The 57,671-nt window shown below is 46.2% G+C and carries 52 protein-coding genes, 2 tRNA genes and 2 pseudogenes (2 of these 56 cut by a window edge); 35 read left to right on the top strand and 21 right to left on the bottom strand.

Annotated elements, in window-relative coordinates; translation table 11 throughout:
* Nucleotides 1-1,008 carry the 3' portion of an aminopeptidase P family protein gene (locus QUA27_RS09175; RefSeq protein WP_333067545.1) on the top strand. It extends 882 nt beyond the left edge of the window, so only the last 1,008 of its 1,890 coding nucleotides appear in the window; its start codon lies beyond the left edge, outside the window; its stop codon occupies nucleotides 1,006-1,008.
* A gap of 164 nt (nucleotides 1,009-1,172) precedes the next feature.
* On the opposite strand, the gene QUA27_RS09170 is transcribed toward QUA27_RS09175, so the two are convergent.
* Together QUA27_RS09170 and QUA27_RS09165 are read right to left on the bottom strand one after the other, a co-directional pair.
* Nucleotides 1,173-1,245: transfer RNA gene (locus tag QUA27_RS09170), tRNA-Thr, on the bottom strand.
* Nucleotides 1,246-1,370: 125 nt separating this feature from the next.
* Entirely contained in the window at nucleotides 1,371-3,527 is a 2,157-nt protein-coding gene (locus tag QUA27_RS09165; protein ID WP_333067544.1) for a WD40 domain-containing protein, read from the bottom strand.
* A gap of 365 nt (nucleotides 3,528-3,892) precedes the next feature.
* On the opposite strand from QUA27_RS09165, the gene QUA27_RS09160 reads away from it, so the two are divergent.
* From QUA27_RS09160 to QUA27_RS09145, 4 genes are all read left to right on the top strand, one after another.
* Entirely contained in the window at nucleotides 3,893-5,038 is a 1,146-nt protein-coding gene (locus QUA27_RS09160; RefSeq protein WP_333067543.1) for a sulfate ABC transporter substrate-binding protein, read from the top strand.
* A gap of 88 nt (nucleotides 5,039-5,126) precedes the next feature.
* The gene (gene cysT, locus QUA27_RS09155; protein WP_333067542.1) at nucleotides 5,127-5,987 is read left to right on the top strand and encodes a sulfate ABC transporter permease subunit CysT; all 861 of its coding nucleotides are present in this window, start codon (nucleotides 5,127-5,129) and stop codon (nucleotides 5,985-5,987) included.
* Nucleotides 5,977-6,855 (top strand): sulfate ABC transporter permease subunit CysW, encoded by an 879-nt coding sequence (gene cysW, locus QUA27_RS09150; protein ID WP_333067541.1) that lies wholly within the window; start codon nucleotides 5,977-5,979, stop codon nucleotides 6,853-6,855. Before cysT ends, cysW begins: the two co-directional genes overlap by 11 nt.
* Before the next feature lie 157 nt (nucleotides 6,856-7,012).
* Nucleotides 7,013-7,372, top strand: a complete 360-nt coding sequence (locus tag QUA27_RS09145) for an NIL domain-containing protein (RefSeq protein WP_333039208.1) — start codon at nucleotides 7,013-7,015, stop codon at nucleotides 7,370-7,372.
* Nucleotides 7,373-7,591: 219 nt separating this feature from the next.
* Here QUA27_RS09145 and QUA27_RS09140 read toward each other — a convergent pair whose 3' ends face one another.
* Complete coding sequence (locus QUA27_RS09140) at nucleotides 7,592-7,819, bottom strand: hypothetical protein (protein WP_333067540.1); 228 nt, start codon at nucleotides 7,817-7,819, stop codon at nucleotides 7,592-7,594.
* Between the two features lie 243 nt (nucleotides 7,820-8,062).
* On the opposite strand from QUA27_RS09140, the gene QUA27_RS09135 reads away from it, so the two are divergent.
* Entirely contained in the window at nucleotides 8,063-13,399 is a 5,337-nt protein-coding gene (locus QUA27_RS09135) for a DUF4347 domain-containing protein (protein WP_333067539.1), read from the top strand.
* A gap of 300 nt (nucleotides 13,400-13,699) precedes the next feature.
* Here QUA27_RS09135 and QUA27_RS09130 read toward each other — a convergent pair whose 3' ends face one another.
* The gene (locus QUA27_RS09130; RefSeq protein WP_333067538.1) at nucleotides 13,700-14,080 is read right to left on the bottom strand and encodes a c-type cytochrome; all 381 of its coding nucleotides are present in this window, start codon (nucleotides 14,078-14,080) and stop codon (nucleotides 13,700-13,702) included.
* 180 nt (nucleotides 14,081-14,260) lie between these two features.
* On the opposite strand from QUA27_RS09130, the gene petG reads away from it, so the two are divergent.
* Nucleotides 14,261-14,380, top strand: coding sequence for a cytochrome b6-f complex subunit V (gene petG / locus QUA27_RS09125; protein ID WP_015174208.1), 120 nt, complete (start codon nucleotides 14,261-14,263; stop codon nucleotides 14,378-14,380).
* A gap of 121 nt (nucleotides 14,381-14,501) precedes the next feature.
* Here petG and QUA27_RS09120 read toward each other — a convergent pair whose 3' ends face one another.
* From QUA27_RS09120 to QUA27_RS09085, 8 genes are all read right to left on the bottom strand, one after another.
* Nucleotides 14,502-15,584 (bottom strand): glycosyltransferase family 4 protein, encoded by a 1,083-nt coding sequence (locus QUA27_RS09120; protein ID WP_333067537.1) that lies wholly within the window; start codon nucleotides 15,582-15,584, stop codon nucleotides 14,502-14,504.
* 94 nt (nucleotides 15,585-15,678) lie between these two features.
* The gene (locus tag QUA27_RS09115; RefSeq protein ID WP_333067536.1) at nucleotides 15,679-16,749 is read right to left on the bottom strand and encodes a glycosyltransferase family 4 protein; all 1,071 of its coding nucleotides are present in this window, start codon (nucleotides 16,747-16,749) and stop codon (nucleotides 15,679-15,681) included.
* Between the two features lie 164 nt (nucleotides 16,750-16,913).
* Nucleotides 16,914-19,043, bottom strand: a complete 2,130-nt coding sequence (locus tag QUA27_RS09110; protein ID WP_333067535.1) for a glycosyltransferase — start codon at nucleotides 19,041-19,043, stop codon at nucleotides 16,914-16,916.
* A 10-nt stretch (nucleotides 19,044-19,053) separates the two neighbouring features.
* Complete coding sequence (locus QUA27_RS09105; RefSeq protein WP_333067534.1) at nucleotides 19,054-19,587, bottom strand: hypothetical protein; 534 nt, start codon at nucleotides 19,585-19,587, stop codon at nucleotides 19,054-19,056.
* Nucleotides 19,588-19,826: 239 nt separating this feature from the next.
* Nucleotides 19,827-20,900: a glucose-1-phosphate thymidylyltransferase gene (locus tag QUA27_RS09100; protein ID WP_333067533.1), complete on the bottom strand. Its 1,074-nt coding sequence runs from the start codon at nucleotides 20,898-20,900 to the stop codon at nucleotides 19,827-19,829.
* A 285-nt stretch (nucleotides 20,901-21,185) separates the two neighbouring features.
* On the bottom strand, nucleotides 21,186-21,896 hold the full coding sequence (locus QUA27_RS09095) for a M15 family metallopeptidase (RefSeq protein ID WP_333067532.1): 711 nt from the start codon (nucleotides 21,894-21,896) through the stop codon (nucleotides 21,186-21,188).
* A 138-nt stretch (nucleotides 21,897-22,034) separates the two neighbouring features.
* Nucleotides 22,035-22,151, bottom strand: a complete 117-nt coding sequence (locus QUA27_RS09090) for a DUF433 domain-containing protein (protein ID WP_333067531.1) — start codon at nucleotides 22,149-22,151, stop codon at nucleotides 22,035-22,037.
* A gap of 131 nt (nucleotides 22,152-22,282) precedes the next feature.
* Nucleotides 22,283-22,945, bottom strand: coding sequence for a class I SAM-dependent methyltransferase (locus tag QUA27_RS09085; RefSeq protein ID WP_333067530.1), 663 nt, complete (start codon nucleotides 22,943-22,945; stop codon nucleotides 22,283-22,285).
* A gap of 454 nt (nucleotides 22,946-23,399) precedes the next feature.
* Here QUA27_RS09085 and QUA27_RS09080 point away from each other — a divergent pair, with 454 nt between their 5' ends.
* The 13 genes from QUA27_RS09080 (at nucleotide 23,400) to QUA27_RS09020 (ending at nucleotide 34,352) form a co-directional block, all read left to right on the top strand.
* Nucleotides 23,400-23,870: a MarR family winged helix-turn-helix transcriptional regulator gene (locus QUA27_RS09080; RefSeq protein WP_333067529.1), complete on the top strand. Its 471-nt coding sequence runs from the start codon at nucleotides 23,400-23,402 to the stop codon at nucleotides 23,868-23,870.
* A gap of 163 nt (nucleotides 23,871-24,033) precedes the next feature.
* On the top strand, nucleotides 24,034-25,710 hold the full coding sequence (locus QUA27_RS09075) for an HlyD family secretion protein (RefSeq protein ID WP_333067528.1): 1,677 nt from the start codon (nucleotides 24,034-24,036) through the stop codon (nucleotides 25,708-25,710).
* A gap of 355 nt (nucleotides 25,711-26,065) precedes the next feature.
* Nucleotides 26,066-26,203 carry a 50S ribosomal protein L34 gene (rpmH, locus tag QUA27_RS09070; protein ID WP_006632320.1) on the top strand — a complete coding sequence of 46 codons (138 nt, stop codon included), beginning with the start codon at nucleotides 26,066-26,068 and terminating at the stop codon, nucleotides 26,201-26,203.
* A gap of 42 nt (nucleotides 26,204-26,245) precedes the next feature.
* Nucleotides 26,246-26,650 carry a ribonuclease P protein component gene (gene rnpA, locus QUA27_RS09065; RefSeq protein WP_333039176.1) on the top strand — a complete coding sequence of 135 codons (405 nt, stop codon included), beginning with the start codon at nucleotides 26,246-26,248 and terminating at the stop codon, nucleotides 26,648-26,650.
* On the top strand, nucleotides 26,622-27,014 hold the full coding sequence (locus QUA27_RS09060; protein WP_333067527.1) for a PH domain-containing protein: 393 nt from the start codon (nucleotides 26,622-26,624) through the stop codon (nucleotides 27,012-27,014). The genes rnpA and QUA27_RS09060 overlap by 29 nt, the downstream gene beginning before the upstream one ends.
* 203 nt (nucleotides 27,015-27,217) lie before the next feature.
* Nucleotides 27,218-28,366, top strand: coding sequence for a membrane protein insertase YidC (yidC, locus tag QUA27_RS09055; RefSeq protein WP_333067526.1), 1,149 nt, complete (start codon nucleotides 27,218-27,220; stop codon nucleotides 28,364-28,366).
* 11 nt (nucleotides 28,367-28,377) lie between these two features.
* Entirely contained in the window at nucleotides 28,378-28,851 is a 474-nt protein-coding gene (locus tag QUA27_RS09050; RefSeq protein WP_333067524.1) for a Jag family protein, read from the top strand.
* 97 nt (nucleotides 28,852-28,948) lie between these two features.
* Nucleotides 28,949-29,464 (top strand): YceD family protein, encoded by a 516-nt coding sequence (locus QUA27_RS09045; protein ID WP_333067523.1) that lies wholly within the window; start codon nucleotides 28,949-28,951, stop codon nucleotides 29,462-29,464.
* 18 nt (nucleotides 29,465-29,482) lie between these two features.
* A complete protein-coding gene (locus QUA27_RS09040; protein ID WP_333067522.1) occupies nucleotides 29,483-30,991 on the top strand; it encodes a Ycf46 family AAA ATPase in 1,509 nt (502 codons plus the stop codon).
* Between the two features lie 154 nt (nucleotides 30,992-31,145).
* A complete protein-coding gene (locus QUA27_RS09035; RefSeq protein WP_333067521.1) occupies nucleotides 31,146-31,607 on the top strand; it encodes an SH3 domain-containing protein in 462 nt (153 codons plus the stop codon).
* A gap of 458 nt (nucleotides 31,608-32,065) precedes the next feature.
* A complete protein-coding gene (locus QUA27_RS09030; RefSeq protein ID WP_333067520.1) occupies nucleotides 32,066-32,242 on the top strand; it encodes a hypothetical protein in 177 nt (58 codons plus the stop codon).
* Nucleotides 32,243-32,601: 359 nt separating this feature from the next.
* Nucleotides 32,602-32,733 (top strand): hypothetical protein, encoded by a 132-nt coding sequence (locus tag QUA27_RS09025; protein ID WP_333067519.1) that lies wholly within the window; start codon nucleotides 32,602-32,604, stop codon nucleotides 32,731-32,733.
* Between the two features lie 41 nt (nucleotides 32,734-32,774).
* Nucleotides 32,775-34,352: a peptidoglycan-binding domain-containing protein gene (locus QUA27_RS09020; protein ID WP_333067518.1), complete on the top strand. Its 1,578-nt coding sequence runs from the start codon at nucleotides 32,775-32,777 to the stop codon at nucleotides 34,350-34,352.
* Nucleotides 34,353-34,529: 177 nt separating this feature from the next.
* Here the strand turns inward: QUA27_RS09020 and QUA27_RS09015 are convergent, their stop codons facing one another.
* The 3 genes and pseudogenes from QUA27_RS09015 to lipA form a co-directional block, all read right to left on the bottom strand.
* Complete coding sequence (locus tag QUA27_RS09015) at nucleotides 34,530-35,057, bottom strand: ferric uptake regulation protein (RefSeq protein WP_190742311.1); 528 nt, start codon at nucleotides 35,055-35,057, stop codon at nucleotides 34,530-34,532.
* A gap of 267 nt (nucleotides 35,058-35,324) precedes the next feature.
* A complete protein-coding gene (sigC, locus tag QUA27_RS09010; RefSeq protein WP_333067517.1) occupies nucleotides 35,325-36,590 on the bottom strand; it encodes an RNA polymerase sigma factor SigC in 1,266 nt (421 codons plus the stop codon).
* Between the two features lie 786 nt (nucleotides 36,591-37,376).
* Nucleotides 37,377-38,252, bottom strand: a pseudogene (gene lipA, locus QUA27_RS09005) (lipoyl synthase); the annotation flags it as partial.
* 91 nt (nucleotides 38,253-38,343) lie between these two features.
* On the opposite strand from lipA, the gene QUA27_RS09000 reads away from it, so the two are divergent.
* Nucleotides 38,344-38,417: transfer RNA gene (locus tag QUA27_RS09000), tRNA-Pro, on the top strand.
* Between the two features lie 78 nt (nucleotides 38,418-38,495).
* Here QUA27_RS09000 and QUA27_RS08995 read toward each other — a convergent pair.
* From QUA27_RS08995 to QUA27_RS27360, 3 genes and pseudogenes are all read right to left on the bottom strand, one after another.
* Entirely contained in the window at nucleotides 38,496-38,780 is a 285-nt protein-coding gene (locus tag QUA27_RS08995; protein ID WP_333067516.1) for a flagellar alpha dynein, read from the bottom strand.
* A gap of 357 nt (nucleotides 38,781-39,137) precedes the next feature.
* Nucleotides 39,138-40,196: pseudogene (locus QUA27_RS08990) on the bottom strand (transposase domain-containing protein); the annotation flags it as partial.
* A 730-nt stretch (nucleotides 40,197-40,926) separates the two neighbouring features.
* Nucleotides 40,927-41,169, bottom strand: coding sequence for a transposase family protein (locus QUA27_RS27360; RefSeq protein ID WP_445251488.1), 243 nt, complete (start codon nucleotides 41,167-41,169; stop codon nucleotides 40,927-40,929).
* 461 nt (nucleotides 41,170-41,630) lie between these two features.
* Between QUA27_RS27360 and QUA27_RS08985 the strand changes: the two genes are divergently transcribed.
* The 3 genes from QUA27_RS08985 (at nucleotide 41,631) to QUA27_RS08975 (ending at nucleotide 44,065) form a co-directional block, all read left to right on the top strand.
* Nucleotides 41,631-42,794: a baeRF3 domain-containing protein gene (locus QUA27_RS08985; protein ID WP_333067515.1), complete on the top strand. Its 1,164-nt coding sequence runs from the start codon at nucleotides 41,631-41,633 to the stop codon at nucleotides 42,792-42,794.
* Nucleotides 42,795-42,812: 18 nt separating this feature from the next.
* A complete protein-coding gene (locus QUA27_RS08980; RefSeq protein WP_333067514.1) occupies nucleotides 42,813-43,505 on the top strand; it encodes an SRPBCC family protein in 693 nt (230 codons plus the stop codon).
* A gap of 185 nt (nucleotides 43,506-43,690) precedes the next feature.
* Nucleotides 43,691-44,065 (top strand): signal peptidase I, encoded by a 375-nt coding sequence (locus QUA27_RS08975; RefSeq protein ID WP_333067513.1) that lies wholly within the window; start codon nucleotides 43,691-43,693, stop codon nucleotides 44,063-44,065.
* Here QUA27_RS08975 and galK read toward each other — a convergent pair.
* Nucleotides 44,055-45,134 (bottom strand): galactokinase, encoded by a 1,080-nt coding sequence (galK, locus tag QUA27_RS08970; RefSeq protein ID WP_333067512.1) that lies wholly within the window; start codon nucleotides 45,132-45,134, stop codon nucleotides 44,055-44,057. The two genes, QUA27_RS08975 and galK, sit on opposite strands and share 11 nt — an antisense overlap.
* 277 nt (nucleotides 45,135-45,411) lie before the next feature.
* Here galK and rsmA point away from each other — a divergent pair, with 277 nt between their 5' ends.
* Nucleotides 45,412-46,233 carry a 16S rRNA (adenine(1518)-N(6)/adenine(1519)-N(6))-dimethyltransferase RsmA gene (gene rsmA, locus QUA27_RS08965; protein WP_333067511.1) on the top strand — a complete coding sequence of 274 codons (822 nt, stop codon included), beginning with the start codon at nucleotides 45,412-45,414 and terminating at the stop codon, nucleotides 46,231-46,233.
* Nucleotides 46,234-46,359: 126 nt separating this feature from the next.
* Here the strand turns inward: rsmA and QUA27_RS08960 are convergent, their stop codons facing one another.
* Nucleotides 46,360-47,886 (bottom strand): sensor histidine kinase, encoded by a 1,527-nt coding sequence (locus QUA27_RS08960; protein ID WP_333067510.1) that lies wholly within the window; start codon nucleotides 47,884-47,886, stop codon nucleotides 46,360-46,362.
* A gap of 90 nt (nucleotides 47,887-47,976) precedes the next feature.
* On the opposite strand from QUA27_RS08960, the gene ispE reads away from it, so the two are divergent.
* The 10 genes from ispE to QUA27_RS08910 all read left to right on the top strand — a co-directional run bounded on the left by ispE (nucleotide 47,977) and on the right by QUA27_RS08910 (nucleotide 56,791).
* On the top strand, nucleotides 47,977-48,954 hold the full coding sequence (gene ispE / locus QUA27_RS08955; protein ID WP_333067508.1) for a 4-(cytidine 5'-diphospho)-2-C-methyl-D-erythritol kinase: 978 nt from the start codon (nucleotides 47,977-47,979) through the stop codon (nucleotides 48,952-48,954).
* Nucleotides 48,955-49,137: 183 nt separating this feature from the next.
* Nucleotides 49,138-49,491, top strand: coding sequence for a DUF3082 domain-containing protein (locus tag QUA27_RS08950; protein WP_333067507.1), 354 nt, complete (start codon nucleotides 49,138-49,140; stop codon nucleotides 49,489-49,491).
* A 75-nt stretch (nucleotides 49,492-49,566) separates the two neighbouring features.
* Complete coding sequence (locus QUA27_RS08945) at nucleotides 49,567-50,193, top strand: DUF488 domain-containing protein (RefSeq protein WP_333067506.1); 627 nt, start codon at nucleotides 49,567-49,569, stop codon at nucleotides 50,191-50,193.
* Nucleotides 50,171-50,623, top strand: coding sequence for a DUF488 domain-containing protein (locus QUA27_RS08940; protein WP_333067505.1), 453 nt, complete (start codon nucleotides 50,171-50,173; stop codon nucleotides 50,621-50,623). The genes QUA27_RS08945 and QUA27_RS08940 overlap by 23 nt, the downstream gene beginning before the upstream one ends.
* A gap of 58 nt (nucleotides 50,624-50,681) precedes the next feature.
* Nucleotides 50,682-51,362, top strand: coding sequence for a dual OB domain-containing protein (locus QUA27_RS08935; RefSeq protein WP_333067504.1), 681 nt, complete (start codon nucleotides 50,682-50,684; stop codon nucleotides 51,360-51,362).
* Nucleotides 51,363-51,467: 105 nt separating this feature from the next.
* On the top strand, nucleotides 51,468-52,211 hold the full coding sequence (locus QUA27_RS08930) for a hypothetical protein (protein WP_333067502.1): 744 nt from the start codon (nucleotides 51,468-51,470) through the stop codon (nucleotides 52,209-52,211).
* Between the two features lie 1,259 nt (nucleotides 52,212-53,470).
* Nucleotides 53,471-53,626 (top strand): IS1/IS1595 family N-terminal zinc-binding domain-containing protein, encoded by a 156-nt coding sequence (locus QUA27_RS27355; protein ID WP_445251487.1) that lies wholly within the window; start codon nucleotides 53,471-53,473, stop codon nucleotides 53,624-53,626.
* A 619-nt stretch (nucleotides 53,627-54,245) separates the two neighbouring features.
* Nucleotides 54,246-54,845, top strand: a complete 600-nt coding sequence (locus tag QUA27_RS08920) for a class I SAM-dependent methyltransferase (protein WP_333067501.1) — start codon at nucleotides 54,246-54,248, stop codon at nucleotides 54,843-54,845.
* A 408-nt stretch (nucleotides 54,846-55,253) separates the two neighbouring features.
* Nucleotides 55,254-55,895, top strand: coding sequence for an isochorismate family cysteine hydrolase YcaC (ycaC, locus tag QUA27_RS08915; RefSeq protein WP_333067500.1), 642 nt, complete (start codon nucleotides 55,254-55,256; stop codon nucleotides 55,893-55,895).
* Between the two features lie 314 nt (nucleotides 55,896-56,209).
* A complete protein-coding gene (locus tag QUA27_RS08910; RefSeq protein WP_333067499.1) occupies nucleotides 56,210-56,791 on the top strand; it encodes a putative antibiotic biosynthesis monooxygenase in 582 nt (193 codons plus the stop codon).
* Between the two features lie 291 nt (nucleotides 56,792-57,082).
* Here the strand turns inward: QUA27_RS08910 and QUA27_RS08905 are convergent, their stop codons facing one another.
* Nucleotides 57,083-57,671, bottom strand: partial view of a heme o synthase gene (locus tag QUA27_RS08905; protein ID WP_333067572.1) — the 3' portion only. Its footprint extends 389 nt past the window's final position; 589 of the gene's 978 nt are visible here — the last part of the coding sequence; its start codon lies beyond the right edge, outside the window; its stop codon occupies nucleotides 57,083-57,085.

Here is a 57,671-nt window from a genome sequence, read left to right as displayed (position 1 = left end):
AAAGTCCGGGTACTTTTAGACCCGAAACACAGCACAGCAGGCACGTACCAGTTAATATTAAACCATCAAGAAGCGCAGTTTTACAACATCGAAATAGTTTTTGAGACACATCCGGTAGAAGGGATGAAAGCTCGCAAAAATTCCGTAGAAATTGAGCAGATGAAATCAGCCAATTTCAAAGCAAGTCGAGCGAAAACTTTGACTTTGAAGTGGTTGACAGAACAGCTAGAAAATGGTAAGGTTTTGACTGAGTTTGATGTCACAGAAAGCATCGAAAGATTTTACCAGGAAGAAAATGATTTTCAGACTTTAACTTTTAGGACGATCGCAGGTGCGGGAGCCAATAGCTCGATCGTACATTACGGAACCCCCAGCCCAGAAATCACCTTAAAACCCGGAGAATTGCTGCTGCTTGACTCAGGCGCGCAATATTTAGCAGGTACAACGGACGATACGAGAACAATAAGTATCGGAGAACCGACGGCGCTACAAATAGAACACTACACCACAGTCTTAATCGCGCACCTCAACTGTGCAATGCAGCAATTCCCCAAAGGAACAACGGGAGCGCAATTAGATGCGATCGCCCGTGCGGTATTATGGCAAGAACAGCTAGACTACGGACATGGCACCGGGCACGGAGTCGGCGCGTTTTTAGCCGGTCACGAAGGGCCAAATGGCATCAGCAAATCTGTGCAGTATCCCTTGGAAGCCGGAATGGTAACTAGCATCGAACCGGGATATTACGAACCCGGATGGGGCGGAATTCGCATCGAAAATCTTTATGTTGTCAGGGAAATGCCCTCAAAAAACGGTTCGGTTTGGTACGGATTTGAATCGCTGACGTATATTCCGTTTGAGCGCAAATTGATAAATGTCGATCGACTGTCAAAGACTCAACTAGCATGGTTGAATAATTATCACGCTTCGGTAGTCGAGAAACTGGAACCCGTACTTGATGCAGCAACAATTGAATGGTTGAAAAAAGCCTGCACTGCGTTAGGTTAAGCCTTGTAATTTGTCGCACATTTAACTTGTACACCTATTATTCTGAAAACTCTTGTGGGGTGGGCAGGCGAACCCGCCCCCAAGGTACAAAATAGCATATATCAGATAGGGACACGGCACTGCCGTGTCCCTACTTTATTTAATCCGATTGAAAACTGCTATAAAGCTGGTGACAGGATTTGAACCTGCGACAGGCTGATTACAAATCAGCTACTCTACCAACTGAGTTACACCAGCAGTGAAACTTAATATAGCAAACTTATAGTCATCAGCGCAACCCCCCCAGCCATTTTTTTTTCAAATTCGCTCAAAACCCCTCCCCGTAAGGGCAAAACCGAAATTGTCTGCCCACTGCCAATTAACTAATCGCACCGCCAAATCTTAATCGTCTGATCCGCACTGCCGCTGGCGAGCAAATTGCCCGAAGGTGCGATCGCCACCGAGTACACCGTACCCGAATGTCCCTGAAGAGCGCTCAACAACTCCCCCGTCTGCAAATTCCAAATATTAATCGTATTATCATCGCAGCCACTAACCAAAGTCAAACCGTCTCGACTGATAGCAACCGACTCGCCCCTACTCACATAATTCTGCAAAATATGCAACGCCTCATTCGTTCCTAAATTTGTTAAACCCTTTCCCCTTCCAGAATTAGTATTTAAAATCCGCAACAAACGGCCCGTGTGCAAATTCCGCAGCTTAATCGTATAATCATTGCTGACGCTAGCAAGAATCTGACCGTCCGGGGCGATCGCCACCGAATTCACCCCAACATTCAACCCCGAAAGAGTCCGCAGCAACTTGCCGCTTTCCACATCCCAAACCTTGCTCGTCGCATCCGAACTGCCACTCGCCAATATTTTACCGTCCGGGCTAAAAACCACCGCATTCACATTGTCAGAATGACCCCTCAAAGTTCGCAGCAACTCACCACTCCGCAAATTCCACAGCTTAATCGTATTATCAGCCCCACCGCAGCTAGCAATTACCAGGCGCTTCGGATTAATCGCCACCGAATTCACCTCCATAGAATGCCCCGGAAAAGTACACAGCAAATCACCGTTGTGCAAATTCCAAAACTTAATTGTTTCGTCCGAACTGCCACTAACCAGCATTTTGCCGTCAGAGCTAATAGCAACCGAATTTACGCGATCGGAATGTCCCGTCAGAGTGCCAATTAATTCCGCTGTTTCTAAATTCCAAATCTTAATAGTTTTATCCCAACTACCGCTAGCCATAATTTTACCGTCAGGGCTAATCGCCAGAGAATTCACAAACGATGAATGTCCTGGCAGCGTATATACACACTGCCATTTCTGATGTTTTAATTTATGAGCTAATTCCTTCACCCGCTTAGATGCCGACTCAGCTTCCTGTCTGCGTTTGAGTTCAGCTTCCTCCAAACGCTGGCGTTCCGCCTTAGCTTTCGCCTCTCGCAGCGCCAGCCGCCGCATCTCTCCCTTATAGACTATTCGCTGCTGCTCCTGAATTTCTTTAAGAGTTTCAATATACGGTTGTGCCCAATCTTTAGAAAACCATTCCTGAGCAAATTCCGCCTCTAATTTAAATAACTGAGGTTCGTGAGTAAAATCGATATTTAAATAATATAAATCAGCTAAAAAAGCCGCCAATAACTTGTGAATAGTCACAATTATTTGTCTAATAATCCGCAGACTCAGCTTTTTGTCTTTCCCCTCCGCCTCCAAGTGGTGATAAACTTCTTCCCAATTCCAAGGCTGCATCGCCACTAGAGAAACGCTCTGATTGATGACGCCCCAAAAACCCACATGAAAATTAACTTCATAATCGCTGATATCGCTGTACAGTATAGCTGTCGGTACGGGAGACAACACTGTCTGCAACCGCTCCACATCAATATCAGAAATCGCTTTTTTGAAATAGTCTCCGTAAAACTGAACCGGGCATAAATCTCCATGGGGGGGGTAGTGCTGGTTCAAAAAAGCTCTTAACTTAGCCGGCAGCTCGATATTCAGATTGTGACGGAACGAATCAGGGCAATCTTGGCTAATTTTTGCGGGAGCAACTAACAGCAGCAGTCGGTGCTGCTGCTGCTGCAAAATCTGTTCAGTTTCCTGCCTGCTCAAATTAGAAAACCAGTTGTCCCGATCCCAAATAGTTTGAATTTCGCTCAGCTTAACTCGAATTGCTTCTGACTGAAACTCCCGCATTAAGTCGCGACAAAGCCTGCTAATTGCCCGCTTATCTCTTACTTCTTGTGCCTTAATTCGATTAGCCCGTTCTTCCTTTACCCTTTCTTCTGCGCCCGCGAGGGCGATTAATTCTTGTTCTCTGGCCTGCTGACGCTGCAAATATTTCATTTGTGCTTTAATCCAGCGAGGGTCTTTTTTGATTTGCTGGTTTAAAGCTGAAGAACCAGAGGGTTCAATTTCTGCATAGCGTTCGTTGACAGCGCTTGCTCCCAATCTTTCTCCCAATTCAGAGGCTACAGGCTTCAACAATTCAATTAGGGTGTCTGAGACTGGGCGGGGTAAGGACATACCAGTTAAAACTTTTTCTTAGTTAAGGACGATCGCGCGAGTCAGGCATATCTCGCTGGGGCGGCGACTCTTGGCAGGGCTATTACATTTGGGCGATCGGCCGATGGTAGTCGTAGGGCGTATCGTGCAGCCGCGCAAGTTGACCACCTTAACTCAATTATAGTATTTATACACTTTACATTTTACCCCAAATCTGGATCGAAAGCACCGACGGAAAAGACATCAGGATATGCGATCGACCCTGATTTCCCCCAGTTTATTTTTTTTGTTGCCTTTTGACTCGCTCTTGTCTATAATCGTACTTCACAACCATAATTACGGTATTCCGACCTAATAACCGTACTTTCTCTAGAGGAACCAATATAATGAGCCCGTGGCAACGCCTAACTCAACACCTTCGCTGGCGACAACAGTCATCAGCCAGCACAAATCAATCATTTACTGCCCTGAAAAGATTTGTGTCCCTATTTTTAGTGGGAATAACTTTAAGTATCGCCGTTGCCTCCTGCGGCCAGGGAACCACCAACAACCCCGCAGCCACTCCAGGCAGCGCTACCCCAGCAGTCAACAAAGGCAACGTAGAATTAACTCTAGTATCCTTCGCCGTCACAAAAGCCGCCCATGAAGCGATAATTCCCAAATTTGTAGAACAATGGCAAAAAGAAAAGGGTCAAACCGTCACTTTCAACCAAAGCTACGGCGGTTCCGGTTCCCAAACTCGGGCCGTAATTGACGGTTTAGAAGCAGACATCGTACACCTAGCCCTAGCCCTCGACACTGCAAAAATCGAAAAAGCCGGACTAATTCAACCTGGGTGGGAAAAAGAAGTTCCCAACGAAGGCATAGTCAGCAAATCGGTAGGAGCAATAGTTACCCGTGAAGGCAATCCCAAAGGCATCACAACCTGGGAAGATTTAAGCAAAGACGGAGTAAAAGTGATTACTGCCGATCCCAAAACATCAGGCGTTGCCCGTTGGAATTTCCTCGCACTTTGGGGCTCGGTTGTCAAAACCGGAGGAGATGAAACCAAAGCATTAGACTTTACTAGCAAAGTCTACAAAAACGTCCCGATTCTGACTAAAGATGCCCGCGAAGCCACTGATGTATTTTTCAAACAAGGGCAAGGCGACGCCTTAATTAACTACGAAAACGAGATTTTTCTGGCAGGTGAGAAAGGCGAAAAACCGACTTATAGTATTCCCGAAATCAATGTTTCGATCGACAATCCGATTGCCATTGTCGATAAAAACGTTGATAAACACGGTACTCGCGAAGTCGCCGAAGCATTTGTCAAGTTTCTCTACACCCCAGAAGCTCAGCGAGAATTTGCCAAAGTAGGCTTCCGCCCAGTAGATGCGACAGTAGCGGCAGAACCAGAATTTGTCAAAAAATATGCCCCCATCAAAACCCTATTTACAGCTCAAGACTTAGGAGGTTGGGGAGATATTCAGCAGAAATTCTTCGATGACGGAGCTGTTTTTGACAAAATCCAAGGTTCAATTAAGCAGTAAAAAAACAGAATGCCCTGATCCCCGACTTCCCCGAAGTTGTCGGGGATCTAATAGATTCACTATTCTTCCAAATCCCAACTATTCACTTATGGCTGTATCATCTCCAACCAGCAACCCTGAGTCTCCGATCGAAAATATCAAAAAGGCGATCGGCAAAATCACATTACCTTGGGGAATCACCCTAGGCTACCTCAGCTTAATGCTATTGCTCCCAGTTGCAGCAATGCTCCTGAAAGCCAGCACAGCAAACCCCGCCGAATTTTGGGCAATTGCCACCAGTCCGATCGCCCTTTCCGCCTACGATGTCACCTTCTTTACGGCATTAATTGCGGCATTAATTAACGGAGTATTCGGCACATTAATTGCCTGGGTATTAGTCCGCTACGACTTTCCCTTAAAACGGGTTGTCGATGCAGCAGTCGATTTACCTTTTGCACTGCCCACCTCCGTCGCGGGTTTAACTCTCGCCACAGTTTACAGCGATAACGGCTGGATCGGCGGGCTGTTTGCACCCTTGGGAATCAAGATCTCATTTACTCGCTTGGGCGTAGGAATAGCCATGATCTTTATTTCCTTGCCCTTTATCGTGCGGACTGTACAGCCAGTTTTAAACGAGATGGAAAAAGACATCGAAGAAGCAGCTTGGTGCTTGGGTGCTTCTCAATTTCAAACTTTCTGGCGAGTAGTTTTACCCCCGTTATTTCCGTCTATTTTAACCGGAGTTGCCCTCGGATTTTCGCGAGCCGTTGGTGAGTATGGCTCTACTGTAATTGTAGCTTCTAACATACCCTTCAAAGATTTAATCGCGCCAGTATTAATTTTTCAAAGATTGGAACAGTACGACTATGCAGGAGCAACAGTTATCGGCACTATCCTGTTAGGTATTTCCCTGGCAATGCTGTTTGCAATTAATCTATTACAAGCATGGAGAAGACGCTATGACGGCTAATATCAATTCACCCGCTAATTATAAATTACCGCCTGCAGGTTCTAGTCGGAGTCAGGAGAAAGCCTGGGTAAAACCCACTTTAATCGGAATTGCGAGTGGCTATCTTGCTCTCGTCTTATTTATCCCCATGCTCAACGTTTTTTACCAAGCTTTCCGAAAAGGATTTGAGCCATTTCTTTCTAACTTAACCTCGCCCGATTTTCTGCACGCAGCGCAACTTACCCTGATAATTTCTCTGATAGTTGTGCCTGTAAATACAGTCTTCGGTTTGTGTGCAGCCTGGGTAATTGGCCGCAATAAATTTCCCGGGCGCACGCTATTAATCAGCATTTTAGACGTGCCGTTTGCCATATCACCCGTAGTTGCAGGTTTAATGATTGTACTGCTTTACGGTCGGGTGGGATGGTTCGGGCCGTGGCTTGAGGCGGCCAATATCAAGGTTATTTTTGCCTTCCCTGGAATGGTGCTGGCTACTGCTTTTGTTACCTTGCCTTTTGTGGCCCGCGAAGTAATTCCTGTTTTGGAAGAAGTGGGAACTGATCAAGAAGAGGCGGCGAAAACTTTGGGAGCAAATGACTGGCAAATTTTCTGGAATGTCACCCTTCCCAGTATTCGCTGGGGACTGCTTTACGGAGTGATTTTGACCAATGCTAGAGCAATGGGAGAATTTGGAGCCGTCTCTGTGGTATCGGGAAATATTGCTAAAAAAACCCAAACTTTGCCTTTGTTTGTAGAGGATGCTTACAAGCAGTACGCGACGCAAGCCGCATTTTCAGCGGCGGTAATTCTAGGTTTTTTAGGAGTTATTACCCTTGTGCTTAAGGAGATTTTGGAACGAAAAACTAGCATTAAGGAGGTTGAAGAATAATCATCAGTCATTAGGCTGTAGGCTCTACGCAGTTGTTAGTCATTAGTAGGGTGCGTGGCTATCGACAATCTGCTTGGAAGCTTGAAAATCTCGCAGATACGCACTCTACAAGATATTGGTGCAAAATGTAAACTCAAACAAACATTAGGAGGCCCAAATGTTAGCTCACAACACTAGCGAATCTGAATTTGAGGCGATCGGCAATTTTCACAGAACCCAAGAATCAGATATCCCCAAATCTGATAGTGGTGACAGCAGACCAACTCAAACCCGCATTCGCATTCGTGTTCCTAAAGAGTACCATCAGGAACCTGTGATCTCTAACTTGATTTCTGAATACGGTTTGACGGTGAATTTTAATGCAGCTTTGTTAGGTGTCAAAACTTTAGATGATGGCTGGTTTGATTTGGAACTTAACGGTACAAGTAAACAGATTGAAAGTGCTCTGCTTTATCTCAATGATTTAGATGTGGAAATCTGGAGCAATTCCAATAATCCAGACGAAGAAACTTGGTAGTTAGTGAGTCTTGGATGCAGGCCACGGCAAGAGGAGTTAAGATTCTGAACTGCCACGCCAAATTTTATTTCATCTTCCAGGTTTATTGAGTATAATAGTCTCCAGAAATATTAGTCATGAGTCAGCATTCATCAGTCCTATCTATTCCTGTAAAATAACTGTTATAACTTTTGTAGTGAGGAATGCAAGTCATCTGAGTTTTATGAGGACTTGCATTCCTCACTGCAAATAAATTTGATGGCCGTTGGTCGATCGCACATACATATCATTCAGCAGCTCAGCACTATCAAATAATATCCGCTTACAGCGAATAACCAGGACTGATGACTCTTGACGCACACAGATCGATCGCCATTGGTTAATTATTTGATTGACAATTTTGATAAAATCTGGTACTTTATCTATCTCGGGTAGAGCATACAACAGCGCGCAAGTTTCGTCCAACATTTTTGGAAATAGCCGGAACAATATCCCCATTTAAAACTTCTCAACCATCAAACTAACTCAGTTAGGGCAGGGGAGCATAAAAAAACTTTTTTGTCAATATTCAATTTAGGTGAAAGTTAAGGACGATCCTCTTCGAGGGCTTCGCCAACGACTCTCATCTCCACCGGAAAAAGATCGATCGCTGCTGCTGCGGTTGGTTTGTGCTATGAATTTGATGTGTGCGTGTACCAGGAGAATTTGAACGTGGAACTTTATAAAGAGCCGAAACACCAGATAGTTTTTGCAGATTCACAAGTTAAAAATTGCGAAAGTTTAACAGAAACGGTCAATCCCGATACAGAAATTGTTATTCTGAAAGCCGATCGCGACGGCATCGAGCAAATCGCCGAAACACTTAAACAGCGGCAAAACATTGCAGCCGTCCACATTTTGTCTCACGGCGCAGCAGCCAGCTTGCAACTGGGAGGCACAGAACTAAATCTCAGCAACATTGAAAGCTACCGCAATTATTTAGAAACATGGTTTGCTTTGCCTGCAGTCGAAGCAAACTCTAACTCTTCAATTACAGCTAAACCCGAAATTCTGCTTTATGGTTGCAACGTCGCCGCCACAGAAGCAGGTGTTGCTTTCGTGGAAAAGTTGAGCCAGCTCACGGGAGCAAATATTGCCGCTTCCGATAACTTGACCGGCAGTGCGGCACTGGGTGGAGACTGGGAACTCGAAGTAACTACGGGCAAAATAGAGACGGCTTTGGCATTTTCGGTTGAGGCGAGGGAAGCTTATAGTGCAGTTTTAGTCGCCACATTTGGCGAACTCCAAGATGCGATAACTCTGGCTAACGCTTTGCCCAATGCAGACACGATCGCCATCACCGGCAACATCACCTTCGCGCCCGGACAGGTTCTGCCCAGGATTTCTACCCCTATCACCTTTACCGGCGGCGGTTTCACCCTTGATCTCGGCAATAACCGGGGCTTCTTCATCGACAGCGCCACTACCCCAGTCACATTTTCCAACCTGACAATTACCGGTGGCATCTCTACAGGCGCTGCGGGCACAGGTGGCGGTGGCGGTGCAGCCGGCATGGGCGGCGCACTATTTATCAACACCGGCACTGTCACAGTTAACAGCGTGACATTTACTGGCAACAGCGCTACGGGCGGTGCGGGCAGCGCGCCCCCCGTAGCTCCCGCAGTCGCAGGCCCGGGCGGCAACACCGATTTTGCAGGTCTGTTTCCCTTCGTTTCCGCAGGTGGCTCCGGTCAAACTGGCCTCACCGGGCTGCAAAGCATCGGCGCTGAGGGCGGTACGGGCGGTACGGGCGGCAACGGCGGCGCGGGCAGTGGCGGATTGCCAGGTACCGGTCTTAACGGCGGCCCCGGCGGCGCTGGCGGCCCCGGCGGCGCAGGTACCGGCGGGACTAACGGCGGTACGGGCGGCGCTGGCGGCGCTGGCGGTACGGGTGGCTTCGGAGGAGGAGGAGGCGGCGGTGGCGCTGGCGGCGCTGGTGGCGTCGCAGGCAGTGGCACAGTAGGTGCAGCCGGTTCTGGGGGAATTGGCGGCGCTGGCGGCTTCGGAGGAGGAGGAGGCGGCGGCGGTGGCGGTGTTGGCGGCAACGGTGGTCTCGGCGGCTTCGGTGGCGGCGGCGGCTTCGGTACAGTAGGCGGAGCCAGCACGACTCTCGGAGCTTTCGTCCCGGGCGGCGTCGGCAGCGCAGCCGGTGGCGGCGGCGGTGCTGGTTTGGGAGGGGCAATTTTTGTTAATGCTGGCAGTTTGACCCTGAACAACAGCACTTTGTTCAACAACACAGCAACCGGAGGCGCGGCTGGCGGTGTGGGGGCGACACCGGGCCAGGCTGCGGGGGCCGCGATTTTTGTCAACAGCGGCGCTACTGCAACTCTGACTAACAACACCATCACTGCTAACAATGCTACTGCTACTGCCCCTGCTCTTGCTGTGGGCGGGGGGATTGCTACTAACGGCGGTACTGTCAATGTCCTAAATTCGATCGTCGCGGGCAATTTGGGTGGCGCGAATCCCGACGTGTTTGGGACATTCGCCGCCACCAGTATCAACAATTTGATCGGGGCTGTTGCTGGGAGCAATTTACCTGTCGCCCAGCAACTAACAGTTCCTCTAGCAAATGTCATCGCCCCTACCGCAGGATTGAACCAGGCTACAGGCGTTCCCGTGACTTATGCTTTGGCTGACAGCACCGGGACTCCTAATCCGGCGATCGATACTGGGGATGCCACGGCTGCGGCTGCTGCAGGCGCGACTGACCAGCGGGGTGCTGGCTTCCCCCGGACGATCGGCGCTAGTGTTGATATCGGCGCTTATGAATACGGCCCGATCGTCACAGGGGTTAAATTCAACGACTTTAACGGGGATAGTCTGCAAGGTGCCGCGGCGACTGAACCAGGTCTTCCGGGCTGGGTGATTTCTGTAGGCACGAAGAGCACTACTACCGCAGCCGACGGCACTTACATCCTCCGCGACGTAAAAACCGATACTCCGATTACAGAGGCCCCCCCCGCTGGAACGCCTGAGAATGCTTGGGTGCAGACCCTCGGCCCTACTCCGGCAAATACGGGTATTGTTAATGTCACCGGTGCCAACTTCGGCAACTTCCAACGGACATCGATCGCAGGTAAGACCTACACCGATCTCGCGGGCAACGGCTTCACGCCCGATGACACCGTATTAAACGGCATCACCGTTAACTTATACAAAGACACCAACAACAACAACACGCTAGAAGTCGGCACAGATACTGTTGTCGGCACTGCACAAACCACTGCGGGAGCCGGAGATTACACATTCGGGGATATCGGCCCCGGGAATTACCTCATACAAGCCACTGCCCCAGCCAACTCCAGCATCTCTTTCCCCGCTGCCGCCATTCTCGTTAGTGCCCAAAGCGGTACTCCCGTCACCGGTCAAAACTTCGGCGTTTTCCAAAACATCACCGTCAGCGGCACCAAATTCACCGACCTCACAGGCAACGGCTTCTCTGCTGACGACACCCCCCTCAACGGCACTACCGTTCGCTTGTTCAAAGATACTAACGATAACAGCACTTTAGATACCGGTGATGCGGAAATTGCCTCTCAAGTTACCGGAACAGCGCCAGCGGCTCCTGGCAATTATACCTTTCCCAACGTCGGCTCTGGTCGGCACTTTGTGAGAGAAGATGTGCCGACGGGTTTCTCACAAACCGCCGGTCCGACTTTTTATCCAATTAACCCGGTCAGCGGCACAAACATTACGGCTCAAGACTTCGGCAACTTCCAGTTGGGCAAAATCAGCGGGATTAAATTTAACGATCTCAACAAAAATGGCATCCAAGATGCGCCAGCAGAACAACCCCTAGGAGGCTGGACAATCTACCTAGATGCCAACAACAACGGTGTCCAAGACGCAGTAGCCACCGAAACAGGCACTAACGCCGCCGTCACCGATGTCGCTGGTAAGTACCAGTTCACCAACTTGCCCGCCGGCACTTATACAGTGCGGGAAGTGCCACAAACAGGCTGGACGCAAACTGTACCCCCTCTCAATGCAGCTACGCCTACTCTTCCCGGTGCGTTTACGATCGCCGTCACCAGCGGCACAGACTCCCAAAACAACAATTTCGGCAACTTCAAGCCCAACTCGATTAGTGGTGTGAAGTTCAATGACCTCAACAACAACCGGGTACAAGATACCGGGGAACTAGGGCTTGCCAATTGGCAATTCTTCCTCGATACCAACGATAACGGCACTCTCGACACCGGGGAACCGAACACCCTCACCGATGCCACAGGCAACTACAAATTCCTCGATTTGTCAGCAGGAACCTACAAGGTGCGGGAAGTCTTGCAGCCTACTTGGACGCAAACTACCCCCGACCCGGATGACATCACTGTCGCTAGCGGTGAAGACATCGCTAATATCAACTTCGGCAACTTCCAGTCGAGCACAATCAGCGGTCAAAAATTCAATGACCTCAACAACAACGGCGTTAAGGATGCCGGAGAATTGGGGCTAGGTAACTGGCAAATATTCCTCGACAGTATCAATCCCGATGGCATCTTTCAGCAGGGCGAACCGACTACCATCACTGATGCAACGGGCAACTACACTCTCCGAGATATACCCGCAGGTACTTACCAGGTAAGGGAAGTCCAGCAAAACGGCTGGACGCAGACGACCCCTAACCCCGCCCCCGTTACGGTTAATCCCTCCGATAACATCACGGGCATTGACTTCGGCAACTTTCTGCCCCAACCCGGGGCGATCCAAGGTCTGAAGTTCCAAGACACCAACAACAATGGCACTCAGGATGCTGGAGAACGGGGTTTACCCAACTTCCAAATTCAGTTAACCAATGTTGTAGCTGGAACTGCTCCTGCTCCTGTTACTACTACCACAGACAACAGTGGTAACTACCTGTTCGCAAACCTAACGCCGGGAACCTACCGTGTCCGGGAAGTCAACCAAACTGGGTTTACCCAAAGCACACCCGAACCCGCCGACATCACCCTAACTTCGGGCGCTATTGTCACTGGCATCAACTTCGGGAACTTCCCAGCGCCGACGCCGACTCCCCCGACGCCGACGCCGACCCCGCCACCACTGCCACCTGTGCCGACGCCGACACCTGCACCTGCACCGGCGCCGACACCTGCACCTGCACCGACGCCGACACCTGCACCTGCACCGACGCCGACGCCTGCACCTGTACCGACGCCGACACCGACACCTGCACCGACGCCTGCACCTGTACCGACGCCGACACCTGCACCTGTACCGACAGATTTGGTTTGCCCTGAGAACTTCCCCAGAATCGCTACTCCCAATGAGCCCGGCACTTCTTCAGCGGGTAATGTGCTCAATGGCCCTAACGGCGACGATACGATCGTGGGTAGTGCCGGCAGTGACTCTATCTTCGGATTGGGCGGCAACGATTTGATCTTTGGCCGAGGGGGCGGTGACTACATTAATGGCAATACAGCCAACGATACTGTCTACGGAGGCATCGATAGCGATACTCTCTTCGGTGGCAAAGGGTTTGACCTGATTTTTGGCGATCGCGGTAACGATACGATTTATGGCAATCGCGGCAATGACTCTCTTTCGGGCGACGAAGGCAATGACTTATTGTACGGGGGCAAAGCCGATGACGTAATTTTGGGAGGCGCTGGCGACGACGTGCTAATTGGCGATCAAGGCAATGACACTCTCTGCGGCGGCGAGGGTAACAATACCTTAATTGGTGGCAGCGGCGATGATTTGCTCTTTGCTGACATCGGCGATGACTTGCTCTTTGGTGGCATTGGCAGCGATACCTTCGTCGGCGGCAGTGGCAGCAATGGCTTTGTCTTGTCAGCGGGCGGAGGAATTGACACCATTATCAACTTCACCGCAGGAGTTGATTCGATCGAGTTGGTGGGAGGCTTGGACTTCAATCAACTGTCATTGACCGAAACTAATGGCTCGACGGCGATCGGAATTGCCAACAGCGACCAGATTTTGGCTATAGTGACGGGCGTAAAGCCGAGCCAGTTATCGGCTCAGAGTTTTAGCTTGCTGGTTTAGTCTGCAGATAAAACTCGGCAGTTGCAACCGATCCTACACTTGCCTGTCGTCCCAGCAGAGAGCAGGGCTGTTTCATTCTCTTGTAGGGGCTGCCCCCGTGGCGGCCCCTATCCAGAAAACGCCTAACAAATGATGGATGGGTCTGGTCGGCATTCTTGGCACGACAAGAGTCAAAAGGCTGGTTTTCCTGATAAAGAAACACCCCTGCTGCAGAGATGCACTACGGGGAAGCTGAGCCTCTAAGCATGGCTTTCGAGGCTTTACCAAAGAAGGGGAACGAATTCCGTTCCCCTTCTTTAGTCAAATTTGTTCGAGATATTTCAGCAAGTCGGCCATTTCTTGCGGACTCGGCTGAAACTGCGGCATTGGTGGGGTTTGCCCGCTGGTGACTTGCCGGATCAGATCGAATTCGGATTTGCGCTCCGACACTCCGTGCAAGTTGGGCCCGACTTGACTGTCTGAAACGGATATGTGACAACCCGCACAGTTCATTTGAAAGATGGCAGAACCCTGAAACGGGTTGCCCGTGAGGGATAGTACGCTTTTGACGTAAGGATCGGCGACTTGAAACTGACGAATTGCGATCGTTGCCAAGATGATGGCAAGCAACACCGCTACCCCAAATATGGCTAGTCGCTCGATCGGGTTTTTAATTTCATTCCTGGCAAGTTGGTTATTCAAAGGAGTTCAATTAAAAATAGTATCTACAAGAAAATTTATTTCTCATAACATAGCTTAATCGTTCGCAGCGGGGAGAGCAAGATCTAATACTCCCGGAAGGGCGTTTTTTGGAAAATTCATCTGTGTAAGTGCTGGTAATATTAAAAATAGGTTGTTAAATCTTAACGTTAAGGAGATCTCATGGTAGAACCGCTGCTTTCAGGTATTGTTCTGGGTCTAATCTTTGTTACTCTGTCGGGGCTGTTTTTTGCTGCTTATCAGCAGTACAAGCGCGGCGATCAGTTGGGTATCAATAAGTAAAAGGGGCTGCAGTCCCTCACTCAGGCTGTCAGGGGGAGGGGGAATTGGGAATTGGGCATGGGGCATGGGGCATTGATCTACCTATTGACTTCTTCCCTCTTCCTTCTTCCTTCTTCCTTCGTTAAAGATATCGATCGAGAATAGCAGCAGTTTCCAGGCCTGTTTTTTCCCAGCTAAATTGTTTTGCTCTGGTTAAACCGAGTTCCCGCAAGTGCGATCGAACTTTGGCATCGACTGCAAGCTCTTGCATAGCAGAGGCAATTTCCTCGACGCTGTAGGGGTTGACTAATAAAGCTGCACCCCCAGCCACTTCTGGCATTGAAGACAGGTTAGAGGTGATGACAGGAGTGCCGCAGGCCATTGCTTCGAGCACGGGGAGCCCGAATCCTTCCCAAAGACTGGGGAAAACCAGGCCGATCGCTTGGTTGATGACTTTGGGCAAGTCGGCTGCGGGGAGGTAATCTAAGAATTTTACTCGATCGACCAATCCCAATTCTTGAACCTGCGCCTTCAGCAGTGGCGTATAGCGTTTGTCTTCCGAACCTGCTATCCACAATTCGTACTCGGAATTATCAGGCAAAGCAGCAAACGCTGCTATCACTCGCTGCACATTTTTATATGGATTGTGGCGGCCGATATAAAGAAAATAATTGCTTGTTGGTAAGTCTAAAAAACGGAAAAAACTGGTATCGTATCCGGGAAAAATTGGCGTAATTAAATTAGTAGGAATCTTGCAAAAATTAGCGATATCTTTGGCTGTTGATTCAGAGTCGCAAATGACGTGTTCAGCCTGCAGCAGCACTTGGGGAATGTAGTAGCGGTGATAAGGTGTCAGAGGATCGAAGCGGCGGGGAAATCGCAGCGCTATTAAGTCATGTACTGTAATTATATAGCGGCAACCTGCAAAGAGAGGAGCTTCGGGAATTGGGGAAAATAACAGGTTAGATTTTAGCTGCTTGTAAATTTTGGGGAGTTGGGTTTGCGTCCACAGCAATCGGTTGATGTGTCCTTTGGTTCCTTGTTCAGGGGTTAGGTTTGCGGGGATTTGGTAGCAGTTGTTATTGGGAAATTTTTCGGCTGTTAGTAATGTTGGATTGAGGGATTTTAGGTGGGGAAATAGGTTTTTGGCGTAGATGGCTAAGCCGGTTGGTTTGGAAATTAGGAAGGAGAGGTTGATGAGCAGGTTGGACTGGGGATTGGGCATGGGATAATATGTAGATTGCGGTTTTTGGGTGGGATTTTTTTTAACCGCAGAGGGCGCAGAGGACGCAGAGAGGAGAAAGGAAGAGAGGGAAGATTTAAAGGTATTGCTGTAAGATGTTGGCGGTTGCTTTTCCGGTTTTGTTCCAGCTAAATTGAGACGATCGCGCTAAACTAGCTTTTTTTAAGTTCGATCGCACTTTTGAATCTGTGGCTACTGTTTGCATGGCTTCGGCTATTTCTCCAACGCTGTAAGGATTGACTAATAATGCGGCATTTCCGGCTACTTCTGGCATCGATGATAGGTTGGATGTGATGACGGGTGTGCCGCAAGCCATTGCTTCTAAAATTGGTAAGCCGAATCCTTCCCAAAGTGTAGGGAAAACTAGGGCGATCGCCTGATTCATCAGTACGGCCAATTGAGAATAGGGAACGTAACCGAGAAATTTTACCAAAGATTGTAAACCTAATTGTTCAACTTGTGCTGTCAACTGGGGTGTGTAGGCATTGGGAGGCCCTGCTAGCCACAATTCGTAATTTGCGTAATCGGGTAAACTCGCAAATGCAGCAATTAATCTTTCCAAGTTTTTATAAGGATCGTGTCTGCCGGTATAAAGAAAATAATTTTTGGTTGGCAAGTCGAGATATCTAAAATTAATATTATCGCAAGCTAGGGGAATTGCGGTCATCTTTTTAGACGGAATTTTGAAAAAGTTAGCAACATCTGCCGCCGTTGATTGAGAATCGCAAATAATGTGTTCTGCTTGCTGCAAAACCTGCGGTGTGTAGTAGCGGAAATAAGCTGTTAAACGAGAAAACCGTTGGGGAAATCGCAAAGGAATTAAATCGTGAACTGTGACGATGTAGCGGCAGCCGGAATACAAAGGTGCTTCGGGGATTGGGGAAAATATCAGGGTAGACTGTAGTTTTTGGTAAAGTTTAGGTAATTCAAACTGAGTCCACAGCAGCCTGTTAATTTGTCCTTTCGGGCCGCGATTCGGTGTCAGAGTGTCGGGGATTTGATAGCAAGTATAATTATCAATTTGCTGGGAAGCGAGTAATGTTGGTTCTAGCTGTTGCAGTTGTGGAAAAAGATTAGTGGCGTAAGTCCCGATTCCAGTTGGTTCGGGTGTTAAAAAGGACAAATTGATTAACAGTGAATTAGACATGATTTTAGATATCCGGCGACTGAAAGTCCCAACTACACATACAAAGTCCGCCTGCGCGGACTGAAGAAAACGGTAATAAAATCGACTTTGATATTAGTCCTATGCAACAGGAATTTAGCTTTTGGCTAGGGATTTTAAGCCCTGGTGGAATATTTAATTAGCCTTTAAGTTCGATCGAGCATTTGAGCTATATCGGCTGGATTTGGCAGCCGAATTGTAGCATACTCTTGGTGAATTATCTCAAAAAAGCTATTGACTTTTTTATCGAAATGTGCAAGTCTAAACTTCTGACTGCGTTGCTGTGCACCAGCTTGAAGTTCTGCTAGCAAATCGGGATTAACAATTAGTTGATGTGAATGCTGGCACAGTTCCTCAACGCTATTGAACAAAAAGCCCGATCGCCCATGTTCGACAATTTCCGGTTGGCCGCCGCCGTTGAAAACAATCGGAGCACAACTGTTTTGCATTGCTTCCACAGTCGCCATCCCGAAATGCTCAAATCTTTGAGGATTGACTTCACCCAAACCGCAGGCGTGCCAAAATATACTCGCTCTAGCATAAAGCGATTTTACCTCATCAAAATCAGCATTGACTTTTAGCTCGATCGCCCTTGAATCTTGCTTCAATAAATTCTGAACAGTCTTTAAATAAGGATTGCGGGGAATGCTGCTGCCGGCTAAAATGAGCCGCCATCCTTGAAAATCTTCGGGATAATCTCTTAGCAAACAGCGGAAAGCTTTAATTAGTTCAATTTGCTTTTTTGTTCCCCCAGCTTCAAACTGTCCCACCGCCAAAATTATTTTTTCTTTCGGCACTTTAACGGTTGCCATTTCTATCGGCGGATAAAGCAGGAAAGTTGGCTGTAGGTTCCAGCGTTTCTCCAACCACTTGACTGTAAATTGACTGTTGGCAATAATGAAAGTGTAGTCATCGACAGCAAAGTGACGGTTGCGGAAGGTATTGGGAAAGTGACAGAAAAATATTGAGATTGGCGACAGTGGCTTGACTTTTTCCAGTTGGTTCGCGTTGATGAAAATATCGTAGTTTTTGCTTTCTCTGGCAATTTCATCAAAGGGATTTTCCATATCTTCCACGATGATGCTGGAATCGATGCACTGCATTCCGCGTTTCTCGTAAAACGCCAAGGGAAGAATTTTAATTTTGCATCCTGAAAGGTTGAGTCCGTACCACGATTCTAAGTCGGAAACCACAACTGGTTTGTTGGCGATAAAAGTAATGTCAAATTCATTTTGTAGCAGCGAGGCAAGGGTAGCGACGTATTTTTGACCACCACCAATAAAATGCAGTCCGTGATCGTAAATGGCGATGGACATTTTGCGATCGCCCCGAACCACCTGTAAGCGAGACAAAATACGATCGATCTTCATCCGACTGTAAATCACCGCCAACTTTTCCGACAACTGTGGCAATACAGTTTCAATGATTTCTGGTTTCTGATAATCCAGCAGCTTTTTAATCGCTACAAATAAACTCTCAAACAGCAAATCGTACTGCTTGTTAGTAAAAAAATCCGAAGTATGAATTCCCTTGACTAATTGCAACGGTTCATGTTTTGCCAAATACAAAAACCGATTCCGATTGCAGAAATACTCGGTAAGTTTGCTTCCTTTACTCGAACCCCTATATTCGTGATGGGCGATGGCTGCGGGAGTATAAAGCATTTTCCAACCGCGTTTGTGGCAGCGTTTGGCAAACTCTACATCCTCAAAATACATGACAAAATCTTCATCTATCGGCCCCACATCTTCGAGACATCCTCTGCGAAAAAGCACAGCCGCCCAACAAAGCCCTTCGACTTCCCGTTCTGTATCGTACTGTCCCGAATCTTTTTCGCCAAAACCGACATCTTGCCAATAAAAATTAGGTAATTGCTGAATGCCAGCGCTGTTAATCCGCCCGTCTTTAAACAGCAATTTGCCGCTAGTCGCACCTACTTCTTTATTAGTTTCTAGCCGTTTTACAAGAATCTCTAACCAGCAACTGTCAAGGGTAGCATCGTTATTTAGAAAGCCGATATATTGCCCTTTTGCTTCGCTGATGCCAAGGTTGAGGGCTTTAGCAAAGTTGTTGGCGGAGTTGACAAAAATCCGAACTTTTGGAAATAGTTCGCGCAGGGAAGTAACGGAATCGTCTTGAGAGCAATTATCAATTACAATTAAATCTAGTTGCTGTTCGGGGTACGCAAGTTTTTGTAGAGATTTTAAGCAATCTTTCGTGTGGCGCAGACCGTTATAGTTGACTATAATTAACGAGCATATGGGCAGTGTGGTCATCTTTGATGCTTTATTGTTGTCGATCGAGCAATTCAGCCGTAATCTTCTCTAAAATAGCAGTATGTTGCTGCTGCACTTCTTTAATTTGCTCTATTTCCGACTGAAAAGCTGCGATCGCTCTTTGTTGAGTCTCAAGCTGTGCTGTAACTTCGGGAGATGCGCTGCTGAAGTCGGATTGAATTTTTTTCTCTAGAGTTTGCTGATTTTCTTGCAATTTTTGCAATTGAATGCTCAGTGTTTGAACTACGCGGGTATTAGCGAAATTGTAAATAACTTGGCGTTCTAGTACGGGTCTGAGCAATTTTCGGACTATTTTTCTAACGGCGATGACTGCGGAACCGAGTCGCCTTTGGTAAGAGGTAATGGGGATATTATAAATGTCGAAACCTGCCTTTAAAAGGGCGATGTCTTCGTCATCTTCATTTGGGGCGATCGCACTATTTTCTGTTCCCAACAGGGGCGGCTCAGCAATACCAATTCTTGGCTCCAAAGTTTGTCGCAATTTATGTATTATCTGTTGAGTTGGTATTTCTTCGTACTGCAAACTTTCGTCTCCTTTAGATAGCTTACTCTGATTTATTATGGAACAGGAATCTTTGCTGTTTCCATCATTATAACTAATTGTGAACAGGCAGCTTTGCTGTGTGAATAATTGTAATTAATCGTGGAATAGGCAAGATGCGTATTCCAGGGCGGGCAGGATGCCCAACCCCTACTCCCCACAAGAAAATTCATCTCTTGTTAAATCAGGATTATTGCTTCAGATATTGGCAATATCTCAATTTAAGCCAATTCAATTTGACTGTCATCACCAATCATAAACCGCAGAGCTTTTGGACGAGCCGGCGCATTGGTTAGTTGAGCTCGCTGGCCGATCACGCTGTCAACAATTCGCTGGTGAATGCCAACTATTTTCGCCCCTTGCAATATTACACTGTGTTCGATATCAGCATCAATCATCGTCACGCGATCGGCAATACTGCTGTAAGGCCCGATAAAGCAATTTTCAATGCGGCAATTTTCCCCAATTACCACCGGCCCGCGAACTGTAGAATTAATGATTTCCGTTCCTTCCCCTATTTGCACTCGCCCGATAATTTGACTTTTCGCATCTACTGTTAATTCAGTTGAAGCTATGATACGGCTATCTAAAATGATTTGGTTTGCACTCAGCAAATCGTCTTTTTTCCCCGTATCCAGCCACCAACCTTCTAAATTGCAGGCTTCTACGTGTTTTTCCTGATTGATGAGCTGTTGAATCGCATCGGTAATTTCGAGTTCGCCCCGAGGGGAAGGTTGAATTTGATCGATCGCCTCATGGATACTAGGAGCAAAAAAATAAATTCCCACCAGTGCTAAATTTGACGGGGGAACTTTGGGTTTTTCTACTAACTGCAAAACTCTTCCTGTCTCATCAACTTTTGCTACACCGAAAGCAGAGGGATTGGGAACGGGACGCAGCATAATCAGAGCGTCTAGTTTCTGCTTGTTAAAAATCTCTAAAAAGGGATCTAACTGATTCTGAATTAAGTTATCTCCTAAATACATAATAAACGGAGAATCGCCCAAAAAAGGTCTTGCAACTTTTACCGCGTGAGCTAGCCCCGCCGGCTCTGCTTGCAAGATATAAGTAATTTTGGCACCGAAGCGAGATCCATCTCCTGTTTTCGTCTTCACCTCTTCCCCGGTTTCGGGACTAATAATAATCCCAATATCCGTAATCCCAGCCGCCACAATTCCTTCAATTCCGTACCACAGTATCGGCTTATTTGCTACAGGAACCAACTGCTTAGCACCCGTATAGGTGAGGGGACGCAAGCGTGTTCCTTTACCGCCAGAGAGGATGAGTGCTTTCATTTGGTGAACTCTGAGTTATCCTTTAGGGTTTGCGGTGCTGGCAAATATTGCCTGCACTTGTTCGCTCTCGTTGATTTTAAACTACCGCTACCCCGCTGGCAATAGTTGCCGTGTCTTATGATACAAATGATGTATGCCGATCGAGCTTTTATAGTCCTGGACGCATAGAGTGTCAGCAACTTGGTTTCTTGCCAAATAGAGCACCTAAAAGCTGAGGTTTTTTGTCAATACACGTGGTTTTTCAACGTTGCGAGTGCGCCAGTCCAGATTTAATTGCGTACCATTTTAATAGCGGCCGTATCGGGCGATAAATTGAGTACCACTATTGTTTTGATTTGTCAACAAAGCCCACATCTGATCGCCCTGACAAAAATGCCACCATTCATTAGGATGTTGCTGAAAACCCGCAGCTATCATCGCATTTTTCAAGATTTGCCTGTGACTGTGATATTGCTCTTCTTGTGGGTGATTGCTGTTAGCAAAATAATCGGGATAAGAACGTTCTGATATTTCATCAATCGGAGAACCCATATCAATTTGCAAATTATTTTCATCCACTAAAGTTATATCTAAAGCAGCACCTGTACTGTGAGGAGGAGGCGTCGCGCGATCGAGGCTCGGTACTGCCCAAAATTGATACACGTGTTCTATAATCACTTGGCGTTTGTCTTCCGAAACCGGAAATTCACACCCTTGAGCTAGGGCAATTTGATTGAAAGTATAATCCACCATAAATTGCTGGACTTCGACCGGCCGATAAGCATCAAATATCAGAATTTTCCACTTGGGATGATTTTGTTGTAACTGGGTTTGAGCGGCGATTAAGCTATCTACAACTCCTTGCCGCAAATAGTAAGGCGAATCTGCTTTGCTGTTGTGATAAGGAGCCCCCAACTTTTGATAAGGGTGCGGGATTTCAAAGGCAAAATGTTCTGGTGGAATGGGGACTAAAGGTTCGCCGCATTCGTCGATCGCTATTTGCTGGTATGGTTTCATATCAAGGTTTTACCCTACTTTATGATTGCTGGTGAACTACAATACTCAGTATATGCTTTTCACTTGAGTTCGTCGCGCTGCAAATAGCAAAGCAGCTAGAATATCCTCATGTTATAATTTTTTATTATCATCTATAATTTATTTAGCATTCATACCAGAAATGAGTAATTCAAGAATCAACTTTAGTGGAGATCGGAGGCCGCGAATACAAGGTTTTATGTGACAGATATTTGGAGCGAGTGTGATGCGCTGCAAAAGTTATTTTTCTATATTTTAGGATAATATATTAAATATATCCTAACCTAAAAAACATAGATTTCGATCGGTTTGTAGTAAGGACTTTAGTGATTTCAATATCCATCTAAAGTCCTTACTGCTAAAAAAAATTAACTTTGGCGGTAAGCAACTACCGCATAAAACGGATCGCCGCTTCCTATTCGCAGCATTTGCATAAAACTCGGCAAGTTAGGCTTGCGAACTATTACTTCTGGCTTGCTAAATCCGGGTATATTCGCTCCTTTGACAGAATCAAAGTAACTCTTGACTAATTCTACCCGATCGCCCTCCGAACCTTCCCGCCAAGCCGCGATCGCCTTTTGATAAAACATCCGGTTGGAAAAACTCATAATTGCTACGCCCCCCGGCTTCAAAATCCGGTGAATCTCGGCAAAAATCGCATCCGGGTGCTGGACATACTGTACCGAAACGCAGTTGACAACCGCGTCAAATTCTGCATCCGGCAGTGGCAATTTGGGATTTGCGTTCAAATTTTGCACGAAATAATGATTCAGCCTGCGATTTTTTGCCAACTCCTCTTCATTCATGCCGTGCCCTTCAACATGGGCAAATTGCATCTCGTCGGGCAAGTGAGAAACCCAACTGCTCATCATATCAAAAATCCGAGTATTCGGTTTCAGCCGTTCCCGATATAAATCGGTTAGTTGCTGGATGAATCCATCGTCTACGTGAGTCACAAACCGGGGAGCGGAATAGAACAAATTGTCGTCGGTGTCGTCTAACTTGGTGCGTTGGTCGGCTGGAAGCAACATAAATTATGATCGGGAAGTAGATTTACCCTTTCTAGTTTAAGAAAAATTAAGAAATGTAAACACACCTCGCAGGGCGGACATCCGGCTTGCAGGGTGATGCTCAGAGTGCGATCGATAATCGCATGGAAAGCTACATATCCTCCGCAGCCCCAAAGTCTGCAAGTGTACCCGCGAGTCCGCCAGGGACTTAAGTCCCTGGCTTACAGCTAAAGTCCACTTTAAGTGGACTAAAAAGCAGTGGCAGTCTCGATGATCGAACGATCGAGCATCCCATCAGTTAAGCTTGAATTTTTTAGTCGGTTTCAACCGACTTCAGCTTTTAGTCTGGGACTCAAATCCCAGGGGATTCGCGGTTTTAGCATAGCTGGCAACCTCAAAAAATTTGCTTGCCCCCCCTTGACAAAACCCCAAAAAATATCATACTCTAATAATACGAACGCTAACTAATAAACCTATGGTTATTACATCCACTGTCAAGCGCATAAATCTAGCTCAGTGGCACGACGTTCTCGCCCCCCACAGCCTGGGCTACCGTCTCAAACTTCTGGCACAGCTAGGCAGTCGCAGGCTGCAAGAGGTACTTGAACCCTTTGGCTTAACACCTTTTCACTGGCTGGTACTGTGCTGCTTGTGGCAAGAAGACGGTTTGCCGACTTCCAGCATTGGCGACAAACTGCAACAAGTCGGCGGGACGCTGACAGGCGTGATCGATCGCATGGAAGAAAGAGGCCTAGTCCGCCGGGAGAGAGACACGCGCGATCGCCGCATTTGGCGCATTTGGCTTACAGACTCCGGCAGGGAACTGCAAGAGGTATTGCCCCCGCTGGTAGCTAAAATCAGAGATCGAGCTGTCGAGGGAATTTCACAGGCCGATCAAGAACTCTTTTCCGAACTGATCGATATCGCGATCCTGAATCTTTCCTAAACCGACAAATCAATCTTTTGAGTGAAGTGCAGCAGCATCTACCTCTACTACATTACAAATAACCGTAAAATACTACGCACTCTTAAAAAAAGCCGTCTTACTAAATAAAAACTACGCACTCTAAACAAACGACATCTTACTAAAGAATCAGGAGTCAAATACAATGAAAGGCACAAACGAAACCAACCCAACAGAACTCAACAGCAACAGCAAAGCAGTCGCCGTATTAGAAAAACCGCTCGACGACAGCATCGCTAAAAGCCTACCAGTAATCCCCGCCCCAGAAACAGAAATCAGCGCCCCCGCCGAAGTCAAAACAGGCGCAGAAACAGAACTGCAAGCACCCCTGCCGACGGCTGCAACACCCAAGAAAAAAGCCCCGAAAGCGTTGATATTAGCAGCGCTGGGCCTAGGGGCGATCGCAGCAGGCAGCTTCGGCTACCGCTACTGGCAATACGCCTCCATCCACCAAGAAACCGAAAACGCCACAGTTGCCGGACACATCCACCAAATCAGCAGCCGCGTCAACGGTACTGTCGCCGAAGTCTTAGTACAAGACAACCAACAAGTAAAACCCGGACAACTGCTGATCAAACTCGACCCCCGCGACTACCAAGTTAAAGTCCAACAAGCCCAAGCAGCCTTAGAAAACGCCCGCCGCCAAGCCGAAGCAGCCGAAGCCAATATTTCCCTAGCCTCTCAAACCAGCCAAGGCAAAACAGCCCAAGCCCAAGGAGATATCAGCGGTGCAAACGCTGCGATTTCCACCGCCCAAGCAGCACTAAGAGAAGCCCAGCAAGGCGTACCCGCAGCAGAAGCTACCGTTGCTGAAGCCGAAGCCGGCGTACCCGCCGCCCAAGCCAAAGTCGCCCAAGCCGAAGCCGGTATTCCCCAAGCTCAAGCCAAAGTGACGGAAGCCGAAGCCGGTATTGCCGCAGCGCAAGCTCAGCTAGTACAAGCGCAAGCTAGTCTCGTTAAAACGCAAGCCGATTATAAACGGTACGAAAGCTTGCAACAAGAAGGTGCGATCGCCCGCCAGCAACTAGACGCAGCGAGAGCCGCCTACGAAGTAGCTCAAGGCCAAACCACCGCAGCCCAACAAGGAATTGCCCAAGCTAGAGCGCGGTTAGCCCAAGCTAAGGAAGGCGTAACCGAAGCTCAAGCAGCAGTAGCCCAAGCTCAAGAAGGGGTAAAACAAGCTCAATCCCAAGTAGCGCGCGCCCAAGTCGGTGTCGCCAGCGCTCAAGCTAAAGTCGCCCTAGCGCAAGAAGGTATCAGCACCGCCGAAGCAAAACTTGCTGCATCAAAGGGCGGATTGCAACAGGCGCAAGCTACGGGCGAGCAAACTAAAGTCAGTCGATCGCAGTATGATGCTGCTAAAGCTGCGATCGGGCAATCGGAAGCGTCGGTTAAAGACGCTCAACTGCAACTTTCCTACACCAATATCACCGCTCCCGCCGCCGGACAAATTGGCCGCAAATCGGTTGAAGTCGGGCAGCGCGTGCAGCCGGGATCTCCGTTAATGGCGATCGTCAGTAACGATTTGTGGGTAATTGCCAACTTCAAAGAAACGCAATTGGCCAACATGAAACCAGGCCAAAAAGTAGAAATTAAATTAGATGCTTTTGGTAGCCGTAAATTTGAGGGTCATCTCGATAGTTTCTCCCCTGCTTCTGGCGCTCAATTCTCCTTATTGCCTCCCGATAATGCTACGGGCAATTTCACCAAAGTTGTGCAGCGGATTCCGGTAAAAGTTGTGTTTGATGCTGAAAGCATTAAAGGCTACGAATCGCGGATTGCACCGGGGATGTCTGCTACGGTAAATGTTGAACTGAAATAAGGGAAGACACGACACGGATACACGGATGAATTTAACTGTGTTTTCTTTGGTGTCAGCGGTTCTGGCTTTTACCCATGATTGCACGCGAAATCCCCGACTTCTCAAAGAAGTCGGGGATTTGATTTTTTCGGTTAAGGGCGATCGCCCTTGCAATATCATCTTAAAAAGTTAGGTATCGGGTCGTGAAAACAAAACCGAAATCTCGTTCACCAGCTTGAAAACGGGTTGTTGCTTTGTGATTAGTGGCGATCAATTCAAATCGGAAAAATATTATTGCCAACTAAACCCCTCTATGGTATACTAGAAGATTGTGAATATTAATCAAAAGTAAAGTAACAAGCCGGGAGAAATCAAAATGACACAGCAAACCCTGCACGGAACCAGCCGCAAAAGAAAAAGAACATCCGGTTTTCGCGCCAGAATGCGTACCGCGACTGGTCGATTGGTAATCAAAGCTCGCCGCAGCAAAGGTCGCCACCGCCTCGCAGTCTAGCACTGCATCAAGGTAGAGAGGCCTCAACGATCGCCCTACGCCATGTTGCCCGATACAAACCGACTTAAGCACCGAAAAGACTTCAGCGCCGTATACCGCAAGGGAATGCGCCGTAACTCGGCCCATTTCAGCTTAAGAGCTCTGCGTAAACCCAAAAGCGTCGAATTAAGCAAACCGACAGCCGAAAAATCCTTGCAGCCAACTCGCACAGGCATTTCCATCAGCCTGAAAGTCAGCAAACGCGCTGTAGTCCGCAACCGGATTAAGCGTCAGATTCGGGCAGCTTTGCGACAGCTATTGCCCCGATTAAAATTCGGGTGGGATTTAGTAATTGTCGTGCGTCCGATCGCACAAGAGTGCAATTATGCAGAAATTCTGCAAGAATTAGAGCAGTTGTTGGTAGAAGCCGAGGTACTAGATGGGAATTCGAGAGGAAGTATATTATGAAGGCGGCCCCGCGCCGGGAGACTTGATCCTCAATTTACTCCTGGGGCTGACTGTGGTGGGAATCCCCCTAGCAGTAGGAGCAATTGTCCGGGCTCTGTGGCTGCGGTATCGGATCACGAGCCGCCGAGTGTCCGTAACCAGCGGTTGGATGGGGGGCGATCAGACAGACGTTATCTACTCAGATATAGTCAAAATCGTCACAGTACCTCGCGGTTTCGGGACTTACGGAGACATGGTGCTCACCATGAAAAATGGCAGCCGCTTGGAACTCAGAGCTATGCCGAAATTTCGAGCAATGTATGACTACATTAACGAAAAACTGCCCGTAGCAGCTCAAAAAGCAAACGCGGCCCAAGCTAAATAACCGCACCGCTTCGCCCTCAAATCAGGGTAAAGTGAGTGCGAGTATTGGCAAACTCATTACAACAAACCCGCAGACTGGGCGGTCGATCGACGGGCAATGTCCTAAGATAGAGACAAAACCCTAAAAATTGAGGCGGCTCGCCTCCAGCGGGTAAAAATAGTTCTCAACAGCAAACATAGAGCACCTAAATTAACTCAAAGCGAATGGATTTCGGTATCTCGTTTCTCTCCAACAACCTCATGCTCCCGATCCTAGATTTTTTCTACGGGATCGTGCCAAGCTACGGTTTAGCGATCGTAGCTCTGACGCTTGTGATTCGCTTTGCTCTTTATCCTCTCAATGCAGGCTCTCTTCGCAATATGCGGCGCATGAAAGTAGCACAGCCGTTGATGAAAGAGCGAGTCGATCAAATTCAAAAACTCTATAAAGACAATCCTGCAAAACAGCAGGAGGAAATGAGCAAAGTATACAAAGAATTCGGTAATCCTCTAGCAGGATGCTTCCCGTTGGTGCTCCAAATGCCAGTGCTGTTTGCACTGTTTGCAACGCTCAGGGGTTCGCCGTTTTCTGACATAAATTACAGCGTTAACGTTCAAGTTTTGCCCAAAGAACAAATTGAAACTGTTCAACCGCAAGCTTTTGCTACACCGCCCCAAAATATTTACGTCACAGGTACTTTTCATGCTCCAGTTGTGGGCGTAATTCCAGGCGGCGACAAACTCGCAGTCGGCGACACAACCAAAATTAATTTTCAAACCCCAGAGGGCAAACCTCTCAAAGTTTTAGCTGCAGAAAATAAGAGCGAAATCGACTTTGAACCCGGCTGGAAAGTCATTAAAGGCGAAGAAATCGTCAAGGTAGATGAACAGGGCAACATCACGGCCGTAGCGCCCGGTGAAGCCACAGTTCAAGGCACAATCCCCGGATTGGCTAGTAACAAAGGATTCCTGTTTATTGAAGCTCTAGGCCGCGTGGGCGCGATCGACTCAGACGGTACAATCCACTGGGATATTTTGGTAATGATCCTGGGCTTCGGCATCAGTTTGTACATCAACCAAACTCTTTCAGGGCAAGCACAAGGGCCAAACGACAACCCCCAACAGGCTACAGTCAACAAACTGACGCCAGTCATATTTTCAGGGATGTTTTTGTTCTTCCCGCTGCCCGCCGGCGTGTTGATGTATATGCTGATTGCTAACATCTTCCAAACAGTTCAATCGTTTATTTTGTCGCGAGAACCGCTGCCCGAAAACCTGCAAAAAATAGTGGACGAAGCAGAGGCGAAAACCCAAAAAGAACAAGGATTAGATGCACTTCCCTTTGAGCCCAAGCGTTCTAAGAAAAAGGCTTGATTTTAACAACAATGAAAGACTCTCAAATGCAGCGCGGACAGGCATGGTTAGAAGAATTGCTACAACTGTCCGCAATTCCTTCAAAAGTGGTATGCGAACAACAAAAAGATTGCTATTGGATGACAATAGATGAAAGCAATCTGACTCGAGAACAAGTTGCAATCTTAGTCGGGCCAAACGGTAATGTAATAGATGCCATTCAATACCTATGTAACACTGTTCAGAATATAGGTCAGGAAGTAGAGGAGTCAATTCCTTATACAGTTGAACTAAATGGCTATCGCATCCGCCGCCAAGAGGAATTGCGATCGATGGCAGAGTACGCAGCAGATCAAGCCAGATCGACGGGAGTTGAAGTTGAAATAAAATCGCTCTCTTCGGCAGAACGCCGTCAAGTCCACAGCTTTTTAAGCGAATGTGAGGATATAGAAACTTACAGTCAAGGACAAGAACCCGATCGGCGTTTGGTAGTGCGGCTGCGCTGACGCGAAAGAAGGAAGAAGGAAGAAGGAAGAAGGAAGAAGTTAAAAATTAACTATTCCTTTTGACCTTTGAATTCAAGAAGTAGGAAGGCAAAAGATTATGGAGACAATTTATATCCCTCATCTACTCACAAAAAGTGAGCGAAAAGAGGTAATTGATTTTGAAGAATTTATCCCCGATTTAGAAACTCTTACTCCGGTGCGAGGACGACTGCAAGTGACTCACCACGGAAATTATCTTGAGGTGAAGGCGAAAGCAGAAACAATAGTTACTCTCACCTGCCACCGATGCTTGAAACAATACAATCATCGTTTGGCACTAAACTCATCGGAACTAATCTGGCTCGAAGAAACAGCAAATCAAGCAGATTCAAGTTCAGCAGAAATAGAAGTTGCTTTAGAAGATTTGGTGGAAAATTTGTCCCCAGGTGGCTATTTCTCTCCGCGCGATTGGGTGTACGAGCAAATGTGTTTGGAACTGCCGCACAAACAGATATGCGATACTGAATGTCCGGGAATTTCTTTAACTGATGATGCAAAAAATACAGAAAGCTCCGAAACAGTCTCAGACAGTCGCTGGGCATCTCTGGAAGCACTTAAACGGCAATTGCCTTAGTCAGTTGACTAATAACTAATGACTATTTTTAGCGACGAGTTTGAACTACTGCTGCGATCGCGCTACCCCCTAATTTACATTCCCACACGGGAAGAAGAGCGCGTAGAAGCGGCGATCGCCCAAAGCGCCAAAAAACAAGGTTCTCGCGCCGTCTACATCTGGGATTTTGTTGATGGCTACCAAGGCAATCCCAACGATACAGGTTTTGGCAAGCGCAACCCGCTGCAAGCCTTAGAATTTCTCGAAAAATTGCCCGCCTCCGCGCCGGCAATTTTTATTCTGCGGGACTTTCAGCGGTTTTTGGAAGATGTCTCGATTTCCCGCAAGCTGCGGAATTTGGCGAGACTCCTCAAATCTGTACCCAAAAATATTGTCATCGTATCTCCTATAATTTCGATCCCAGAAGACCTCAGCGAAGTGATGACTGTTTTGGAGTTTCCCCTTCCTGCGGCGGCGGAAATCAAAATTGAGGTGGAAAGGCTGTTAGGGGCAACCGGAAAAGCCATTGAAGGGCGTTTGCTTGATGAAATGGTGCGCTCATGTCAAGGGCTGTCGATCGAACGAATCCGCCGAGTTTTGGCAAAGGCGATCGCCACCAGAGGCGAACTCCATCCCGACGACGCGGAACTGATTTTAGAAGAAAAGCGCCAAACAATTCGCCAAACTCAAATTCTGGATTTTTACCCAGCCCGCGAAAATATTTCCGATATCGGCGGTTTGGACAATCTCAAAGAATGGCTGCTGCGGCGCGGCGGTGCTTTTACCGAACGAGCCCGCCAATACGGTTTGCCACATCCCAGAGGTTTGTTGTTAGTCGGAATTCAAGGAACCGGAAAATCCTTAACAGCAAAGGCGATCGCCCACCATTGGCATTTGCCTTTGCTGCGGTTGGATGTTGGGCGCTTGTTTGCCGGATTAGTCGGAGAATCGGAATCCCGCACCAGGCAAATGATTCAGCTAGCAGAAGCTTTGGCCCCTTGCGTGCTGTGGATTGACGAGATTGACAAAGCTTTTGCGGGATTAGACGGTAAAGGGGATTCCGGGACAACTAGCCGGGTGTTCGGGACTTTTATTACTTGGTTGGCAGAAAAAACTTCGCCAGTGTTTGTAGTCGCAACAGCCAACAACATCCAGTCTTTGCCGCCAGAAATGCTGAGAAAAGGCAGGTTTGACGAAATATTTTTTGTGGGTTTGCCCAGCCAGGAGGAACGGCGGGCGATTTTTGAGGTACATTTGTTGCGGTTGCGATCGCACAGCATCAAAAATTACGATTTAGAGCGCTTGGCTTACGAAACTCCCGATTTTTCAGGAGCCGAAATCGAGCAAACTTTGATTGAAGCAATGCACATTGGGTTTAGCCAAAATCGAGACTTTACCACAGATGATATTTTAGAATCAGCTAGTCAGATGGTGCCCTTAGCCAGAACAGCTCAAGAACAAATCCAGTTTCTCCAAGATTGGGCCGCTGCTGGGAAAGCTCGCCTTGCTTCTAGATACGGCAGTCTGAGCCGCCGGATTCAAGGTTAAGCTTTTGAAGTCAGTAGTCAGTAGTTAGTAGCCAGTTGTCAGTTGGCAGTTACCAGATTTTACCCAACATTCAGCAGTCAACACTCAACAGTCAACCTTATTCCCTCTTCCTTCTTCCTTATTCCCTCTTCCTTCTTCCTTCATTTGCGGTTTTATGAACACTGTATATAGCGTTTTCAAATTTTTAGTGGGTTTTCTGCTCGCGATCGTCCTGATGGCAGGTGCTAGCGTGGCTGCTGCACTTTACTTTGCCGCTAAGCTAACTACTGTGCCCGAAAAACCTGTTTTCCCCAACGACAAAACACCAGCTCAGGTTGCAGGGGCTGCGCCGCAGTCAACAGCCCAGGCTAGCCCTGTTTCTACATATAGCGATGCCCCGTCTCCCAAACCGCTGGAACCGGGAGCTTACCGAGCTCTGGTAACTCAGCCGATCGGCTTAATTCTCCGGGATACTGGTAGCCGAGACTCGAACCGCATTGGCGGGGTTGGTTACAAGGAAAGAGTCGTAGTTTTGGAAGAGTCGCCCGACAAAGAGTGGCAGCGAATTCGGATTGAGGATGACAATCGCGAAGGTTGGGTCAAAGGTGGCAATACTGAAAAAGTTGAGGGCGAATAAAACTTAGATAGTAATTAGACAACAAATATACTCATCTCATTGTGAGGGCAGCCAAGCAATCGCAGTGTGAAAATTGTTCACCAGCGCCTGGGTTTTTCCTGTCTTTTGTTGTCAGTAGCGAAATACACATTTATTGCAAAAAGTCAAGTTAAATTTATTTACGATATGTGGGATGCCAATTTGAGGGGCACAGACTGTGGGTGCGATCGCCTCTGCCAAATCGTGAATTTGACATAAAAGCCCAGCAGAAAAAAGGTTTCAAGAGCTAAAACTCAACATAAAAACTCGAAAATACATAATCCTAACTTAGGTTATTCAGGGGAGTATGTTAAGAAAATTAGCAAAATCTTAAGGTTAGTTGCAAAAGGCAGGCTGTTGTCACCGCCGCAGAGGCAAGAGTGGTAGCTTGGATTACAAGATGTAAGTTTTCAGCTTAACAGCTACCAACAATAAAAAATATGTACGACAAACGTCCCGATCGAGATTTGGCGACTGTTGCTGTTACTGCGGCTTTGGGAGCTGGGGTCGTTACCTCTTTTGCGGTTAGCAGAGGGCAAAACCCGCTGGTAGCCATCGCAATTACTGTTTTTGCAGCGGGAGTAGCTGTAATTTGCGATCGGTTCGGCTTAATTTAAGCGATCGTCGATTTTTTAATACAAAGTCAACTTATCAAAAAATCCCCGCCCTATTTGCAACTAGCAAAAGTGGGGATTTTTAGTGGGTAGTTTTTTGATTAATCCGCGGTACTTTCCCAGACGCACTCGCCACATGAATAAGCCGCGTTTCTTAATAACAAAAAACCTGCACTTTCAGGCTCTTCAGCCGACCACAAATTAAGGTGATGACAGCCTGCTCGCAAGTCTTGTGGTAATTTCACCGGCAGCCGGATAAAATATTAGCCAACACTACCTGACAACTTATTCTCTTTTGGTCTTAAAGGCTAAGACTATGCCTGCAAACTTTTTTGCTTAGTCTCGCGTCTCTAGAAGCAGCGATGCTATCTTGGTTATTACCTGTAATTATTTTTGACGGTATTTTTTTAGAAAAACGGGTGCTTCGCGCTTTTCAAGTAGAACTTAGCGTTGGTAGAATCCAAGCCAAGCGTGCCAAAAATCATTTTTGGTAGTTTGCTCACACAACCCACCCACAATTTCACACTAAAAAATTATGGAATCTCTTGCTTACCTCGAACTTGCTCTTGTTTGCGAAGCACCCGCAGAGTCGAAAATTTTTGATGCGCCCAAGTGGCAAAACCTATCGAGTCAAACTTACGTCCGTTTGCTGTCTCTGGCTTTGATGCTGTCGGTTTTGAGTGCAGCAGGTTCGGCTTTTGCTCAAATAGATCCGGGATATCCCAATTTGCGCTCTGTTCAAGACAGGTTGCGGGAACTCGGCTATTTTCCCAGATCTTCAACAGGTCAACTCGGCCCGGTTACTCAACAAGCTCTGACTAACTTTCAGCGAGACTATCAACTGTCGCTGACTGGTAGGCCCGATCGAGCTACTGTAATAGCACTCAACAGTTTGGCCGGGGATGACGATCGACCTTTTAATACTATTTATACAAATTATCGGGAGCTGCGTTTTGGAGACGCAGGTGCAGATGTTTCCGCTCTCCAGCGCAGGTTGAAGCAGCTAGGCTACTTCAGCGCGCATCCCACAGGGAGTTTTCGCGAAGTTACTCTCAATGCGGTTAGATACTTCCAGCGAATTAATCGGCTGCGGGTGACTGGAGTTGCCGATAGGCAAACTTTAGCTTTGCTGTTTGGTTCCACGCGGCCGGTTCCCCCCGTTACGCTTCCAGGGAATATTTCGGGAAATGGCGGTTGCAAGGGGCTGCGGTTCGGGGACAGAGGGGCAACGGTAGACTTGATCCAGCGACAATTAAAAGCTTTGGGCTATTTTGAAGGCGGCGTTGACGGTAAGTTTCGGGAACGCACTCTCTACGCTGTGACTCGTTTTCAGCAAGATTACAATCTGGTTTCTGACGGCTGCGCTGACACTGCTACTTTGACTGCTATCGATGCCCAGATGAGGCAAGCGGAAATTACCTCATGGACTGAGGAAGATGACCAACAGATTAATGGCGGAGATTTTCTAGAGTTGGGTGACAGAGGCCGACAAGTAGAATTTGTGCAGCGGCGCCTGCAAGAATTGGGTTATTACAGGAGCCAGATTCACGGTTGGTTCGATCGACCAACTCAGGCAGCTTTGATCCGCTTTCAGAGGGATAGGGGGATGTTCGGGACTGGAAGGGTCGATCGCAGCACTCGATCGGCTTTGCGGCAAGGTAACAGGCAGGCAGCAGCGCCTGTGCCGCAAATCGCTGCTGGTCTGCGACGGGGCGATACTGGGCCTGCTGTCCGACAACTTCAGTCTTCGCTCAGAAGTCTGGGCAAAAACCCCGGCCCGGTGAACGGAGTATTTGGAGCCGAGACCCAGTTTGCGGTGCTATCGTTTCAGCAAGAACGCAATTTGTCACCGGCGACGGGTATTGCCACTCCGGCGACTTTGGCTGCGCTCCAAAACGGATTAGCTGGCCGGATAGCTGTTCCTGCTGTTCCAATTAGCAGCAGTTTCAACTCTCGATCGAGCATTCAGCAATTACAAAGGCGGCTGCAAGACCTCGGCTTTTACACAGGGCCCATCGGCGGAGTTTTCGATGCTTCGACGAGAGACGCCCTCGATCGAGCTCAGCGCAGTTACGGGGTCAGCAGCGACGATTTGTTGAGCCAAACTTTTTAGCCCCAGGCTTGCGGACGCTACATCAAAGAAATCGGGTTTCTCGTTTCCGACTCATTCCTGAAATGATGTATTTTTCTTAAGAAACCCGGTTTCTGCGTAACTGCGATCGCACTTGGGCTACCGATTTTTGTTAAAACTTGTAACAAGCCGTACTTGAAATGCGAAAATAGTGTACTATCACTCGATTGAATCCGGGGCGCTGCTGCCGTTGTGGGCGATCGACCTCGGACAAGACCAATTGCTGGAAACCAAAGACGGCCATCCCATCCGCAAAGCTTCGTGGCACACCGTATGAATGGTTAGCTGGCAGTCTAGCAGGTGCAACCCAGACTTTTCAGCTTGCTTCATGCCAATTTTCAAAATCGAATCGTTGTTAAATTCGATCGTTCTGTTGCACTGAACGCAGACTAGGTGGTGGTGGTGATGCGGGTAAGGCTGGTTTATTTCATAGTGTTTGTGACCTTCTGCTAGTTCGAGTTCCCGGAGGAGGCTCATCCTTGCCATTAACTTTAAAGTTCGGTAAATGGTGGACAAGCTAATGTTTTCTCCGCGATTTTTTAACAAAGTGTACAAATCCTCCGCACTCAGGTGATTGCCTTTGGGGAGGTTCTGAAACACGTGCAAGATGGTTTCCCGTTGGGGAGTCATCCGCCAGCCTTTGTCATTGAGTTCGGATTTGAATGAGGACGCGGTGTAAAGTGCCATAGTGACCCTCTCAAGAAAGTCTGCCTATTGACAATAATACACAACGATCGAGATATTTTGCAAATATCGCAGCTTATTGAAAAAAGATTGAGGAAAAAATTTGGTTTTTGATATTTTTTGACTTTTAACAAGCTTGATGACTTGCTGCAGAGGACAGAGAAGTTTTTTAGAAGTAAATATTGTTACTTCTGCCGAATGCCTCATGCCTTCTGCACAAGTGCCAAATGCCTTGCTCCCTGATTAATCGCGCTGACTGACCGGCCAAATTTAAGTCAGAGACTCCAGATAGTCGCGCACGCGGTTGCGACGCTTGGGTTGGCGGAGTTTTTGCAAAGCTTTGGCTTCAATTTGGCGGACGCGCTCGCGGGACAAGTCGAGGGCACGACCGATTTCTGCCAGGGAATAGGGGTGTCCGTCACCCAAACCAAAGCGCATCAGAATTACATCTCGCTCGCGGCTGGTCAAATCTGCCAGCAGTTGCTGCAAGTCGCGGTGCAGAGCTTCTCGCATCAGCATTTCTTCTGGGGAGATGCTGTCGGTTTCGAGCAAGTCGCCCAACTCTGTATCTTTTTCGTTGCCCACTTTAGTTTCCAAAGAAACAGAACGGGGGACTCGCAGCAAAACTTCTCGGACTTGGGGCGCCGTCATGTCCAACTCGACAGCGATGTCTTCGATCGTAGCTGTCCGACCTTTTTCTTGAGAAATTTTGCGCTGGGCTTTTTTGATTTTGTTAAGTTTTTCGGTGATGTGGACGGGGAGGCGAATTGTGCGGCTTTGAGTGGCGATAGCCCGCGTAATTCCCTGCCGAATCCACCAGTAGGCATAGGTGCTAAACCGATAGCCCCGCGTCGGGTCAAACTTTTCTACAGCTCGCTCCAGTCCGAGAGTACCTTCTTGTATTAAGTCGAGCAATTCTAAACCGCGATTTTGATATTTTTTCGCCACCGAAACCACCAGGCGCAGGTTCGCCTTAATCATGTGGTCTTTAGCTTCGACGCCTTCAGCTTGAATTCTTTCGATCGTCTCGACCGTCATCTCGGCTAACTCGGCCCACTGGCGCTTGCCTTCGGACATAATTCGCTTGAGTTCTGGCACGTCACCGACACCGGCGGTTAATGCCCAGCGTTCCAGGGAAGGTTTATGTCCCAACTGTGCGGATAACCGATCGCGCACCTCAATTAAATGCACGAAGCGCGCAATTAGCCCTTCTTCCTGGGATGCGACGGTGTTGCGTAATTCCAGCAATTTGATATAGCGCTGAACTTTTTGAGCTTCCGACACTTCTTCGTCTCTACCCAAGAGACGAACCCGGCCTATTTCTTGGAGGTACAGGCGCACTAAATCTGTAGTGCGACGGCTGGCATTTTTTTGCAATTTGGCTGCTGGGTCTGCATCTTCTGTCTCTGCTGGGTCTTGGTCGAGCAGTTCGTCTCCAGCTTCTTCAGCATCTTCATCCAACACATCACCTTGCAAGGGATTGACTCGCAGTTGTTCGTCGAATTCAGCTTCAGCGTAAAAAGAGGTGGCTGGCATAGTGATTTTCTCAGTTGCTCCGGGTGAAAAGATGCTACGCTTAGCGGTTATTTATAATTAAGATGCCCATTTGGTTAAGACGAAGCATCACCGCTTTGTGTTTCTTTACTAACTTTTCTGACTTTTCTGCTGTTGTTCGATCGAACTTTTGCTGCCCCACTTGTTTTACCAAGATTCTGGAAAACGCTAAGAACTTTCTGATGTAACAGGTTGAAGGCCCGAAAAGTGTGTTGTACTTCTTTGTTTATGTAGCTAGTATAGATAGTGACTGGCTAGAAACAAGTGACGTTAGTCAGAAGTTAAGTTAATCTTCATCACCAATAACCTGGTTCCCGATCACTTCGGAAAATTAGCCATTTTTTTAATAAAACTTTATATAACTCGGCGCTCTTGATTAAATACGCTGCAGTGAGCGCAGAAGTTTAATCCATTACAGAATAAGGGCTTGAGAGTTGCTAGAGTCCGCAGTACCGAGTTATTGGTTGACGCAAAAACCAGGTTTCTTCCTCAAATTTCTTGATTAAAACCTAGAAGTTTGAGGAAGAAACCCGGTTTCTGGATCTCTTTTGCGTAAGTCGCGACTTTGAGGCGACGATCGACCGATAATTGTTTTGGTGTTGGCTGCTGCTTCCAGCTTAACATCACGCCCAGAACACCAGCATCTAAAACCGGGTTTTTTGCCCTAGGCCTGCATATAAAGCGCAAGTTTTTCCTCGCTGTTACCCGGTTGATCTGCTTTTAGTGAGAATGGTGAGATCGGGCGCGAGTCAACTCAAATTAAAATTGCTAGCGTGGGTAAAGTTTCATCAGTTCCCTCACCTGTTCGGCGTGATAGGAACTGCGAGTTAAGGGAGAAGCGACAACTTGCAAGAATCCCAAAGATTCGCCAAACTTTCTCCAAGCATCAAACTGTTCTGGAGGCACAAAGTTTTCTACGTTCAAGTGCTTTTGAGTCGGTTGCAGGTACTGTCCAACTGTTAAAATATCGCAGCCGACAGCCCGTAAGTCCTGCATCGCCTCTCGAATTTCGGTGTCTGTTTCTCCGAGTCCCACCATGATGCCGGATTTGGTGTAAACCCCAGGTGCGAGTTCGCGGCTTCGCTGTAATAGTTCCAAGCTGCGATCGTACTTTCCTTGCGGCCGCACCTTGCGGTAAAGTCGCTTTACGGTTTCGGTATTGTGGTTTAGTACCTCTGGTCGGGCTGCGAGAATGATTTCTAAAGCCTGCCAGTTACCGCACAAGTCGGGAATCAAAACTTCTATAGTTGTATCGGGCATCGCCGATCGCACTGCTTGAATGCACTCGACAAACTGAGACGCGCCCCCATCCGGCAAATCGTCCCGGTTGACAGAGGTAATCACGACGTGGTTGAGTTTGAGCCGCTGCACCGCTTGTGCCAATCTTTGGGGTTCCGTGGGATCTAAAGGTTGCGGCTTTTTCTCAAAATCGATGTCGCAGTAAGGACAGGCGCGGGTACAAGCCGGGCCCATAATCAAAAATGTCGCAGTACCTGCGTTGAAGCATTCGCCGATGTTCGGACACGACGCCTCCTCGCAAACCGTATTCAGGGATAAATCCCGCAAAATTTCTTTGACGTTGCCGACGCGCTCCCACTGGGGGGCTTTAACTCGCAACCACTGGGGCTTAACTGTCACGTCTGTCTCCGCCTGAGTAGTGTTTTACAAATCATTATATACGAGCTTGCTAAATTTTAACTTGAATGTGATAAGGTTAAAATATAGTGACTAATTTCGGGATGTAGCGCAGCTTGGTAGCGCACCTCGTTCGGGACGAGGGGGTCGCAGGTTCAAATCCTGTCATCCCGATTGACTTTAACTCTTTACAGGTAAAGGATTTCAGATTTATTACTCTCTAGGATATTCCATTTTCTGCTCATCCTTAGCTCAGTCCGACTCTTCTAAGTAGCTGAGTAGCCCCAAAACTGCTTCCATGTTAGCCAAGTCTGCCCTTGACTTTTTGCGCCGCGCTTTTAACTGATTGAGCATATCGGTCGGCTCTGCAGATTCTGCAACGGTCGGAGCTGAGTTGTTATTATGTTCCAGTGAGCGCCCTGCTTCCTTGAGTTCTTGCTCCAACATCTGCACCTTCAGTCCTAAGTCGCCGTTGCGCTCGTGTAACTGATTCAGTTCTGCATCGCATTCTGTAAGCTGCTTGTTCGCCGCTTTCAATTCCTGCCTGAGCGATTCATCGTTGCCGTCACTCAGGTACTCAATTTTTCCAGCCGTTCCTCAATGGCGGCTATCCGCTCCATCACGGGGTTGTAGACACGACGCTGTTATTGTTTAGTGTGGACAAATCTGTAGACAGTGTAGACGCTGTATTAGTGTCGCCTAATGGAATACGGTTTACTTAAGGTTTGGGAGGCTTTAAGATAGTAAAAACAGGAGGATTCATTTTTATTCCAATACCTCTGTGTTTAACTTTTTTGTATTTAAATTTTGAAACAGGTTTTTTAACAACTCTTGGGTTCTTTATCTGAACTCTTTGCGGTAAAGTTGTATCAAGTATATCCAAATTCAACCAAGTTAAAAAAATGGGATTTTTTGTGGTTCTAATCGCTGATTTTTTGGGACGGCACGACGAATAACTCGTAATGTACTGGTGAAGGAAATACTTAATGGTGAAATCTCTGCACTATGCGCTGCTTGACAAATTAATGACCGTACTGCCCAGTGTCCTAATAATACACCATAAATTTATTGCACTACTTCTCTTGGTCTTTGAGAACGAATATGAGTTTGACCTAAGAGATGTACCTTGAGTTAATCAATTGTATTTTCGACTTCCCACCCTTGATGATATTCGGCATCGAGTAAGTTTACCCGAAATTTTTGACTATCCAATAAACTTGTAATCAAACGATATCTAATTTCTGCTGTTCGGTTGTTTAAGTTTTTAATTGTGTACTCGATTACTCGGATTGGTCTGGACTCAAATCATTTTTTCTGAATTGGGCTGGAGGATTAATAAAACTTAAGTAAGAAGCATCTTCTAGTTGTGTTTCGTTGAGTAATTTAACATTCGACGGAATTCTTCCTCAATAGTCACAACCGCTACTGAGCGTGGCTAAAACCATCGCGTATGAATGCAAACCACGCGCCCCCATTAACAACATTTTTTTAGTAACTGAGCGCACTAATCTTAAAGCTATTACTCCTTCTTCATCTTATATGGACATATTAAGGTATCAAATATTAAATGTGTTCCTGTTTCTAATAAAATAATTAATCTAGCTTGAGGGAACGCAGTTAGTGTACCTGGGCTGCTACCTGGACAACCAAAAACTCTGGCACTTTCATCACCCAGAAGGGATGTCGAAACAGGTTCCCTCTATTGTTACAACTCTCAATCCATTGAGCAATGCTCCTACTGTTTCAGTCGTAGCCATTGGTCGTACCAATCGATGAAACAACTATCTCATTACACTCTTGCCCTAATCTTTGTCGGGCTTTGGTAATAGCTGCTGTACAGGGAGTTTTCCAATATTTACCAGTTTTCAACCAGACTTCATTAAGACCATCTATGAGATTTTTTAGTACATCGCGTATTGAGTTTTTTGATCACAGGCTCATTGCTATGAAAAGTTTTGCGAAGCATTATCTTTTCTACTCCAACAATAATTTTCACAAAAACCACATTTAATACCTAATGTAAAGGATTTTCAATACCCCAATGGTTGCGACCTATTCACTAATATTTTGAGTGTTATTTGGTAAAATACTAATGTAATAACGAGTTTCAATATTTTTTTTTCACTATTCGCACGGATTATATCATAGCTATAATAGGAAGTTTTTCGATTTATTATCGAGATAAATTAGCTTTTGTATTTCACTGGATATTAAGGAATTTTTTATTTATGAGCGAGCGCGAGTTTTTTTTAGGGAGAATAACCTGTATATGTAAAGTAAATCCGAAAATTATTGTGTAATTGCTTTTTTAAAGAACTCTTGTACTCTGGTATACAGGGATGGCGGGTTCTCTTTTAAGGTGATTACATAATCTCTTTTTTTTGACAATTGACTTCACAATTGACCTATGGCTGCCGATACCATCAATCGGGACAATGCTTCCCTTTAATTACAATACTTTGATTAAAACATAAATTGCTGTGATTCAATTTAGACTTTTTATAAAATTTAACTAGCCCTAAAACCAATCTTTGACTTGTCGCCCAAGCACCGATCAGATGAATTGCTTTTTTATTTCCTCCCCATAGTAAGAATGGCGAAGAGTTTTGCCATCAATGGCGATTACCTCTCCTGGATTGAAGTAACTAATAGATTGAATCTAACTACAAAAAAACTTCGGAAATTACTCGGATTTGAGACGAGAAAATACTCGCACGATTGTGTCATCATGTGAATGTATGCCATTCGGTATTTGTAAAAATTTATTTAACCATTCGTATTTATACCGACCGTAACTTTCGATATCCACCCATGTATCAGCAGCGCAAATCACCGCACAAATTGAGATGGTGATAATATCAATTAATTGATGGCATCTCGTCCGTTCAAGTTTTGGATATTCTAAGTTAAAAAAATAGTCGGCAATGGTAATTTTAGGCTTGAGATTCAGAAAAACGCACTCTAATTAAATGTTTTGTAGGTACTCAATAATTATTTGCTAATATACCGTATTCTGTTAACATAAAATTTAGATGCGTTGGCCCGGGGCTGATCGAGAGGAGCTAGCAGTAAGGTATAGGCAATAAATGTTGCCCAGATCAACCTCAGAAACAGTTGTGTTTTCATTATTATTATATATAACGATTAGTTAAACCAGACTCAACTAAATTATGGTAAAGTAGCAGCTGAGTTAGCACCGTCTATCTTAGGTGATAAGCATTTCGATTGGAACAGCGGCTGCAAACCCTGTTTTAGTTCGGGGATGAAAGGCTCTACAGCAGGCGATCATTACTTTAGGCAGACGCAGGCGCCACGCCAGGGGAGATACATTTTAAAAAATCGGTTGTTTTCATTACACCACCCTTTATTAGAAAAGGAGTTTCAGGGGTGAACTTAATATCTGTAGAGGAACTCAAAGCGCTGGTACAACAATCTCCTGGATTGTGCGTCTCTATTTATATGCCAGTAGCTCAAGGAACAGAAATTCAACAAAATCCGATTGGGTTCAAAAATTTAATCAGAGAGGCTGAAGACAAAATAGTAGAGTACGGATTTGACAAAAAAGAAGCTGCCCAATTGCTAGAGCCAGTCCGAGCACAAATTGAGCAGGAAAACTTTTGGGAAAATCAAAGCAACCTGCTAGCGATTTTTGTCGGTTCGGGATTTTTCCGCTACTATACCTGTCCGGTGAATTTTGATGAATTAGTGGTTGTGAGCGACAATTTTCACGTCAAACCGCTGATGCCTTTGCTGACAGGAGATAATTTATTTTATGTTTTAGCTCTCAGTCAGAAGGAAGTGAGGCTGATTGAGTGTACGGCTTACAGTGCTCGGGAAGTTGAAGTTGAAAACTTGCCGAAAAGCCTTGATGACGCTCTGCAATATGACCCTACAGCTAAAGATGGTCAGTTTCGGATTGCTACTGCAAAGGGAGGCACTAATAATTCTTTTCAGCATCCGGGAAGTTTTCACGGTCAAAGAAGTCCCGATCAAGATGAGCGCCAGCACGAAATATTGCAGTATTTCCACATAATCGATGCGGCGCTGCACGAATATTTGCGCAATAAAAAAGCTCCTTTAGTGTTAGCTGGAGTTGAGTATGTGCTCCCGCTTTACCGAGAAGCAAATACCTACGCGCATTTAGTTGAAGAAGGAATTACAGGCAATCCGAAACTTCTCAAGCCGGAAGAGTTGCGGGCCCAAGCTTTGCCGCTGGTGGAACCTTTGTTTTTGCAGGCTCAGTCAGAGGCGATCGCACAATACCACGATCTGACAGGAAGCGATAAAATTTCTGCTGATTTGAAAGAAGCTGTTTCGGCTGCTTATTTTGGACGGGTCGATCGACTGTTTGTTGCTCTTGGCGTTCAGCAGTGGGGTAGTTTTAATCCCGATACGAACTCGGTGCAAATCCACCCCGAGGCAGAACTGGGCGACGAAGATTTGTTGAATGCCGCAGCAATTCAAACTATTCTCAACGGCGGAACTGTTTACGCGGTGCCGCCAGAAAAAGTTCCGGACGAGGCACCTTTAGCTGCTATTTTCCGCTATTAATTTACCAGGTTTAAAACAATGGAATCTACTTCAATGACAAATTCCGACAAACAAAATCAAATTAACACCGGCGATACCGAACGCTGGGCATCTTTAATTGGCGGCGGCGCGCTGGTGCTTTTTGGTTTGTCGCAGCGTTCTTTGCGAGGTGCTTTGCTGGCGGTTGCGGGCGGCGGTTTAGCGGCGCGCGGGCTGGGGGTTGTGGAGGGTTTGCAGTCTGCTGCCGATCCGAATCAAAGCATTAAAGTTGAAAAGACGGTGACGATCGACAAACCGGCTGAGGAATTGTACCGTTTATGGCGCAATTTTGAAAATTTGCCTCGGTTTATGAAGCATCTCAAACACGTTACGGTAATAGATGAAAAACGTTCTCACTGGATTGCTAGCGCGCCGATGGGCAATAGTGTGGAATGGGATGCAGAGATTGTCCGCGAAGAAGAAAATCGCTTAATTGCTTGGGCGTCTGTGGAAGGAGCGGATGTTGACAATTCGGGTTTTGTGCGCTTTCAACCGGCATCAGCGGGACGGGGTACAGAGGTAAAAGTTGTCATCGAATACAACCCTCCGGGCGGTGCAATTGGTGCTGGCGCTGCTAAACTATTTGGCGAAGCTCCCGAACAGCAAATTGCCAATGATTTACGTCGCTTTAAGCAGTTGATGGAAGCTGGGGAAATAGCGACTACGGAAGGTCAACCTTCGGGCCGCAAGTAATAAGTTAAATTACTCCCTCCGATTTAACTCACCGAAGAGCAATATTTTCAAGAACAGGCTTTCCGGCCTGTTCCACAAAGAGTGAATTTCTTGTGGGGTGGGCATCCTGCCCGCCCATAAAAAGCTTATTGAAAATGGTGCAAGATGTCCGATCTAACCATCTTTGTTGTTTACCTGATTAGCTGATGTCATCTCAAGTGATTTTCGGAAATGCGGGCGCTGAAGGTGCAAGTCGGGGCGGTTGGTTTGCGGGTCACTTTATGACGCCTGAAGATGACCCGCGATCGACTTCTGTTTTAGAGGTAAAATGGGGCGCTCACCCCGCCGGAGATTGTAGGACTCAGTGGGCGGTAAATGCGACAGCCACCACGCTTTCTATCCTGGTAAAAGGGCGGTTTCGCCTGCAATTTCCAGAGCAAGAAATCTTGCTTTCTCGCGAAGGAGATTATGCTCTCTGGCTACCGGGAGTGCCTCATTATTGGTCGGCGGATGAGGATTCGGTGATCGTGACTGTGCGCTGGCCTTCCCTGTCGGGAGATAGTTCTGGAGTTAAGAAGTAACTTTAACTTCGGGAACCAAAACGCGGCCGCTATAACCCGCGCGCTGGTAGCGATCGATCGCCTCGGATGCGATCGCACCCGCTTTCCCACTCTCCACCAGCGCTACGCAAGCACCGCCAAAACCTCCGCCCGTCAGCCTTGCGCCGAAGACTCCGGGAATTGACTGCAAGATTGCCGCCAGCGTGTCTACTGCCGGTGTCGAAACTTCGTAGTCGTCGCGCTGACTGGCATGGGAAGCATTCATTAACTCGCCAAAACGTTTGGCTGGCAAAGATTTTACCGCTTCGAGTACGCGGTTGTTTTCAGTAACCACGTGCCGCGCTCGTCTTCTGAGGGGTTCGGGCAATACTTCGACAGCTTGGGGATCGACGATATCTCTGAGAGCTTTTACCCCCAATATCCGCGCGGATTCCTCACACTCGGCGCGTCGCTGGTTGTAGCCGCTTCCTGCTGCCAGTTCGTGGCTTTCGCCACTGTCAATTATTAAAATTTCTGTGTTTGTGGGAAAAGGTATCGGGCGGCATTCGAGGCTGCGGGTGTCGATCAATAGCATGGTGTTAGTGTCTGCTAAACTCGACGCCATTTGATCCATGATGCCGCAGTTCAAGCCGGCATAGCGGATTTCGACTTGCTGTCCGATTTGAGCTAGCCGCACGTCGTCTAGGGGGAGGTTCAGCAGCGCGCGCACTCCTCTGAGGGTTGCTATTTCTAAAGCGGCGCTGCTGGACAAACCAGCTCCGATCGGTACAGTCGAGGTAATGTAGAGATTTATTGGCGGTATTTTGTATCCTTCTTTTTCTAAAAGTCTCAGGCAGCCACAAATATAACTGACGAATTTTTGCGGTATGGTATCGTCGTCTGAATAATTTATGAGTTCATCATATTCTGCTGAATAAAAATGGTGGCGATCGTCACTGCTGAAGCCGATTTGTACTGTGGTGCGCTGGGGAATCGCAGTTGGAAGTACAAATCCATCGTTGTAGTCTGTGTGTTCGCCCAGCAGGTTTACTCTGCCGGGGGCGCTGGCTGTGGTTGTGGGTAATGTACCAAATACTCGTTGGAATTTCATTTTTTGGGAAGTGGTAATTGGTTGTTGGTTATTTGTTATTGGTTATTTGTTATTGGTTATTTGGAAAAACAGCTATCCCTGTCCCCGTGACTTATGTGTTGTGCTGTTGGTAATTGGGAAGAAATAAATTTATTTTTTATCGTTTGTCCTTATTATAGTGCCCAAGTTTTTTGGTTAATTCAACCCCTGTTAACAAAAATAAACATCACCGTAGGTTGGGAAAAGTTAGTGAGCTGTGATAGAATGACAGGCTAAGATTTCTCCAAAAATTCAAAAAATGCGATCGACCCGACCCCGAAAACAGTTTGCTCAACATTGGCTCAAAAGCGAGAAAGCCTTAGATAAGATTGTGAAAGCGGCTTCTTTGGATCGCGATCGCGTCCTGGAAATTGGGCCGGGTACGGGGATTTTGACTCGGCGTTTGCTGCCTGCGGCTGAGTCTGTTGTTGCTGTGGAGATCGATCGAGATTTGTGTCTCAAACTAGCCAAACAACTCGGCAAAACCGACAATTTTTTACTGCTGCAAGGCGACATCCTGGAAATGGACTTAGAGGCTGAATTAAGGGCTTTTCCAAAATTCCAAAATCCTAATAAAGTTGTTGCCAATATTCCTTATAACATCACCGGCCCGATCCTGCAAAAACTGCTGGGAACGATATCTGTTCCTGCTGCTAAACCCTTCGATTCCATCGTGCTGTTAGTGCAGAAAGAAGTGGCCCAAAGGCTTTACGCTAAACCGGGTTCGACAGCTTTTGGCGCGCTGTCGGTGCGGGTGCAGTATTTAGCAGAATGCGAGTTAATTTGCGATGTGCCGTCTAAAGACTTTTTTCCGCCGCCAAAAGTCGATTCCGCCGTGGTGCGGCTGCTTCCCAGACAGATAGAAACTGCGGCGGTTAATCCGCGCTATTTGGAGAATTTAGTGAAGTTGGGATTTGGTAGCAAGCGCAAGATGCTGCGAAATAATTTGAAAGGGGCTGTGGATTTAGATAAACTTGTTCAAGTGCTAGAAGAGTTACAGATAAATCCTCAATCTCGCGCTGAAGATTTAAGCGTGGCTCAATGGGTAAGTTTGAGTAATAATATTATGGGCGATGTTTGAGGTTCAGGATTGTGTTAGATACAATAATTCTTAAATAATTCGGCTACCTGGGTATTTTTTTAAATCACGACTTTTCGCAGTGACTACTAACAGTTGAACGTAGGTTTTATGGGGATTCTTAAAGGTTTATTGTAGGCTAATCGGAATTTTTATAATAAATTCTGCACCTTTCCCAGGTGCAGAAATACAGTGCAATTCGCCTTTATGTCTTACTGTGATAATTTGATAGCTAATCGATAAACCTAATCCCGTGCCTTTACCTACTGGTTTAGTGGTAAAAAATGGATTAAATAACTGGTTTCTCACGGATTCTGTTATTTCGGGCCCGTTGTTGCTAATTCTGATTTCTACCCCTTGACTGTCTAAAAGTTTGGTAGAGATTTGGATGAGGTAGGGATTAGCTTCATTGGCTGCAATCGACTCGCTGTGGATGTCATCTTCTAAAGCATCAATAGCATTAGCCAGGATATTCATAAACACTTGATTTAGCTGTCCCGGGTAGCACTCTATTCGGGGTAAATTCCCATATTCTTTGATAACTTGAATATTCGCCCAATCTGGCTTAGCATTCAATCTGCTTTGCAAAATCATCAGTGTGCTGTCAATTCCTTCATGAATGTCGGCTAATTTCATTTCTGCTTCGTCATGGCGAGAAAAAATTCGCAGCGATTTGACAATACCAAAAATCCGCTCAGCGCCGTTTCTCATAGAAATTAATATTTTTGGCAGGTCAGAGATGATAAAGTCTAAATCTATAGACTCGATTTTTTCTTGAACTATTGGTAAGGGATTCGGATACTGCTCTTGATAGAGATTCACCAGTTCTAGCAAACTATTGGCATACTGGCGGGTGTGAGTAATATTGCCGTAAATAAAGTTAATCGGATTGTTGATTTCATGAGCAACCCCAGCGACTAATTGTCCTAAAGATGACATTTTTTCGCTGTGAATTAGGTTGGATTGAGCCTGCTTCAATTCAGACAATGCTTGTTCGAGCTGTTGAGTTTGAGACTTTAACTCTGCCGTGCGTTCTTCAACTCGGTTTTCTAATTCTTCTTTAGATTTTTTTAGTGCAGCTTCGGCTAATTGGCGCTCGACAATTTCCGATGCTAGGAGTTGGTTTGCCAATTCTAAATGTTGAGTTTGAGACTTTAATGCTGCGGTGCGTTCCTCAACTCTAATTTCTAATTCTTCTTTGGCTTTTTTTAGTGCAGCTTCGGCTAATTGGCGCTCGACAATTTCAGCTTCTAGGAGTCGGTTGGCGGATTCTAACTGTGCGGGGCTGGGAAGTGCTAGGGCTTGAGGCATTAAGTCTACCAAAAGTATCGCTGTAGCAAATGAAATAACGGCAGTAATTGCTTTCATTGTGCCTGAAAGCCAATAGGTAGGATGCCAAAGTGTCCAAAGTTCAAATATGTGAGTCATGCCACAGGCGACGATAAAGGCTCCAAACAGGGCAAAGATCCAATCAAAGGGCAAATCTTCCCGTTTGGAAATAAAATAAACCAATGTAATCGGGATGGAAAAATACGCGAGTGCAATGATAGAATCTGAGGCAAGGTGAAGCCAGACTAACGGGGTATGCCAGAGATAGCAGTGGCCGTGAGGAATAAATGGCCCGGAAGTAAAAAAAGTTTTCCACATTTCCTGCATAATATTTCCTTTGAGTTGTGAGAAAATGGACTCGGACTGGTGTCAATTAATTTCAACCAGGGGTTTCTTTCACCTGCGGCTTAATCACCTATGCGTTCATATTCTCTGTTAGCTTCAGCAAAAATCAATCTGTATTTGGAAATCATAGGCGATCGCCCCGACGGATATCACGAACTGGCGATGGTACTTCAAAGCATAGATTTAGCCGATCGAATTGACTTGCGCGCGATTGGTACGGATACGATTCGCGTGCGCTGCGATCACCCGCAAGTCCCTCCTGATAAGAATAACCTGGCCTACCGGGCGGCGGATTTGTTGGCGAAGCAATTCCCCGATGCTTTGGCGAAATACGGCGGTGTCGAGATTGCCATTCACAAGCAGATTCCAGTGGCGGCTGGGCTTGCCGGCGGTTCGGCAAATGCGGCTGCGGTTTTAGTCGGGATGGATTTGCTGTGGCAATTGGGACTTACTCAGTCGGAGTTGCAAGAGTTGGGGGGAACTTTGGGTTCGGATGTGCCTTTTTGCATTACTGGAGGTACGGCTTTGGCAACTGGTCGTGGGGATAAACTGTCGCCATTGCCTGATTTGGCTGGCTTTTCTGTGGTGTTGGCGAAGTACCGCAATCTCAGTATTTCTACGGCATGGGCGTATCAAACTTATCGCCAGCAGTTCAGTAGTTCGTATTGTGCAGCGGAAGATTTGGAGTGCCGCCGGGAACGGCTACATTCGGGGCCGATGGTGGGGGCGATCGCCCAAAAAGATCGATCGAAAATTGGTCAATTGCTGCACAACGATTTAGAAAAAGTTGCTTTACCTGTGTACCCGCAGGTGTTGCAGTTGCGGCAGGCTTTTGAGTCGGCGGGGGCTTTGGGAACGATGATGTCGGGTTCCGGGCCGAGCGTGTTTGCGCTGGCGGAGTCTTCAGAGCAGGCTCAGCAGGTTTTGGAACGGGTTAAAAGTGCGATCGCTTCTCCAGATTTGGATTTTTGGGTAGCACAGTTTAGCAATAGTGGGATTCGGATTTTTTCGGAGGGAAACGAGACGAAACAGCCGATTTCGAGGGTGTAACTCGAAGAGGGTGCGATCGCCATTGCCCGTTAAACCTGTCTAACAGCCGAGGGTCAAGATGAATCTAACTTTTCGCAGAGTCTATTGGGATCGAAGAACTGATAATATGTCATGCAACACCGATTTTAGTTTTGGTAAATTAACCAGAAATCTAAAATCTAAAATCTAAAATCTAAAATCGCCATGACTGATTTAACTAATCCAAATTCTACTTCTAAACCTCTGAGTTCGGCTGGAGATGCAACCTCTGCATCTTCCACGCCGCCGACGATTTTGCGGTGCGTGATTGGTTCGCTGATCGCGGGCGGGTTTTCGGCGGCTTTGTACGCGCTAACTTTGTCGATCGTCCAAACTTTTGCAAATGCGCCCATTCATTCTGACAATGTGACTGCGATTAATATTGGCGCGGCTGTACGAACTTTAGTAATGGGAATTGTGGCTTTGGGTGCGGGCGTTTTTGCTTTTGCATCTTTGGGTTTGATGCTGCTGGCTGTGCAAATTGTAATTCAAAAGTTGCTAAAGAAACCTACAGCTTGAAGTCTACCAATTGCGAGAACTGGGCTGCCCAAACTTTCATCTGCAAAGCAAAGACTGCATACTAAGATCGAAGCAATGGAATTATTTACGATCGGACACTCCAATCTGAGTATTGAAGCGTTTGTTTTGCTACTTCAACAACACGAAATTACGGCGGTTGCGGACGTACGGTCGCATCCGTTTAGCCGCTATTTACCTCACTTTAATAAATCGGAAATTACAGTTTCTCTGTCAAGAGCCGGTATTCAATATATTTTTTTAGGCAAAGAGTTGGGCGCCAGACCCGAAGATTTAAGCTGTTACGATACTAGCGGTAAAGCTTTATATGATCGCATAGCAGCAACTTCTCTATTTTCCCAAGGAATTCAGCGCTTGCTCAAAAGCGCAGCCAATTATAAAATAAGTTTAATGTGTGCGGAAAAAGACCCGATTACTTGTCATCGGACTATTTTAGTCTGCCACAAAGTCAGAGAATTTAATTTACAAATTAATCACATTCTGTCAAATGGCAATTTAGAATCGCACCAGCATTTAGAAGAAAGACTTTTGAGCAAGTTTAACAAAGGAAAAAAAAATAATGAGCCAATTCAGCTAAGCTTGTTTGAATTAGAGCCTCAAGTTAAACAGGAAATAGTTGATTTAGAAACAGCTTATTATCGTCACGGATTGGAAATCGCTTATGTCAGCAAAGAAAGCAATTAATTTATTTACAATTGGTTTTACTCAAAAAAGCGCCGAGCAGTTTTTTGATACTTTGATGAAAGCGGGAGTCCGCAGGGTGATAGATACGCGGCTGAATAATATGTCGCAGTTGGCGGGTTTTGCTAAGCGGAAAGATTTAGAGTATTTTTTGCGAACAATTGGCAATATTGAGTACGTTCACCTTCTGGATTTAGCGCCGACTCCAGATATTTTGGATGATTATAAAAAGAAAAAGGGAGATTGGGATGTTTATGAACAGAAGTTTTTGGAGTTAATGGGCGACAGACAAATTGAACACAAGATTTCATCAGATATTTTAGACGGCGGGTGTCTGCTTTGTAGCGAACCAAAAGCTCATAATTGTCACCGCCGCTTAGTTGCTGAATATCTCAGCGAGAAGTGGAAAAATGTCACAATTAATCATCTTTGATTTATTGAAAAAATTAGATTATTGTGGGATGAATATAAAATATAAAATATAAAATCGAATGACTCGGATAATTTGTCTCGCTAATTCCTGGAAACACGGCGACAGGTGCATCGCCGGAATTAATGAACTTCAAGGTAAGTGGGTGCGTCCTGTTTCCGACTTACCAGATGGTAAAATCCCTAAAGAAATGCTGCAGATAAACCGATTTGAACCCGCGTTGTTAGATGTTCTAGAAATTCCTCTGGCACCGACGGGACCGGACTTTGGCTTTGCGTGTGAAAATCTTTCTGTTTTACCGGGAGAATGGCGGCAAGTAGGGAAGGTTCTGCCAGCATATTTGCTGAAATATTGCAATAGTCAAGAATATATTTTGCACAACCATTTGCCATATGTTACGGTGGAATATATGCAGTCTTTGCCAATGTGTGATCGCCTAACTTTGCAATTAGTCAAAGCAGTAAGATTTACGGTAAACGAGCCAATTAAAAGAAAGGAAGGTGGTAATAAATGGAAGGGATCTATTGTCACGCAGCCTGGTCAAACATTGACTGCAACAATTACCGATCCGGTGTTTATTAGAAATTTAGAATTGGGGTATCGACCGCAAAAAGCTTGTTTGGCAACAGTGAGTTTGAGTATGCCTTGGCGGCCCGATGATTGGCAGGGAGATGATCCTTGTTGGAAGTTGATTGCGGGTGTAGTAGAGTTGCCGGAAGATGTTGTTGATGAGGAAATTTAGTTTTGACCAAAATGGGCTATCGATTATTTATTTCTTTTTATTTTCCGCAAAAACTCTGTTCGTGCTATAATTCTGCGGGACTATAGCAGAACGGGGTGCTTTTTGATGAAAGCAGAATTTTATTTTGACTGTCACAAATATATTTGCAGTTTAGTTCAAGTAGATTTTGTCAAAGAATTAAAAATAAAAAATCATCAAGGTTTTGTTTTGGCTGTTAAGCAAGGAGAAAAGATTGGACTTTTGGGGAAAAGCCGCCATAATGCTAAACAAGTTGATGTATCTAAGCCGCATTTTTATAATGTAATTAAAGCTGCTATGAGCGCTTTGGAATTAGAAACTAAAAATGAGGTAATATTAGAGAGAAATCGAACTATTGCTGATGCAGAAGAAATGATGCAGCAGCAAAATCGAGAAATTCGCGTTCTCAACGAACAGATTAGAATGCTTGGAACTAAGGTTGAGGAATTGTCAAGGGAAAAGCAGCAGTTATCCATGCAGTTAATAGAAAAGGAAATCAGAGAAACTGAAATTAGTCAAGAAATTGATAACTTTCCTGCTATCGAGGAAGATTTACCGGCGGCGCAAATTGAGCAGGGGATGGGAGAAGCTGAAATTAGTCAAGAAATTGCACAATTTCCGATTCAAACTTCCGGTTTGGACGTGCAGTTAATAAAAAATATACCGGATTCTGAAGGAATTGATGAAAAGGAAAAAATGACCGAAAGCGATGTTAAAAGTGTGACTTTAGAATCTTTAGAATTTGGAGAAGAAGTAGAATTTGCGGGAGGCGAAACAGAAATTAAGCGACTGTCTAAAAAAGGTTCCCAGAGAAGGATGAGAAAGAAATAATGATGATATATTTTTTCTAGAGTGTGACCCGCTAGTTATAGCAAAAGTGTGCGCCATATACACGCTCAATATAGAGTTTATGCGTATCTAATGTGCATCTTCTATTCCTCGCTATTTGACAAAGTTTCTGTAATTATTGTCCGAAATCAACTGACGGCTGCTCTTTGTCCGATCGCCCTGCTTTGTTCAATAAATCCAGGTACTTCTGTGAGCGGCAAGAATAGAAAAGCTAAACTTTGAGCAGCACGATCGTATTTTATCTCTACAAGCTGATATAGTTATAAGGTTTGCCCGCACTATCTTCAAAGTTAGGCAACGCTACGGGAAGAATAGATTGTGAACCTATTTATAGAATAATTTGTGTAGTCTGACTCTACACCGAAATCCGGCGGCTGGTCTGTTTCTAACTCAATATTTTTGCTTCTGACTAAAGCTTAAGTCGGTATGTAGAAACAGGTATCCAGTTTGATTTCGAGAAGCTGATTTTTACTGGATGAAATTAGGGTATAGAGGCGGAAGATAGGCAATAATGTAAAGTTTGGTGAGAAAATTCAAAACTTGTGCTATTTCCCACATTTTTTCCAGGGAGATGTGCTGGAGTCCAAAAATATGATATAAGCCACTTTCTGCAGATATGACTCCCGATTACTAATTATTTTGAAAAAACTAATATAAAAATTTTTTCTGGCTGGATTTTGGGTATTAAATGTGGTTTTTGTGAAGATTATTAGGGGATTATAAAAAATAACGCTCCGCAAAACTTTGCTATGATTACCCACCTCTCGCTCAATCTTTTGAATCAATAAAACACCTCAAAAGAAAAGCATAAAATAAGCGACTTAGAGCGGGATAGGATGATGAGTATTTGACTAATATTCTCGCTGCTTCAGCCAATTAAATTCTCACACTTTACTCATTGCTGACTACTATACAAGGTGTAAACAGTGATTTTCAGCTTTTTCTTATCTAAAACTATGCAGCTAGTAACAACCACCATTAATCAGTTACCATTTTCTCTAAAACATCCTTACCAAGAGTGTCTGTAACTTCTAACAATGGTAAATTTATCTCAAACTATACTCACCGATGGTGAACAGTCTTCAATAAAATGCGTTCCCCCTGTGCACCGTCCTCTGCCACAATAGGCAATCGAAATCCCCAATTTCCCACTGACAGTCAGAAATTAAAACATTGAAAAATTTGGTAGTGTTAAAGATGTAATGATATAGGAGTAAAGTTTATTTCCTTGTCGTCTCCTCATCCCTGCCTGTCCAACCTGGGCCTTTTCCCGAAGTGTCAAAAATGGCCGCATCCACAACGGTAAACAGCGATTTAAGTGTCATGATTTTGGGCGGCAATTTGCTCTTGCATCCTCAGAAAAAGGTGATCCATCGAGCAACCCGGCAATTGATTGACCACTTGTTGGTGGAACGCATTTCCCTGGCGGGCATTGCCCGTGCGGTGCAGGTGTTTGAGCAATGGCTACTTTCCCGAAGTCAATGAGAAATATGCTCTTAGTGTCACACCAAGTCCCAGCGACAGCCAAAAAAAAGGGAGGTTAAGGATCAGCGTGTGATAAGTTGTGGTATAAGTGTGAACAATAAAGGAAACAATTAGTGGGTCTGGTTAGTTCGTGATGCAGATACCCGTGAAATTGTCGGTGTTTGTATTGACGCACGGCATGAAGCGGCAGCAAGCGCAATTGTAGCATTCATTGCCTCCGATTTACCGCCAGTGTGCGGTTGCTTACACTGATTTCTAGGCAGCATATGGGGCAGTGGTACGCCCGCAATCCACATCAGGGGGTCGGGAAAGAGAGTGGTAAGAAAAGTTACATTTAGCGGTTTTACAACACGTTACGGTAGCGTGTTTCTCGCTTGGTGAGAAAAACCTTGTCATTTTCAAAGTCATTAGACAATCATTACTTGTTTAGGACTAGCGAAAGCGTTAGGGGCCTGGGTGTAATCTGTGCTTAGCGTGGAGAAAGATTTTAATTGTCCTGAAAATGTCGATCGACACTTATGAGGTCACTCTATGGAGCCAAATGATACATCGACCCGCTACGACCGAATTGCCCAATGGTGGCAAACTGAGCATCAAGATTCAACCTACGGGATTGCCCAATTAGAAAGGGCGATCAAATTTACTTCTAAGCAGCACGCAGCACTTGATGTCGGGTGTGGAAGCAGCGGACGTTTTATCAAAAGCTTATCCAAGCATGGATTTCAGCCTGAAGGACTTGATATTTCTAGGGAAATGATCGATTTAGCCCAGCGTCTACATCCAGAAATCACGTTTTACCGGGAAGACATTTGTGATTGGCTGCCGCCGAAACTTTACAGCCTGATTGCAGCGTGGGATAGCACGTTTCATCTGCCAATCAACCAGCAAGCGCCTGTGATACAAAAGCTATGCGATGCGCTTGAACCCAATGGAGTCATCCTGTTCACTTGTGGCGGCGGACATACAAGCAGCGAGGTTTCGGGAGCATTTCAAGGTCAAGATTTTGATTACAGCACTTTGGGTGTAGATACTTTTCTGCAAATCCTGGTTGAGCATCATTGCACCTGCCGCCATCTCGAATATGACCAGTATCCTGAAAATCATGTTTATATCATTGCCCAAAAGACCTAATTTATCATTCGCACGATTAAGCTGTGGGATGTCGCAACTGGGGGCTGTGTTAGGACGTTGATGGGCGATCGGCGGTATGAAGGCATGAATATTCAAGGGGCAACTGGATTGACGATCACTCAAAAATCGACATTGAAAGCGTTAGGGGCGTTGGTGTAACGTGTGTCGAGATTAGGGCGATCGCGTTAACTCAGCGCTTAACTTGCCGATCTTGAGTGGTGAAATTTGGTAAGATTTTGCAAACTGAGTTCATGCCGCAACAGGTTACGCCATAAGCCATTTAGAAAAAATAGACGTTTCGCTTTTAGTAAGGAAGCACATTTAATTGGTACAACTCAAGGCTTTCTGATTCTTGACTCCATTCGGCAATTCCTCATTAACCCATAACCCAAATAGGAGAAATACCTGATGTCTACATTCAAATACAACCGTTTAGACAAGAATAATGCTGCGGTTCTGCTGGTCGATCATCAAACTGGACTGTTCTCACTTGTGCGTGATATTGGTGCCGCCGACTTCAAAAATAATGTGCTGGCGCTGGCAAGCGCAGCCAAATTTTTCAACCTGCCTACAATTTTGACAACTAGCTTTGAGCAAGGCCCCAATGGAGTCCTCATCCCTGAACTGAAGGAGAAATTTCCAGATGCTCCCTTTATTCCGCGTCCCGGACAAATCAACGCTTGGGACAACGAGGACTTTGTTAAAGCAGTAGAAGCAACAGGTAAAAAGCAATTGATTATTGCCGGAATTGTCACGGATGTATGTGTTACTTTTTGTGCGCTTTCGGCATTGGAGGCAGGTTATGAGGTTTTTGTTGTCACCGATGCCTCTGGAACCTTCGATGAAGCCTGTCGCTATGCAGCTTGGGATCGAATGTCTCGTGCTGGAGTTCAGTTGGTGAATTGGTTTAGCGTTGTGTGTGAATTGCACCGTGACTGGCGCAACGATATTGAAGGACTGGGTAGTCTATTAGCAGAGTTTATTCCTGACTACAAAAATCTGATGACCAGCTATGCAGCAAACGCAAATGCTGGATCTCCCAATAAGTAGTGAGAAAGCGCCTACTTTATTTATCTCCTGTGTAACGGAGTTAATATTGTCATCGTTAGGTTATGAATTTTAGGTGGAACGTAGCGGTGACAACTACTTGGTTGTAAGTCACGTATAGGGTGTTTTTAATAGCTCTTACGTCAAAGATTGTAAGTATTTTTCTAGTCATTTCATCTCATGCCCAACCTTCGCTATCGCATTCGTTAATTTCGCTTCTGTTTCAAGAATTGCTGGCGAAAATTGCCGAGCAATTTGGTGTCTCTAGGGTAGTTGTTCAGAATAAAAATTTTCTCTTAGTTAATTATCTAAATTCTATGTTGGAAGAACCGTTGGCAAGCAATACCAGTGAAGACAACTATCTAGTCACCGCTGTGATCTCTCATGTAGTGAAACCGGGGCGCGACGAAGGTTACGAAGCATGGTTTCATGGCATCGCCGCAGATGCACGAAAATTCAAGGGACATCTGGGTGTCAGCACTATTCGACCCCAGCATCACGCTCATCCTGAGTATGTGGTCATTCTCAAGTTCGATTGCTACGACAATCTTAAGACCTGGCTTGAATCTGATATTCGGCGAGAGTGGATTGAGCGATTGCAGCCCTTGATTGAAAAGCCAGAAGATATTCAAACCCTGACCGGATTGGAAACATGGTTTACGCTGCCCAATAAATCGATGAAGGCTCCACCCCCTCGCTACAAAATGGCGTTAGTTACATGGTTGGGAGTGTTTGTTACCATTTCTATTCTCAATCGTTTGCTGGTACCGCTACTATCAGGGCTTCCTGCCTTGCTCACATCTCTGACGATCACAGGTCTCACTGTTATATTGCTCACCTATTTGGTCATGCCACGCTTAACACAATTATTTCGCAAATGGTTGTATCCCATTCCCTAAAGTTAGCTTACTCTGGCCTTTAGGCACGGAGCTTTAGCCTCAGATTTGAGCGCGATCGGAAAGAGAGACAATTGTCTCTGTAGTTGGCAATTCATCCCCGGAATTTGGGGAGGGAGCATCTCAATGAAAGCAGCCCAGCTAGAAATTGGAGGCAGGAGACAGGAGGAAAGAGGCAGAAGAAGTGTTTTTACAAATATGAGATGCTCCCGAATGGCGAGCCCTATTTTACCATAAACAAACAAAACCCGCTAGAGGCGGGCTTCATTTTAAGAATGTCAATTTAACTCATTACTACATTACAACTGCACTAATCAAAGTTTGCACATTTTCTACAAGAGCAGTAGTGAAATTATGAGTCACAGGCAAACTGTCAACCACTATTCCAGCGCACAATAGCATCAAGTACAGAATAGAGTATTTAAAGAGCGATCGCGCCACAATCTTATCCTCTGGAGTCTGCAACAGCAACCAAGCTTTTTGGGCAAAAATAGCACCGAGGAAAATAGCTGTCCCCGCATACACCGCACCCGCTAAATTTAGGGGATAAACTAGCAGCAAAGTGGCAGGAATCATCAATAGCGTGTAAATCCAAATTTGGCGGGCGGTGGCTTCGTCGCCCTCAATTACAGGTAACATCGGGACGCCTACTTCCTTGTATTCGTCACGAATCATCATTGCTAATGCCCAAAAATGCGGCGGTGTCCAGAGGAAGATAATGCCAAACAGCAGCCACGCACCCCAACTCAAATCTCCTGTAACGGCAGCCCACCCAACTAGCGGAGGAATTGCCCCTGCTGCACCGCCGATGACGATGTTTTGCACGCTGTGACGCTTCAGCCAATGGGTGTAAATTAAGACGTAGAAAACGATGCCTGACATT

It is taken from the genome of Microcoleus harperi Pol14_C6, assembly GCF_036701295.1.
Taxonomy (GTDB): domain Bacteria; phylum Cyanobacteriota; class Cyanobacteriia; order Cyanobacteriales; family Microcoleaceae; genus Microcoleus.
The sequence above is the reverse complement of the archived record's forward strand: the minus strand, read 5'-3'. Positions and strand labels throughout refer to the sequence as shown.

Bases quoted from the DNA above. Each gene is read 5' to 3' on its own strand.
- QUA27_RS09060 (WP_333067527.1), top strand. From the start codon at position 26,622: ATGGGAATTCGAGAGGAAGTATATTATGAAGGCGGCCCCGCGCCGGGA.
- QUA27_RS08920 (WP_333067501.1), top strand. From the start codon at position 54,246: ATGGAGCCAAATGATACATCGACCCGCTACGACCGAATTGCCCAATGG.
- QUA27_RS09115 (WP_333067536.1), bottom strand. From the start codon at position 16,749: ATGTCTAATTCACTGTTAATCAATTTGTCCTTTTTAACACCCGAACCA.
- QUA27_RS09080 (WP_333067529.1), top strand. From the start codon at position 23,400: ATGGTTATTACATCCACTGTCAAGCGCATAAATCTAGCTCAGTGGCAC.
- QUA27_RS09040 (WP_333067522.1), top strand. From the start codon at position 29,483: ATGACTATTTTTAGCGACGAGTTTGAACTACTGCTGCGATCGCGCTAC.
- QUA27_RS09160 (WP_333067543.1), top strand. From the start codon at position 3,893: ATGAGCCCGTGGCAACGCCTAACTCAACACCTTCGCTGGCGACAACAG.
- QUA27_RS08930 (WP_333067502.1), top strand. From the start codon at position 51,468: ATGAAAGCAGAATTTTATTTTGACTGTCACAAATATATTTGCAGTTTA.
- QUA27_RS09120 (WP_333067537.1), bottom strand. From the start codon at position 15,584: ATGCCCAATCCCCAGTCCAACCTGCTCATCAACCTCTCCTTCCTAATT.
- cysT (WP_333067542.1), top strand. From the start codon at position 5,127: ATGGCTGTATCATCTCCAACCAGCAACCCTGAGTCTCCGATCGAAAAT.
- QUA27_RS09020 (WP_333067518.1), top strand. From the start codon at position 32,775: ATGGAATCTCTTGCTTACCTCGAACTTGCTCTTGTTTGCGAAGCACCC.
- QUA27_RS09165 (WP_333067544.1), bottom strand. From the start codon at position 3,527: ATGTCCTTACCCCGCCCAGTCTCAGACACCCTAATTGAATTGTTGAAG.
- QUA27_RS08940 (WP_333067505.1), top strand. From the start codon at position 50,171: ATGTCAGCAAAGAAAGCAATTAATTTATTTACAATTGGTTTTACTCAA.
- QUA27_RS09095 (WP_333067532.1), bottom strand. From the start codon at position 21,896: ATGAAACCATACCAGCAAATAGCGATCGACGAATGCGGCGAACCTTTA.
- QUA27_RS08935 (WP_333067504.1), top strand. From the start codon at position 50,682: ATGACTCGGATAATTTGTCTCGCTAATTCCTGGAAACACGGCGACAGG.
- QUA27_RS09110 (WP_333067535.1), bottom strand. From the start codon at position 19,043: ATGACCACACTGCCCATATGCTCGTTAATTATAGTCAACTATAACGGT.
- ispE (WP_333067508.1), top strand. From the start codon at position 47,977: ATGCGTTCATATTCTCTGTTAGCTTCAGCAAAAATCAATCTGTATTTG.
- rnpA (WP_333039176.1), top strand. From the start codon at position 26,246: ATGTTGCCCGATACAAACCGACTTAAGCACCGAAAAGACTTCAGCGCC.
- cysW (WP_333067541.1), top strand. From the start codon at position 5,977: ATGACGGCTAATATCAATTCACCCGCTAATTATAAATTACCGCCTGCA.
- QUA27_RS09045 (WP_333067523.1), top strand. From the start codon at position 28,949: ATGGAGACAATTTATATCCCTCATCTACTCACAAAAAGTGAGCGAAAA.
- QUA27_RS08960 (WP_333067510.1), bottom strand. From the start codon at position 47,886: ATGCAGGAAATGTGGAAAACTTTTTTTACTTCCGGGCCATTTATTCCT.
- QUA27_RS09030 (WP_333067520.1), top strand. From the start codon at position 32,066: ATGTACGACAAACGTCCCGATCGAGATTTGGCGACTGTTGCTGTTACT.
- galK (WP_333067512.1), bottom strand. From the start codon at position 45,134: ATGAAATTCCAACGAGTATTTGGTACATTACCCACAACCACAGCCAGC.
- QUA27_RS08910 (WP_333067499.1), top strand. From the start codon at position 56,210: ATGTTGGAAGAACCGTTGGCAAGCAATACCAGTGAAGACAACTATCTA.
- QUA27_RS08950 (WP_333067507.1), top strand. From the start codon at position 49,138: ATGACTGATTTAACTAATCCAAATTCTACTTCTAAACCTCTGAGTTCG.
- QUA27_RS09140 (WP_333067540.1), bottom strand. From the start codon at position 7,819: ATGTTGGACGAAACTTGCGCGCTGTTGTATGCTCTACCCGAGATAGAT.
- QUA27_RS09050 (WP_333067524.1), top strand. From the start codon at position 28,378: ATGAAAGACTCTCAAATGCAGCGCGGACAGGCATGGTTAGAAGAATTG.
- rpmH (WP_006632320.1), top strand. From the start codon at position 26,066: ATGACACAGCAAACCCTGCACGGAACCAGCCGCAAAAGAAAAAGAACA.
- QUA27_RS09035 (WP_333067521.1), top strand. From the start codon at position 31,146: ATGAACACTGTATATAGCGTTTTCAAATTTTTAGTGGGTTTTCTGCTC.
- rsmA (WP_333067511.1), top strand. From the start codon at position 45,412: ATGCGATCGACCCGACCCCGAAAACAGTTTGCTCAACATTGGCTCAAA.
- QUA27_RS09025 (WP_333067519.1), top strand. From the start codon at position 32,602: ATGCTATCTTGGTTATTACCTGTAATTATTTTTGACGGTATTTTTTTA.
- QUA27_RS08980 (WP_333067514.1), top strand. From the start codon at position 42,813: ATGGAATCTACTTCAATGACAAATTCCGACAAACAAAATCAAATTAAC.
- yidC (WP_333067526.1), top strand. From the start codon at position 27,218: ATGGATTTCGGTATCTCGTTTCTCTCCAACAACCTCATGCTCCCGATC.
- QUA27_RS09145 (WP_333039208.1), top strand. From the start codon at position 7,013: ATGTTAGCTCACAACACTAGCGAATCTGAATTTGAGGCGATCGGCAAT.
- QUA27_RS09085 (WP_333067530.1), bottom strand. From the start codon at position 22,945: ATGTTGCTTCCAGCCGACCAACGCACCAAGTTAGACGACACCGACGAC.
- QUA27_RS08945 (WP_333067506.1), top strand. From the start codon at position 49,567: ATGGAATTATTTACGATCGGACACTCCAATCTGAGTATTGAAGCGTTT.
- ycaC (WP_333067500.1), top strand. From the start codon at position 55,254: ATGTCTACATTCAAATACAACCGTTTAGACAAGAATAATGCTGCGGTT.
- QUA27_RS09100 (WP_333067533.1), bottom strand. From the start codon at position 20,900: ATGAAAGCACTCATCCTCTCTGGCGGTAAAGGAACACGCTTGCGTCCC.
- sigC (WP_333067517.1), bottom strand. From the start codon at position 36,590: ATGCCAGCCACCTCTTTTTACGCTGAAGCTGAATTCGACGAACAACTG.
- petG (WP_015174208.1), top strand. From the start codon at position 14,261: ATGGTAGAACCGCTGCTTTCAGGTATTGTTCTGGGTCTAATCTTTGTT.
- QUA27_RS09075 (WP_333067528.1), top strand. From the start codon at position 24,034: ATGAAAGGCACAAACGAAACCAACCCAACAGAACTCAACAGCAACAGC.
- QUA27_RS09015 (WP_190742311.1), bottom strand. From the start codon at position 35,057: ATGGCACTTTACACCGCGTCCTCATTCAAATCCGAACTCAATGACAAA.
- QUA27_RS08975 (WP_333067513.1), top strand. From the start codon at position 43,691: ATGTCATCTCAAGTGATTTTCGGAAATGCGGGCGCTGAAGGTGCAAGT.